Raw genomic sequence first — 57,671 nt, forward strand, 5'->3', positions numbered from 1 at the left:
TATAACGGACAAGCGTCGAAATATTTTCAGCTAAACTTTCCTTTGTTTCTGCTGCAAAGATGATGGAAATGCCAAGATCTGTCCGGCTGCCTTCTAAGTATTCTAAAATCACATGCTCGGCAATGAGCTCATGATTTGTCACGATGAACACAAAATGAGGCGTAAAGATTTTCTTCTCTTTTTCTTCTTCTAAATCACGCTCACGTAAAATTTCATAGATTGAGGACAACAGCTGATCGCGTGTTTGTTCGTTGTAAATAAACCCTTTGCCATATGTATGAGGCAGCTGGAAGTGCGGAAGCCATTTCATCCATTCCCAGTTCTCATACTCCTGCTCATGAAAGATAAAGACAAATCTCAAATCGTGATAGCTGTGCGAGAAAGCAAGCTGCCCGACAAGCTGATGAAGCTCATTTTTCACAATCGCAGGCTTCCCAATTAATCCTGTTGGACCATCCGCAAGACCGAATGTAATCGGGACATTCTTCACTTCACGATATACTTTTTGCATGTGCTGCGTTTGTTCCATTAAGTCATCAACATCCCGGTTGGCCATATCGCCGCCGCTCATCGATAATTCATAGCTTGATGGAACTGCGCCCGTTCCAAGACGCAGATGCAAGAAGTCGTCACTCACAAGCGTCTTTTCCCAAATGCGGCCGCTGATTTCTGATGTTAAATACTTCATTTGTTCAAATGACGGATAATGATACGTCAAAATATATTGCTGGCGGTCATACAGCTCCTGCAGCTCTTTCCGCTTATTTTCTAAATAAAGAGAATAGACTCGCTGCCGCTTCTCTTCTCGTCTTTTGCGCTGTGATTTTTCTTTAAAGTATTGAACGGACGATGTAATTAACGTCATGATAAACATCGCCATCGACACGACAATAAAGATTCCGCGCGGCTGGATAAGGGCGACAATCCCCATCACAAGGAGCATGACAAGCGGCGGAAGGACAACAAGCCAAAGCCCTCTGCTGTTATTTTCACTCTCCTGCGAAGGAAAGCTAAAGGATACCCGGTCATCTGGTAAATCATAAATCAAACGCGGTGTACGTCTGTATGAAGGGTATTTTTGTTTTGTTTCGGTGCTTGGCGGTCTTGTTTTTTCCAAGCGTGTTTGAAAAGGTTCGTAAGCTTTCACCTGTAATAAATCATCATCTATAAATGTCACCGTCAGAAAGTTCCAGAACAGCTCATCTCCGGCATAAACCTTCTCTGGACCGTTGATTTTCTTTCCGTTCACGTAAATCGTCTCGTCCTGAGGCATGACATACCATGTTCCTTCGATTTTCTCTAAAGTGAACTGGCTGGCATCTTGAAACATGGAATGAGCTTGTTCTTTCCACACATCGACCTCATCTTTCTCATCACGTGAGAAAGATAGCTCAACTCTATTTCCTAGGTAATAAATATGCTGATCATGATGTGCATCCATTAAAATAAATGTGAGTGAACCAAGCTGATATGGTTCATGTGGAAGTAATTTGCCTTTCTTCTCATTCCCCTGATAAATAGTAAAACCATCATTCGATTCATCAGGAGATAAACGAATTGTCCCTTCATCAAATGAAAGTGAAGGGATTGTCACCGTATGCTCTATTTCAGGTCCAATCAGAGCTTCTCGATTGAACTGCTCATCTAAACGGACGGTTTGATAATCCTCCTCATAAAAAACCCAAAGAAGACTCAAACGCTCCACCTCCTCATCGGACAGCACCAACTGTCAGTTGTATCGAAAGAATTATTTTTTCTCATCTTTTTTTGTCTGAGAGGTTTTCTTTTTCGCTTCAGATTCTTTCTCTTTTTTCTCTTGATCGGCTTTTGATTGCTCTTTTTGTTCAGCTGTTTCATCTGTTTGGCTTGCGCCCGAGGAGTCACTTGTGCTTGTCTCGGTTGTTTCTTTTTCTTCATATTTCGCCATTTCTTTAATGATTGGATCTAGCTGTTTTTGTTTTTCTTCAGCAGAAAGGTTGTCATCGTTTTGAATTTCATTGCGGTAGGCGACGAGTGCCGTGAATATGTACCTGTCGTCTCCAAGCACCCGTGCAATATCAAGTGCTTCCTTGCTATTGCCTTGTCCAATATGAATCCAGAATAGGAAGTATTGCGGATCTGTCTGTAATGTGTACGTTTCTGTGATTTCTTTTTTATGCTGATCAAGTAAGAGGCTGCCTTGATTCGTTTGTACATACGAAATGGCCAGTTCATATTGAAGAGAGACTGGCATTTTATTGGCTGGATACTTCTCTAACGTATCCACCACTTGACTGTACTGCTTGTTGAGATAATATTTGTTTGCCTCGACGTATGCTTCTTGTTTTGGCATGGCAAAAAAGAAGGTGTAAATGGTGTACACCAATGCAGGGATTAGCAGAACAAGCAGACCTAGTCCGATGTATCGCTCAATCTTCCATTTCTTTTTAGGGATGGTTAAGAGCGTTTTTTCTTTCGTATCGATTGCTTTGATCTTTTGCTCAATCAAAGCTGACAATTCTTCCAGCGACTTCGTTTCACTAATTTCTTTTGCCAGCTCAGATAATTTCAACGTTTCATTGTAAGCCACATATTCTTGAAATTGATATTCATGGTCAACCACTCGAAGAACGACGGCCTTGACCTCTTTTAACAGGCGATGCTGATCAGTTTCATATGGCGGGATGCTTTCTTTGACTCCATAATGCAAAAATGCAGGAGCTAAGCCTTGATGAAAAACAATGTTTTCAGGAGAAACAATAGGATGCAGCCGCTTCACGTCGTGTTTAAGAACTGCATCGACAAGCTGGTATGAAAAAATCCATTTGCTTTTTTCATCCTTTGCATGGATGAAACGAAATTCCTGATAGGCAGGAGGCGGTTGAATAGAAATGATGACCTCATCTTCAGTTAATTGAATCTCTTTCTGAAATGAAGGATTGATGTCTTTGATCGGTGCCGCTTCTAAACCGTCTAAGAGTTTAATTGTCTCTTTTTGAAAAATAAAGGTATAGGTGCCTCCCTCTTTTTTCATGACTGCTTCTAATTGTTCTTCTAAATAGGAACTCTTTTTATCTGCCATTTACAAAAGTCCTTTCATAGTATTTCCAGCCTGTCTCCTGTGGTAATCCCGCAGTCTGACAGCTTATATTCGCCTGAAAACACAGCTTTCTTATTGACTACTCGCACCCATCCGCCTTCCCGCTTTGGAAGAGAGATTTGTTTTGCCTGCCAGGCGATATGGATGACTTGTTTAATATGTAAATAATTTGATAGTCTCAAATCAAACACACTGCCATCATAATTTTTTAAGTCGATGGTAATATCGATATACACAAATTTCCACCTCACAAAATAGAAAGAGCGCCGGCATCCATTGACAGACTCGGCGCTGTTTCTGCTTTTCACACTTAGAAAGGAAATCCCCTTGATTAGCCGCGGATTTGGCTTGCGATGTCTTGGTCAGTGCTTTCAAGTGTATTTGCCGTTTGATCAAGCTGATTGCTGACATCTGTTAATAGATCAGACATTTTGATAAATGAAGGCTTAAGCTGTTCGTATTGATCAGCAAATGCTTCACTAGAAGCACCTTCCCACATTCCTTTTAAATCAGAGATCATTCTATTTAGACGATCAACTTGGTTTAACACTTCTTGACTTTCAACACCATATTGCTTAGCGGTCGCTCTTAGTTCTTCTGGGGTTACGCGAATAATTCCTGACATATTCCTCATTACCTCCCGTGCATAGCCGCCATATAATGGGCTAATCCACTTATTTTTTGACGTTATTATTATAAAAACAGAAATGATACACAGTCAAACAAATCTGTTTTTATTTTACAAAATGAGTCTATAGAATTACTGGTTTTTCGCTTTTTATCTAGTATTTAACATTTTTTTGGTCATATATTCTTAATAAGTATCCACCGACTTCGGTGGACCTTTCCGCCTATTGATTTTTTACTACGTTATTATTGTACTATTTCTTTTTCATCGTGCTTCAACATCCACTTGCTTGCTTCTCACAACTTTTTGTTTTTTTAAGTTTATGGCAGTTTTTTGTTGATTTACGTACCTCATTCTCTTCATAATGTAAGTACGTGAAATATTCGAAAAAGCAGGGGTTTTTTATGACAAAAAAGACAGATCCGTTTAAGTATAGTCTTGATCGTTTAGAGGATGTGGCAGACCAAATAAGTGATGTGCTCAATTGCCCTATTACTATAGAAGATACTCATCATCGATTATTGGCATATAGTACACACAATGATTTTACTGATCCCGCCAGAACTTCAACCATTATCTCCCGCCGGGTACCGGAAAAAGTCATCAATCGGCTTTGGAAGGACGGCATCATTCCTACACTCCTTAAAACAGACGAACCGCTTCGTGTCCCTCAAATTGCAGAGGTGGGTTTATCTAGCAGGGTCGCCATATCCATCTGGAAGGATAAAGAAGTGCTCGGATTTATTTGGGCGATTGAATCTACGCAGCCATTTTCAGAAGAAGAAATGGACCTTCTCAAAATGGCAGCACATGCCGTGAAAAACAAATTACTCAATTTACAAATTCGAAAAACGAAAACAGAGGAACGCAATCAGGAGCTTTTCTGGAAAATGCTCACGGGTCATATTCATGAAAAGGATGAGATGCTTGACCTTTTTTTAAGACTTGGCATCAGATGTCCAGACACATATGCCATCATCATCTTCCGTCTTCGTGACGAACTCACAGAGGAGACAGAAAAAAAGCTGTCCTATCTGCTTGAAACAACACAGCAAGTACAGGTATTGTTAACGACTGTTGATTTTCACGAATTCATTATTCTTGTCTCACCAAAAACAGAACATCCACTTCAAGATATTAAACAATTCACAAGCGGCATGCTGCAGCAGCTTGCGGACCGGTATCATATTCAGCATGTTCAGGCAGCAATTGGAGGAATTTACGATAACATCTCTCAAATTCAGCCTTCCTATAAAGAAGCACTGGCTGTATTAAAAACGAAAGAACGCTTTCCAGTTGAAACAGAACGTTTAAACAGCTTTTCTGAACTAGGCATTTATCAATACCTTGATGTGCTTGCTGAGAAGCGAAAGGGCTCTTCTTACTCCAGTTACTCTTTATCGAAGCTGGAGGATTACGACCTGAGGCATCATTCCAACCTCGTCGAAACACTTGAACGGTTTATTGACTGTGACAGCAATGCCAATATTGCCGCAAAGCAATTAAATATCCACATCAATACCTTAAATTATCGATTAAAACGGATTACAGACATCGCAGAAATTGATTTAAAAAACATGAATGAGAAAATGACCATATACCTTGATATGAAGCTAAAAAACGTCCATTTGTGAAATTTCACAAAGAGGCGTTTTTTTATTTTTTATTTCAACCGAAGAATTTTCTAAACTTTCAGGATACACTAGACATACAATATCAATAGATAAGCATAGGAGGAATAAACATGATCATCGGCATTCCGAAAGAAATTAAGAACAATGAAAACCGAGTGGCATTAACACCAGGAGCAGCTTCTCAATTGCTTTCAGCTGGACATCAGATTTTAATTGAAACAAACGCTGGTTTTGGAAGCGGATTCACTGATGACGATTATGTATCTGTTGGTGCAGAGATTCTTGATCAGGCGAAAGATGTATGGGCATCTTCTGATATGATCATGAAAGTAAAAGAACCATTACCTGAGGAATATCCTTATTTCAGAGAAGGACTCATCTTATTTACGTACCTGCATCTAGCCGCAGAGCCCTCCTTGGCTGAAGCATTAAAACAAAAAGGCGTTACAGCCATTGCTTATGAAACCGTAACGGACGGAAAATCACTCCCTCTTCTCACACCTATGTCTGAAGTAGCAGGCAGAATGGCCGCTCAAATTGGTGCACAATTTTTAGAAAAGCCAAAAGGCGGAAAGGGTATTTTACTTGCAGGTGTACCAGGGGTATCAAGAGGAAAGGTCACCATTATTGGCGGCGGAGTTGTTGGAACAAACGCAGCGAAAATGGCAATCGGACTTGGCGCAGATGTCACCCTGATTGATGTAAATGCAGAACGCCTGCGTCAGCTGGACGACCAATTTGGCCATCAAATGAAAACGTTAATGTCCAACCCTGTCAACATTGCAGATTCAGTCAGTGAAGCAGATCTTCTCATTTGTGCTGTGCTGATTCCTGGTGCCAAAGCACCGACACTTGTGACAGAAGAAATGGTGAAACAAATGAAACCTGGTTCTGTCATTGTAGATGTAGCGATTGATCAAGGCGGCATTGTCGAAACCATTGATCATATCACAACCCATGACCAACCTACTTATGAAAAACACGGCATATTGCATTATGCTGTCGCCAACATGCCAGGTGCGGTTCCGCGGACATCAACTGTTGCGTTAACGAATGTCACTGTTCCATATGCACTGCAAATTGCGAATAAAGGCGCTGCTAAAGCCATTAGAGAAAACAACGCCATCGCAGAAGGCGTCAATGTCATGAACGGACATATCACGTACGAAGCGGTTGCTCGTGATCTCGGCTATGATTACGTACCTGTCAGCAAAGCCATCGATGCCACTTTTATGACCGAAGCTTAATCTACTCCCCGCCCTCTTGATGGGCGGGTTTTATTGTTAACCTTAAATAAAAACAAGTTGACAAAATTTCTTCTTCCCCTTAATCTATTTGTACAGATAAGACAGGGGGAAACATCATGCAAAAGAAGACACGAACTGCTGACTTTGTGCTAGTCGGAATGTTTGCTGCACTCATGGCTATCGGGGCCAATATTACATCCATTGTGCCGTTTTTACAGGTCGGCGGAATTCCACTTACGATGCAGCCGTTTTTTTGTGTGCTTGCCGGTCTCTTACTCGGCAGACGGCTCGGGGCATTAGCTATGATTGTCTATGCCTTGGTTGGAATTGCTGGTGCACCAGTATTTGCTCAGTTCTCTGCGGGCTTTGGGGTCATTTTAGGCAAAAGCGGCGGCTTTGTATTATCATACATCCCTGCTGCCTGGCTTGCCGGATTCATTCTGGAAAAAAGAAAAAGCCCTGGCTTTGGCCGATTTTTGCTTGCAGCCATTGCTGGTACGACCGTGATGTATGTGATTGGAACGACCTATACATACCTCGCATTAAATGTATGGCTCAATGCACCGATTTCCTATCAAACCACATGGTTCTTTATGATCTGGTTTATGGTAAAAGACTATGCATTGACTATATTACTTGCGATGCTGGCACCTAAAATTTATCGCTCTGTATCCAAAGCCACATCCTTTCGAAAACAAGAAGCTGTATCATAGAAAAAAGAGCCTGTCATCATTCAGGCTCTTTTTTCATCATTACTCAGCGTATTGATCTATGATTTGTTCTAGCATTCCTTCAAGCACTTCTACATTTTCAAGATCTGATGGACTGAAGCGGTAGCGCGCAAGCTGTTCTCCTTCATTATACATCTCTTCGAGCCATCCTCTCAGGCCTCTTGCTCTGCGGTCGACTTCAAAAACAATGTCTAAGCCGCCTTCATCTATTAGAAAAATCAGCTCTAGCTCATCAAGCATATAGCGATAGTAGTCTGATGTCGGAATGAACTCGAATTCTTGGACGAATGGCAGGCGCCGCTGAAAGTAAGGTGCTTGCTCACAGTCTGCTTCATTTAGGTGGAAGCCAAGATTTCTAGTGGCCTCCAGTACATTTCTCACCCAAGGGTGTGCTTCAACGAAAATGCGGTCATAGTCAGATTTATCGATTCCGCCTTGGATATCAAGGTCTGTCATTACTGCAATTTCTACTTTTCCGATCGTCATCGGGGTATCGATAGGAAGAATAAATGAAAACGGAAATTCATGCTTTTCTCCAGGCTGGATGGTAAAAGAATCCGTCACCCGTAAAGTAAAGATATTCGCATATTTTCTTTGCTCTTCATCATCTTTCACAATCACATACTGTGTTTGAATCTTGACATTGATATAGCGGATGTCCTGAGCAATTTTCCCGCCCTTTACATGGACAGTTCCCTTTACTTCTTGTCCTGGATAATAAGCGTTTTTCTCCAAAATGGTATCTACTTTTGCTGCACCAATCCCAGCACTTGCCGCTAGCTTTTTAAAAAATGACATATCCCATCTTCCCCTTTTCATTTTTATCAGCATATATACGTAAGATAGAGGAAGAAAGATTCATTTAATTCATACTTTTGTCCTAATTATTTTTTCATCTGCGAACAACAAAAAAGCTTATAGAAAAAACATCATCGTTTTCTCTACAAGCTTTTCATTTTACAGAATAATCGCCGCCAGCCAGCCGAACAGAACAAGCGGAATATTATAATAGATAAAAGTCGGGACACAAGTTCCCCAAATGTGGTGATGCTGTCCATCCATATTCAATCCTGATGTTGGTCCAAGCGTACTGTCACTTGCAGGTGAACCTGCATCTCCAACAGCCGCAGCAGAGCCAATAATGGCAATGGTGGCCATTGGACTAAATCCTAAGTGTAAGCAAAGTGGAACAAAGATGGTTGTAATAATCGGAATCGTTGCAAATGATGATCCGATCCCCATTGTCACAAGCAGGCCGACAAGCAGCATTAAAATCGCTGCAAGGCTCTGGCTGTTGCCGATAAATTGGGAAGATGCCTTGACAAGAGATTCAATGTCTCCTGTTTTTGTTAAAACGTTGGCAAACCCAGCGGCAACAAGCATAACAAAACCGATAAATGCCATCATATTCATTCCAGATGTAATGAGTTCATCTGCTTCATCGCGTTTCATCATTCCAGTCACAAACAAGACAAGCAGTCCTGCGAGTGCACCGAAGATCATTCCTTCCACACCAAGGCTTTGCGATAGATAAAGCTGGACAATCAACGAAACGAGAATAGCAAGACCGGCAAAGAATAAGCTTTTTTTCGTATAAGCCGATTTCTCTACATCTGTAATTTCACGATTCTCATATACCTTCGGCTTTCGATATACAAAAATGGAAACAATCAAGCCAAGAACCATTCCTGCTACAGGAATCAGCATCGCATACGGAATATCTGCAAGGTTTACGGTCAGACCCGCTTCCTTCATATTGTCACGAAGCATTCCGTGGAAAATCTGTCCAAAACCGACTGGAAGTAATATATATGGTGCAGTGAGTCCGAAGGTAATGACACACGCTAGCAGTCTGCGGTCAATCTGAAGCTCGTTAAACACCTTTAATAACGGCGGAATTAAGACTGGGATAAAGGCAATGTGAACAGGAACGACGTTCTGTGAAAAACAGGACACGATCAAAATGACAAGAACGATGAGCACTTTTGATAGTGTTTTCCGTCTTGAATCGCCTTCTTTTCCTAGAAGCTTCACTGCTCCTTCAACCATGGCATCTGGAAGACCTGTTTTCGTCAGCGCCGCAGCAAATGCCCCTAATAACGCATAACTAATCGCCACGGTTGCATTTCCTCCGAGTCCGTCCGTAAAGGCGTCCACTGTTCCTCCCAAGCCTAATCCACCTGCAAGTCCGCCAGCTAAAGCGCCTATTGCTAGCGCAATCACGACATTGACCCGCAGCAAGCTTAATATCAACATTAAAACAACCGCTAAAACAACTGCATTCATGGTGAAACCCCCGAAATCCTTTAGTTTACTAATGTAGTAGATAATTAAAGTACCAACGTATGTTACCATAGAAAAAAAACTTCGTCAAATGGCGTATGTCCTACATAAAAAAGCTCTGCCATCCGGCAGAGCCTTATCCTTTATTTTGTTCCTTCAAATCGTTCCACAAATGTAGCAAGTGATCTTACCATCACACCTGTTGCCCCTGTTGGCCCAAAGCATGAAGGTTTTTCTGTTGTTGCGGTTCCTGCAATATCTAAGTGAACCCAAGGCGTATCCTCTGCGAATTCACCAATGAAAGCACCTGCCATGATCGCATGACCATCACGGCCTGGTGAGTTATTGAGATCAGCCATTTTGCTGTTTCGTACTCGTTTCTTATCTTTTTCCGTGATTGGCAGCTGCCAGATCATTTCACCGCATTCTTCTGATGCTTCTTTAAACTGAGCGTACAGCTCATCGTTATTGGTCATTACGCCTGTTGTCTCATTTCCAAGCGCCACAATGACACCGCCTGTTAATGTGGCCACATCTACAAGGACAGAGGCACCGTGCTGCTTCGCATATGTCACCCCATCTGCTAAAACAAGACGGCCTTCTGCATCTGTATTGAGCACTTCGATTGTTTTCCCGCTTAGTGACACAATGACGTCGTCTGGCTTCATAGCGTCTGCGGAAATCATATTATCCGTTGAGGCGATGACCGCAATGACATTTTGCTCTGGGCGAAGTTCCCCGATGATTTCCATTGCGCCTAAAACAGAGGCTGAGCCGCCCATATCTGTTTTCATACCAACCATACTCGCTCTTGGCTTTAAAGAGTAGCCGCCGGTATCATACGTGATGCCTTTACCGACAAGACCGATGACGTCTGTCCATTCTTCCTTGCCTTGGTATTTCAGCACGATGAGTTTTGGCGGTTCTGTTGAGCCTCTATTGACGGCTAAAATACCGCCCATTCCGAGCTCTTCCATTTGTTCTTTATCTAAAATTTCAATTTCAAATTCATATTTATATGCAAGCTCTGCCGCATACGAAGCCAGATCAGAGGATGTGAGCATGTTCGGAGGCATATTCACAAGGGTACGGGCCGAATTGACTGACTGTCCGTACACTTCGCCGACTTTCAGACTCGCCTGAATTTCAGCTTGATCATGCTCCGTCGTTGCATAAACAAACTCGATGAAACGATCCGGTTCATTTGTTTTATGTTTAAAATCCTGCAATTCATATGTAGCTAAAAGGCAGCTTTCAGACAGGGCATGGGCTGCATCTTGGGCAGGCAGATCCTTTCCAATAAACGTATCCAGCAAGACAGAAACCGCTTGCTTTTTATCTTGATGAAGCTTTTTAAATAAATGGGCAAACACTTCTTTTGCCTCTTCAAACGTGTAATCTGATTCCTTCCCAAGCCCGACAAAATAAATGCGTTTGATGCCTGTTTCAGGGGATGGGAAAAACTTCGAAAGCTGATTTCGTTTGGATGAAATGTCGCCTTCTTTTAATAATTCAGTGATTCTTCCTTCAAGTAATTCATCCATTTCTTTTGCTTTTCCTGATAATTGGCTCTTTTGAAAAAGTCCGATCGCCAGTGTATCTTTATGCTGCAATTCATTTGTCGAGAAAAACATATTTATCACACGCTCCTTAATGAACTCCATTTTTCACATTGGAACTTCTATTATATCAAAATTTGCGTGCCTATACGATCATTGCCAGTCTGTCTTTACTTGATGAACATTTATATTTTCACACGTGGAAGGGCATCATGAAAAAGCAGCAAAAACCTAAGCAGCCTGTCCGTGTTCTCCTCGTTCCACATCTAGTTTCTTTAATGTTATAATGAACATGGACTTGGCAGCATTTTTTACTGCTATCATTTTTTCATCATACTAGGATTTTTAGTTCATCATTTCGCACGATATTTTTTCTTAAAGAGAGGATGTTTCTTGTTCATGAGCGTACTGACGAATTTTCCGCTGCTTGCCAGCCTAGCAGCCATCTTTTTTGCACAATTTGTAAAAGTACCGATTCAATTTATTATTTCTAGACGACTAGATTGGTCGCTCATTACAAGCACAGGCGGAATGCCAAGTTCACACTCCGCAGCAGTAACAGCACTCTCCACAGCAGTGGCTTTAGAGCACGGGCTAGATACATCTATCTTTGCCATTTCCGCCATCTTTGCCATTATTACTATGTTTGATGCGACAGGCGTTCGCAGACAGGCAGGAGAACAGGCGACTGTTCTCAACAAGCTCGTAACAGATTTTAACCGATTTGTTTCCGAAGCAAAGAATTTCCCAAATGCGGAAGAAAAAGAAAAGCAAAAGAAATTAAAAGAGCTTCTTGGTCATAAGCCGATTGAAGTCTTCTTCGGCGGTTTAACAGGGATCTTGCTGACACTCATCTTAGATTATTACTTCATGTAGAAGCGAAAAAGCTTTGGACCTTAAATGGCCCAAAGCTTTTTTATTCTTTATTGGCTTGAAACTGCTGACGGAATACTTGCATCGATTCTGCTTCATTGAGCTGATTTAAGTCTTTTTCCGTTAACGTTCCTTCGCCCTTTTTGATGATATACACATCGAGCACTTTTTTACCCCATTCTCTATACACATCATCAACGGTTTCATAGTATAAATCAAGCTTATGACCTTTAATCGCTTTCCCGGTATCTGCAACGACACCGTAGCCATAGTTTGGGATAAACAGCACCGTTCCAATCGGAAAAACGGATGGGTCGGCTGCCACTGTTGAATATAAATCACGTTTCACTTTGACGCCTGAATATGTAATGCCATATGCATGATGTTCCTTCGTTTTGCCTGTTGATTCCACACCTGCTGTATAGCCGGTTGCCACAACCTTCTGCTTCGGGTAATCGTTCCAATTAAACGCCTCTTCGAGAGAAACAGATCGCATGTCTTCACTTTTGAGTGCCATCGTTTCCCTTTTTGGCTGCTGAAAAAAAGAAGATACTTGCTTGCCCGCATCGGTCTCTTTCACCCACGCAGCTAAATCACTTGGTTCGACTCCAGATATGCCCGTAAAGCTTGTCAAAAGTGCAATCATGAATAGCGCTGTCATGAACAATCGTTTCATCCATGTTTTCATCTCTATTTGTCACTCCTCTACCCATCTATTTGTTTCCAAACAAAATGGAAACTATGCAAAGGAGAAACAAAAAAACCCACTTGTGTGTCCACAAGTGAGTTAAAACATTTGATACCCTCTTTTTCGAAGTGCATTAATGACAAAACCTGATGCGATCGCACCAATCAGGCCGCTTAATAAGATGATGATATCTGCCGCAGCGAGTGAGACGATCCGGTCTCCTATTCCTGAAAAAGCAGTGCCAGGCTCTCTTACATAAGCGATCATCTTTTGATTGTTAATAATGAAAAGGCATACAATTGGATATAAAATAGCCATAATCCATGACATTCTCAGCAGCATATTGAGCAAAAAACCAATGCCAAAGAATAACACGAAAAATAAAATAACTGAAATGATAACGACTGGTAAACTGATCACTTCATCTCCACCCCCAAATATCCCATCATTAGTTTAACTTGGAAATAGAGATGAAGTCAATCAATGGAAAAAGCAGAACGATTAACGCTTCTTTCCTGTCCCTTTACATTCCTCACACGTTTCAGATCCGCCGAGCAATAGCTGAAAATACCCTTTTCCTGAACAATATTGACAGGCTGATGTTTTTTCCTTTGTTTGTGCATTCATATTGCTCACTCCTTAATCTAAATTTTCTGATAATTCATCATAACATATTTTTCTGTCCAGTACCAAGTGAGAAAATATTCCGTCAAACATGAAAAAACGTGTACCACAGGGATACACGTTTTTGTCTATATCGGTTTAGAAGAACTTGAATTTTCCTTTTTTCAGAACAAGTCCTGGTCCGCCAACCATGAATAATGAACGGTTGTCGATGATTTTTTTCATTGCAGAAGCTTTTGTTCCTTGAAGTTTTTTACCAAACGCAACACCTACAGCGTCGTGTTCACCAAGAGAAGCAACTGTTCCTTTGATGTCTGGCTTAAAGCTTTCAAGAGAACCGCCTTTTACTAGTGCTGCAAGGTTTTTCGCTACTGTTTCACCTTGCTGCATAGCGATTTGTGCAGTTGGTGGGTATGGACGGTTGATTTCTTCATTGATAATCAATGAACAGTCACCAATGATGAAGACATCATCATTTTCTGGTACACGAAGATCTGGAGAAACTTTTACGCGGCCGCGCATGTTTTCAAAACCAGCTTCTTCAACGATTGGGTTACCGCGTACACCTGCAGCCCAAACAACAGTTGCAGCTTTGATTTCTTCTGTATCATCGTCTTTTCCAACAATGATACCTTCAGGCGTACATTCTTTGATCGCTGTACCGATTTTGAACTCAACACCTTTACCTTGAAGGTAGTTCATCGCATAGTCGATCAATTCTGGATCGAATCCAGGAAGAGCTGTTGGCGCAGCTTCTACACAAATGATACGCACGTCTTTTTGATCAATGTCATACTCTTTGCAAAGCTCAGGCACACGGTTTCCAAGCTCACCAAGGAACTCAATACCTGTGAATCCAGCGCCTCCGACAACGATCGTCAAACGCTCTGGACGTTTTTCAGCATCCGTATTATACGTAGCAAATTGAAGCTCGATGTGCTCACGAAGCTGACGAGCAGAGTTGATGTTAGAGATTGAGAATGCGTATTCTTTCAGTCCTGCAATACCAAATGTTTCAGGAACAGCACCAAGTGCAACAACAAGGTAATCATAAGAAAGTTCGCCATCTGATGTCACAACTTTCTTCGCTTCCTTATCAATGCTTTCAACTGTTGCTTGTACAAAGTTGACACGGGAACTGTTAATCACATCTTTGATTTGATAACGACAGCGGTCATGATGAAGTGTACCTGCACTTGCTTCATGTAACCATGTTGTTTCGTAATGATAATTATGCTTGTTCACAAGAGTAATATCCGCATCATTTGTGCCAAGCTGTTTTGTTAATCTTGTTACAGTCATTAATCCGCCATAACCTGCACCTAATACAACGATTTTCGGTTTATTCACTGGAATCACATCCACCTTTTTTAAATTTGCTGTAAAACGGATAAAGAATTACATATCGTTATTCTCAACCGCTTTGCGGCATTTTATGAAATTTAAACAAAAAAATAAGTATGTGAAAATCTGAACTTTCACCTACATAAAACGAAAGCATTTGACCGTATCCGACAAAAATTCATAAAAAATTAATATTTAGTTCCCTTAACAATAATAGCGAGTTCTGCTCCAATTTTCAAGGCTTTAAACTGAAAATCCTTATGATAAACGGTCTTTCTCACTTTTTCCTCCTTTTCAAAGCTTCAGCATCAAAAAACGACAAGTTTTTCAAAACAAGTCAAACGACGATATGTGGTATGATATGATATAGTGATAACAATTTTCATTTGGGAGGATTAAAGGAATGCAAGAAGATTCTAAGGTATATGACATTACCGTTATCGGGGGCGGCCCAGTTGGATTGTTTACTGCGTTTTACGGAGGCATGAGACAGGCAAGTGTGAAAATCATTGAAAGCCTTCCTCAGCTCGGCGGTCAACTATCCGCTCTTTACCCTGAAAAATATATTTATGATGTGGCTGGTTTCCCAAAAATCCGCGCACAAGAATTAGTTGATAACTTAAAGGAACAAATGGATAAATTTGATCAAACCATTTGCTTAGAGCAGGCAGTTGAAACAGTTGAAAAGCAAGCAGATGGGATCTTTAAACTTGTCACAAATCAAGAGGTTCATTACTCTAAAACGATCATCATCACAGCTGGTAACGGTGCATTTCAACCGAGAAAGCTTGAATTGGATACAGCAGAATCATTTGAAGGAAGCAATCTGCACTACTTCATTAATGACCTGAACCAATTTGCCGGCAGACGCGTGGCCGTTCTTGGCGGCGGAGACTCTGCGGTGGATTGGGCACTTATGCTTGAACCAATCGCAAAAGAAGTATCCATCATTCACCGCCGCGATAAATTCCGCGCACATGAGCACAGTGTAGAAAACCTGCACAACTCGAAAGTCAATGTGCTGACTCCATTTGTGCCAACTGAGCTCATTGGTGAAGACCGCATTGAACAGATCGTGCTAGAAGAAGTCAAAGGCGACAAAAAACAAGTGCTTGATGTGGACGATGTGATCGTCAACTTCGGTTTCGTTTCCTCCCTTGGACCAATCAAACAATGGGGCCTTGAAATCGAAAAGAACTCCATCGTAGTGAAATCTACAATGGAAACAAACATCGAAGGCTTCTATGCGGCAGGAGATATCTGCACGTATGAAGGAAAAGTCAAATTGATTGCAAGCGGATTTGGTGAAGCACCAACTGCTGTCAACAATGCGAAAGCTTACATGGACCCGAAAGCCCGTGTACAGCCTCTCCATTCCACAAGCTTATTTGAAAACAAATAAGAACGGATCAAAAAAGGAGTTCCCACTCGCGGAACTCCTTTTTCGTTTATTTAAAAACCCCAATATAGGCATTTGCCATTCCAAGTACCATTGCAGCAAGCAGCACCACAACAATCCCTGCCACAACCAAAATCACCCGATCCTTCACACGTTCCTTTTTCGGAAGCGGCTTCTCAATCCCGCAAGCTGGACACGTTTTGGAACGATACGGAATCAGTTCATGACAGTTCCTGCAATTGATTTGTTCACTCAAACCTCAGCAACCTCTTTTCTCACTACAGTTTATGTTTGGTTTTCATGATACTCTTTTCGAGTGGAAATAGCCAGTTGTTCGGGCCAGCTGTAACAAAATTGAGCGATTTTCGAAAAAAACACAATCAAGATCAACAATGATATAAATTTTTAAAAAGATGATTGACCCTAACGCAACGTCATATTTTATAGTGGATATCAAGAGAGGTGAATTGAAATGAAAGTGAAAGAAGTAGCTGAATTATTTGGTATTAGCATTCGTACACTTCATCATTACGACAAGATTGGTTTATTGACTCCAAGTGAAGTCACAGATAATCGTTATCGGCTCTATTCAGAAGAAAACCTTGAAACATTACAGCAAATACTATTTTTCAGGGAACTTGGATTTCCATTGAAGGAAATCCAAAAGATGATGCACAATTCTTCATTTAATAAGAAAGAAGCATTTATGCTACAAAGAAAAATGTTAATAGAGAAACGAGATAATCTCAATAAAATGATCGGAAATATTGATAAGACGCTACAACATTTAACGGGAGAAACTCAATACACATATAAAGAGAGGTTTGAGAATATGAATATGAAATTTAGTCAATATGAAGAAGAAGCTCGTCACCGTTGGGGAAATCAAGCTGTTGATGAAGTCAGCTCAAAACTAAATCATTTGTCTAAAGATGAACAAATTGAATTATCTGATAGCTGGGATAGCATATTGAATAAACTAGCCTCTCTTCGCAGCCATTCCCCTAAATCCAAAGAGGTGCAAATCGTCATCAAACAATGGTACGACTTTTTAAACGAAAACTTTCGTTATTACTCTCTTGATGCTTTTTACGGTTTAGGCCAACTCTATATTCAAGATGAACGTTTCACAAAGAATATAGATCGTTATGGTGAGGGCTTGGCATCATTTATGAGCGAAGCGATGAAAGTCTTTACTACTCTTCATAAAAGAGGGAACAGCTTTGAAAATGATGATGATTGAGAATACAACCGATTAATACGAAACGTTATTCTCAACGAAACACAACAAAGAACATTTTTTCCGACACACCATGATGAAACCTTTTGAAAAGATGTGGAAGATGAACAGAGGAAATACTAAGAAACTGCGAGCTTTTTTCTAATTAAATATCTTTATAAAGAGGACGTGCTGAGTGATTGAAGTCATGTCCTTTTTTTGCATCTTTAAAAACAACACAAAAAACCTCCTCAAGAAAATGATTAATATGAGGAGGTCTTCATTATACAAATGGTTTTACAGAATGAATCGCTTTAACTCTTAACACTCTTCAGGCGTACCGGTATTCGTTGCTGTTCTGAAAGAAGAACCGCACCCGCATGATGCGATGGCGTTTGGATTGTCAATCGTGAAACCGCCGCCCATTAGTGATTGTTTGAAATCAATGATGGTTCCGTTCATGATATCAAGGCTTTCGGAGTCGACAAGGACATTGATGCCGTGCTGCTCGAACTGCGTGTCTTTCTCTGAGACTTCATGGTCAAAGCCCATGCCGTATGAAAGACCGCTGCAGCCGCCGCCTTTTACGCCCACTCGCAGGAACGCATTTTCTTCTTCATGTTCTTTCATCATATCTTTAATCTGCAGTGCAGCAGCTTCTGTAATGGTTACTGGTGTACTCATGATCATCCCTCCTTTTGACTGGATGTTTCTTTTTCAATTATAAACGTGATGATGCCTTTTCTCAAATAAATGGTTTAGAGATAAAATGTCCCGTCACAAATGGTCTCCGCAGGTCCTGTCATAAGCACGTGGTCATTGTCTTTCCAGCGAATGATGAGGTCTCCGCCTGCTAAATGAACTGTCATGTCTGTTTCTTTTTTTGCCTGCCCATTCACAATTGTGGATACAGCCGCAGCACAAGCCCCTGTTCCGCAGGCCTGTGTAATGCCTGAGCCTCTTTCCCACACACGAAAATGCAGTTCGGTTTCACTGACAACTTCAACAAATTCTACATTGACGCCTTCTGGAAACATATCGTGTTTTTCAATGATCGGTCCAAGTGTATGAAGAGGCGCTTTTTCAATGTCCTCTAAATAAAAAACGATGTGCGGGTTTCCCATTGAAACGGCCGTTCCATTTAATTTCGCAGTGCCAAAATCAAGCGGCTCATTAACTGTTGTGCTGGCCGGTTCACCAAGCATCGGCATCGCTTCTTTTTCAAATCGTGGTTTTCCCATATCTACTGTGACTAGCTGAACATGACCATCTTTAGCGTGAACGGTAGCTTCAACAAGTCCTGACAATGTCTCAATCTGGAACGTTGTGTCCGTCACAATTTGATGCTCATACACATACTTTGCAACGCAGCGCAGCCCGTTACCGCAGTTTTTGCCCTCTGAACCATCATTGTTGAAAATGCGCATCTTCACAGGTGCAACATCTGATGGGCAAATCAGGATCATCCCGTCAGAACCGATTCCTGTATAAACAGAAGAAACGCGGATCGCTATCTCTGATAGCTGCTCTTCTGGAAGCTGTTCCTTCATCTGATTAACGTAAATATAATTATTTCCTAATCCGTGCATTTTCGTGAATTGAAATGATGTCATGAGCTTCCTCCAAAAATGTTGTTTCTTTATAGTATAAAAGGAGTCGATTCAGGAGACAATCTTATCATCCCCCGTTTTTCATACATAGAAGCTCTTTGCTACAATGGCAAAGGGCTTTTATTATGCATATGCCTCTTTTTCTCTCGTGTGATGCTTCATATTGATGATATTTTATTAGCATAACATATTGGATGCGCTTTCTATTCATTCTCCTTAAAAATGGAAGATGAAAATGTGAAAAAAATGCACCTCATGACCTATGTGGTGCATTTAAAACATGTCGTTTTCCTCTATAAAAGCATAAATACGCTCGACTAGCTGCTCTGCATTTTCTCCTGAAACAAATTCTCCATTCACAAGTGCAAATGGGGAGTCCATACATTTGCCGCAATAGCTTAAACAGCCGTATTCCATTACGTCTAGGTTTGGGTCTTTTTCAAGCTTCTCTTTTGCTTCTTGAGACCCTTGTGCAAGATTACTTACACAAAATTCGATCAGTGGAAACACTGTGCTTCACCTCACATTGCCTTACCATCCTACCGAAATTCCTTGTATTAGTCAAAATATGAGCTTCATCTGTATCGTTACGCCTATTCCTCGTAAAATGTTTTACTATTTAGGACTAACTGATGAATATGTAGGTTATTTTGAAACAATTATTGTGGTTTCACAGTAAATTCGATATAATTTTATTTGGTATTTTAACTTAAAGTTTTTTAGTATAAGTGTTTTTCAATGTCTACGGGGAAAAGGAGAATCGTCATGAAAAATTTAGTCTTGATCGGCGGAGGTTACGGGAATATGCGGGTTCTCCACCGCTTATTGCCAAATCAATTACCTGATGATGTCACTATCACATTAATTGATCGAAATCCTTACCACTGTTTAAAAACAGAATATTATGCACTTGCTGCTGGAACGATCTCTGATCATCACATTCGAGTATCTTTTCCAGAGCATCCGAAGCTGGATATTCAATACGGGGAAGTAGAAAAAATTGATATTGAAAACAAACAGATCTTATTCAGCGACCGTGAACCGATTCCGTATGATGATACGGTGATTGGACTCGGCTGTGAGGACAAGTATCATAATGTCCCTGGTGCAAAAGAACATACATACAGCATTCAAACCATTGATCAGTCAAGACATGCGTATAACAAATTAAACAATTTGAGCGCAGGTGCAACGGTTGGCATCGTCGGTGCTGGACTTAGCGGGGTAGAGCTGGCCAGTGAACTAAGAGAAAGCCGTGCTGATTTAAACATTATTCTTTTTGACCGCGGAGAGTTGATACTATCAAGCTTCCCAAAAAGATTAAGTTTGTATGTGCAAAAGTGGTTTGAAGAAAATGACGTAAAGATCATTAACTGTGCCAATATTACAAAGGTTGAAGAAGGTGTCGTTTACAACCATGATGACGCAATTGAAGCAGATGTCATCGTGTGGACAGCAGGAATACAGCCAAGCAAAGTGGTACGAGAGATGGATGTTGAAAAAGACGCACAAGGCCGCGTCGTATTAACTCCTCATCATAATCTTCCAGGGGATGAGCATGTATATGTCGTAGGTGACTGCGCAAGTCTGCCTCATGCCCCAAGTGCACAGCTTGCTGAGGCGCAGGCAGAACAAATTGTCCAATCTCTGCAAAAACGCTGGAAAAATGAGCCGCTTCCTGAGGCTTATCCACAGTTTAAGCTAAAAGGTGTTTTAGGTTCTTTAGGGAAAAAAGCCGGCTTTGGCTTAGTGGCTGATCGTCCACTTGTTGGCCGGGTGCCAAGACTCCTGAAATCTGGACTCCTTTGGATGTACAAGCATCACAACGGCTAAAATCATGTGAATTTTTTCTCAAAGCTCCTTCGTGACGAGGGAGCTTTTTTCTATGAAACGGCATGTGCCGATGAGTTGGTCCATTTGATCGGAGCAAGGGCAAGAATGCAGTCTTTACGAAAAGTTCTCATCGTCTTCTTCGATAAACAATACGCTTGGATAAGCTGATCCGTTTGACGGTGTACAATGATTTTTCTCTTTGTGCACTCTCCGTTTTTCTTCATATAAATCATCTCAATCGGTACTTGCTGATGAAGAGATTGTTTCAGTAAATAATTCATGATGCTCACGCTCCTTTCATTTCATTATAAACGAACAAATGTTCTTTTTCAATACAAAAAAGGAACGTTTGTTCGTTTTATTCTTCAAAAAAAGAACAGCTTATTCACTGCTCTCCTTGTACCCGTATTTCTCCATTTCTTGATAAATGTCTTTTAATTTCGGATTGCCCTCTCCAACGATTTGATCCTCTACTAAGACAAGTGGATAAAAGAATTCATCATCAAGAATTCGTTCAGACAATTCCTTTTGTTGTTCGTTTTCTGGCGGGTGCTCAATATCAATATATGTGATGCGAAATGGCTGATTCGGATATTTTCGTTTTAATGCTGCATCTAACCATTCAAATGTATCTTTTGAAGAAGGCAGATTCACGCAGCTAGCGCACAGTACATCTCTTCCATATACATAAAGATCGACAGTTTTGTTCATTTGACAAGCCCCCTATTCTTTCTTCATTTTAGCTGAATTTTCTGGATGAAAAAAGTCAAAATCACTTTTTGTTTCAAGATGAGATTGTGCTATAATGAGAAGGAAACTTTGAAACCAATCAATAGATTTTTATCGTCCAGATGAATATAATGGTGATATGTTGTGAAAGGAGCGATTATATCTAATGACTGAAGTCGAAATGAAAGACCAAGTACAGGAAGTACTGGACAAACTTCGTCCATTTCTATTACGTGATGGTGGAGACTGTGAGCTTGTAGACATTGAAGATGGCATTGTGAAATTACGTCTTCTTGGTGCATGCGGCAGCTGCCCAAGTTCAACCATTACATTGAAAGCCGGTATTGAGCGCGCATTATTAGAAGAAGTGCCTGGCGTTGTAGAAGTTGAACAGGTTTTCTAATTCATATATGACATGAAAACGACCCAATTAGGGTCGTTTTTTTCATGATTGACAAAGGCTTTAGCCCTTTGTCTTCTTTTTAGCGTAGATGAAAACCCTTGAAGTCTAGAAAGGACGAGTACTGGCGCGGAGCGAATTTTCTATTCGTGAGCACCAGCACGCAGGACTGACACCGAATGCGAGGGTTTGTCAGCACGCTGAAGGGTCGTTTTTGATTACGCTAGCTTTTCTCTAAACCATTCCTTTATAAAGGTCAATCTTTGAATGCGCTGCCCCGGGTGTCCGCTTCTGGATAAATCATGAGATGCCTTCGGGAATTTGACCAATCTTGTGTCTTTCCCAAGCTCCTTCAATGCCACAAAAAGCTGTTCTGCTTGATCAACTGGGCAGCGATAATCTTCATCGCTGTGCAGGATGAGAAGCGGCGTGTTCATCTGCTTCACATATTTTAGCGGCGAACGATCCCATAGCTTATCGACAGAATCATAAATATCCCCATCAATCTGCCACCTTGTAAAGAAATAACCGATATCACTAATGCCATAAAAGCTAATCCAGTTTGAAATGGAGCGCTGTGTGACAGCTGCGCGGAAGCGGTCGGTCTGACCGACAATCCAGTTGGTCATAAAACCGCCATAGCTCCCGCCAGTCACGCCGAGTCTTGTTTCATCAAGGAAATCATAGGCTTTGAGCACATGATCAACAGCCTGCATAACATCGTCATAATCAACGTCACCATAACTTCCTCTCACACGGTCGGTAAACATCTGTCCGTATCCATGACTTCCGTGCGGATTGATATACACGATGGCATAGCCCTCAGAAGAAAGCATTTGAAATTCATGAAAATACGTATAACCATACATCGCATGCGGTCCGCCATGAACCTCTAGAATAAGCGGATATTTCTCCCCCTCTTCTATCTTGGAAGGCTTCATAAACCAGCCATGCACCTCGTCGCCATCTTTTGACTGAAAAGAAAATGGTTCAGGTTCGGATACGACATACTCCTTTAGAAAATCATGATGCTCAAACGTGATTTGCTTTAGTTCTGTCTCCCCTAATGTCAGCTCATATAGCTCGCTTGGTGAAACAGGTGAAAGCCGGCTGAGCAGCAGTTTGGATTCATCTGGATGAAGGCTGAAATTGGTGATATGTTCCGCCTCTAGTCGAACTGGATAGGCTAAACCTTCAATAGAGAAATAATAAATCCCTGTACTGCCTTGATCAGAAACAAACGTATAAAATCCTTGGCTGTCTTTTGTCCACTGTGGAACTTGATAGGCCTCTCCCATCACGCTATCTCCTGCCATACAGTTTCCAACATACATATCGAGCATTTCTGATAGCTGAACCGCCTTGTCTTCTTTCAGATCATACAGCCATAATGATGGGAAGGTGGCATTTTGGAATTCACGCTCATGTCCAATATACAAAAGACTCTCTCCATTTGGAGAAAAAGATACGGTGGAATAAGCGCCGTTTGCTTGTGTGATCTTTTTTGTCTGACCATCTTCTAATGACAGAAGACACACGTCACTTATGTAAGGTATCTGTGGATTTAATTGAATAAAGGAAAGCCATTTTCCACACGGGGAAACGGTATGATTCATATGATGAACCTGCTCGCTCGTGATAGGCTCTACCTCTCCTGAACGGATATCCACTTTCACGATCTGTGTGACACGCCCATCTAAAAAGCCTCTTCCATCTGCTTTATAGGTCAAATCATCATATACCGCTGGAGCAAATTCATCTTGCTCTTCCTTTTTTTCATCATGAACAGATTCTGATTGTTTCAATGACACAGCCGCATAAATGAATGCTCCGTCGGGAGAGAAGACAGGGTGAGATACTCCGTATGGAATCTTCGTTAAAGTACGCACGCCGCCTCCTTCGCTCTTTATGAGTGCGAGCTGAGGGACTTCCTTTGGCTTTTGCAAAATAAAAGCAAGCTGCCTGCCGTCCTTTGACCAAACTGGTTGATGATGCTTTCCATCCTCAAATGTCCATTGTGCCAGCTCCTCTGTCTCTTCATCTCGAACCCATAAATGGATATTGTAATCGTCCTTTTTCTCATTCACAGTGACTTTTGTAAAGACTGCCTTTTTTCCATCTGGTGAATAAACCGGATGAGAAACAGAAACAATCTTCGTTAAATCTTCTGCCGTCATCAATTTCTTCATGAATGAATCTCCCCCTTATATGCATAAAAAATAGTTCGATCCTCTAAATAATAATCCCTGCTTCTTCCCATAAAAACAAGCATAAAAAAGAACGTGCAGATTCACAGCACGTTCTCAGATTGCTGAAAAAGGGCTAAAATGATCTTTATTTTAGCTCTTTTTCTTCTTTTCAGCGTGATTGAAAACCCTTGAAGTCTAGGAAGAACGAGCACTGGCGCGGAGCGAATTGAACATTCGTGAGCACCAGCGCGCAGGACTGACAAAGAATGCGAGGGTTTGTCTACACGCTGGGAACGTGCAGATTCACAGCACGTTCTTTACTTGATTAACAGGATGATGCTGCACGACAACACCTTCTACAGGTACCGTCAGCAAATCGACTTCGCAATGCGGGAAATTTTGGGCAAGCTGTTCTTTCAGCGCTTCTCCCTTTCCTTTTTCCACTAAGGTGAGGATCGTCGGCCCAGCACCGCTCAAAGCTGTTCCATACGCTCCTTTGAGCGAAGCGACATGCTCTACCTTCGACAGCTCTGGAACGAGCATTGTTCGGTACGGCTGATGAAATAAATCCTTATTCATCATTTCTCCAACAAGCGGCCAGTTTTGTGTCATTAAGGCGGCAACAAGTACGTTGCTTACAGCACTCGCACTAACAGCATGCTTATAGGAAAAATCCTCTGGGAGGACATCACGGGCATCCTTTGTGAGCACTTCATAAAAAGGAATCACCACGACGACATCTACATCCACATGCTGCACTTTAACGGCATGGGTTTTGTCTTCTTCATGAAGACCAATCAGTAAACCACCGAATAAAGAGGCACCCGCATTATCTGGATGACCTTCTACCTCACTTGCATAAAAGAGCTTCTGATCATCTGTCATGTTTAATTCAAGAAGCTGATTGGCGAGTTCAATGGCGGCCACGATGGCAGCAGCACTGCTGCCAAGCCCCCGTGCCAATGGAATATCACTCCACACTTTGACATGAACAGGCGGGAGTGTTTTTCCAAAGTCATCTGCGACCTTTTTGGCTGTTTGATAAATCAGGTTGTCGGTGCCTGATGGAATCCCAGACACGACATCTGTTTCTGCTTCAAACAGCCAGCTATCATGGTCATAGACCGATAGCTTTAAATAGCGGCTGAGTGCCATTCCAACTGAATCAAAGCCTGGTCCTAAATTGGCAGTGCTTCCCGGTACTGTGATTGAAAAAAGCATGGAGGCTTCACTCATACGCGTGCGGCCTTTTCTAAGTGTTCAAGAATTTGATCTTCATCTGCATCGAGTGTGACCGGCTTGATTTGTGAAATATCGATAGCTGTATTTGGATCTTTCAGTCCGTTGCCTGTTAGTACCGCAACAACTTTACTGCCTGGCTTGATTTCACCAGATTTCACCTGCTTTAACACGCCGGCAATCGACGCACATGAGCCCGGTTCTGCAAACACACCTTCTTCACGTGCAATCAATTGATACGCATGAAGAATTTCCTCATCAGTCACTTCATCAATCTTTCCGTTTGATTCATCTGCGGCTGCCACAGCTTGTTTCCAGCTTGCTGGATTTCCGATACGGATAGCTGTTGCCACTGTTTCTGGCTGCTCAATCACTTCATTTCGAACGATTGCCGCTGCACCTTCTGCTTCAAAACCACGCATGACAGGCAGTCCAGTTCCTTTTTTCTCGTGATATTCCTTGAAGCCTTTCCAGTAGGCTGTGATGTTCCCGGCATTTCCAACAGGAATCGCCAGTACGTCCGGAGCAGAGCCTAGCTGCTCACAGATTTCAAATGCTGCTGTCTTTTGTCCTTCAATTCGATAAGGATTGACGGAGTTCACAAGGGCGATCGGCGCTTTTTCACAGATACTGCGGACGATTTTCAGTGCATCATCAAAGTTGCCGTCAATGGCAATGATCTCTGCTCCGTACATGACAGCCTGTGCAAGCTTACCGAAGGCAATTTTCCCGTCTGGAATGATGACAATACATTTCATATCAGCACGGGCTGCATATGCCGCTGCTGCTGCAGAAGTATTCCCTGTTGAAGCGCACATGATTGTATCATTGCCTTCTTCTTTTGCCTTAGCAACGGCCATGACCATTCCTCGATCCTTGAAAGAACCTGTTGGATTCACGCCTTCTGTTTTCACATGAAGCTCGATTTCCAGCTTTTCTGAAAGCTTGGCGAGATGGATCAGCGGTGTATTCCCTTCATTTAATGTTAGTTTAGGTGTAGATTCGTTTACTGGTAAGAATTCTTGAAATTCTTCAATGAGTCCATTCCATTTCATTAGCTTAAACCGTTCCCTTCTACTCGGTACGTGCTCTTCACTTGAACCACCACGTCGAGGTCGTTTAATTTTTGCAGGATATTTGAGAAATCTTCTTCTGAGGTCTGATGTGTAATAATTACAATTTCAGCCAGCTCATCGTGTCCTTTCACAGGAAGCTGAAGGATCTTTTCAAAGCTGATGCCTCTTTCAGAAAAAATAGATGTAATGCGGGAGAATGCCCCGACTTGATCTCTGACATGAATTCTTAAGAATTGCTGAGCAAATACTTCTGATGACGATTTGATCTTCTTCTCAAACTGCGGTGCGATAAATCCGCTTCCGTTCACGCCAAGGCGCATGTTTTTCATTACTGCGACTAAGTCTGATACAACAGCTGTTGCCGTTGGCAGACTTCCTGCTCCAGGTCCGTAAAACATCGTTTCTCCTACAGCACTTCCGTAGACATACACCGCATTAAATTCATTGTTAACGGATGATAATGGATGATGATCAGGAAGTAAGGTTGGCTGAACGCTGACCTCTACTTTCTCTCCGTCCCGCTGAGCAATTCCAATCAGCTTCATTGTATAGCCAAACCGCTTACTGAAATTAATATCCTCATCAGAGATATCAGAAATACCTTTCACCTTGACGTCCTCTAAATCTACATTCATGGAAAAGCCGAGTCTTGCAAGAATCGCCATTTTCCTGGCTGCATCCAGTCCTTCTACATCAGCTGTCGGATCCGCTTCTGCAAAGCCAAGATCCTGTGCTTCTTTTAAGACATCCTCATATGCGCTTTTATCGACATTCATTTTCGTTAAAATAAAATTCGTTGTACCGTTCACAATCCCCATCATCTTGGTGATTCGGTCAGAGGCGAGCCCTTCCTCCAGCGTGCGCAAAATCGGAATTCCTCCGGCAACACTTGCTTCATAATAAAGATCACAGCCATTTTCTTTCGCTACATGTAAAAGCTCCGTACCGTAAAGCGCCATTAAATCTTTATTGGCTGTAATGACATGCTTCTTCTCATTCAACGCATCTATTAAATATTGTTTTGTCTCTTCAATGCCGCCCATCACTTCAATGATGACGTCGACCTCTGGATCTCTAATCACATCGTATACTTCAGTTGTGAAGACCTCTCTTGCGACATCCACATCTCTTTTTTTATCGGGATTGCTCACAAGCACTTTTTGTATTAATACCGGACAGCCGATTTGGTGCATTAATTTATCCTGATGATCTTGGATAATTTTTACGACACCGCTCCCCACTGTTCCTAATCCTAATAGCCCAACTCGAATTGCCTTCACCTGAAATTCCACCTTTCTCCGTAAATGTCCTCTCTAAAAAGACATTTGTTAACCTTACACAGACATTCAATGTACACACATTATAAAGGGGTATCCTCATTTTGACAAGGTAATAAAATAAGAGATTGTCAGAATGAAACCGCTTAACAGCTATTTATATCAAGATTCTATATTTTCAAAATATTTTTGTCAGAAAAGCTCCCGAACACCGGGAAGCTTTATATTATGAACGAACCGGCGTTTTGGCTGGCTTGTCTTGTAGGACAAGTGCAATATTCTCAGCACATAAACGCATCATCGTTTTTCTCGTTTCGACACTAGCACTTCCAATATGAGGGAGGACCGTGACGTTAGGTAATGTCGTTAATGGATGAGATGGACTGACAGGCTCTTGTCTAAATACATCTAGACCTGCGCCGGCAATTTTTCCTGTCGTGACAGCCTCGTATAAAGCATCCTCATCCACCGTCTGTCCTCTTGATACGTTAATGAAATAAGCAGAGGTCTTCATCAGATCAAATGCTTGTTCATTAAACATGTCTTTCGTTTCCGGGGTTAACGGCGTCAGACAGACGATGAAATCAGACTGTTTGAGCAGTTCCTCAAAATCCGCATATGTCACACCAAGCTGCGCTTCTGCCTCGGGTTTTCTGGAACGATTATGATAAAGGATATTCATATTAAAGCCTTTGGCCCGCTTGGCTAGTGCTGTTCCAATGCTGCCCATTCCGACAATCCCGAGCGTTTTGTGATGAACATCAGCACCAGCAAGAAGAAGCGGCCCCCAGCCTGTCCAGTTTCCATCCTTAATCCAATCACTCGCCTCAACAATGCGTCTAGCTGACGCCATCAGAAGGGCAAAGGCTAAATCAGCCGTCGATTCTGTTAAGACGTCTGGTGTATGACATACAGTGATTCCGCGCTTTTTGGCTGCTTCAACATCAATATTGTCATAGCCAACAGCAAGGTTTGCGACCACCTTGATATTCGGAGCCTTTGATAAGAGGGGCTCATCTATTTGATCTGACAGCATGGTGAGAAGCGCATCCGCTTTAGCTGCTTGTGTTTCTAGCTCTTCTCTTGGACATGGCTCATCCTCGCTCGGCCACATCTCAACATGAGCGACTTCTTTTAATGGTGTAAGTGATGCTTCATCAAGCTTTCTTGTGATATAGACATAAGGTTTCGTCAAGAAGGACACTCCTTTAATCGATTTCTTTAAGCATAACGAAAAACGCCTCAAGAGAAAAGAGACGTTTCGTCTGTTCACTGAAACTTCAAATCAGCTGCAGGCTGGATCCAGCCAATAGCCGGAATGGGGCTCCCACCGCTTCGCATGGCGCTCATTTCTTGAAAAACCTTTAGAAAGTATTCATAGCGATTGGCATCATTTAAAACGTAATCTAACCGCTCTTCATAATATGCTTTTTCATTTTCTCCAGACATGTAGTAGCCCTCCACAATTTCAAAATAATGAAGCGGGAACAACAGGCGGCTGTATAATAAACGCTTTGAAAAAGATGAAAGAGGTGTCACCTGCTCATATTGCTGAAGAAAGGAAAAGCCCTCTTCAATTAAATCTTCCTTATGCTGCACAAAAGTCTCTCTTAAGTATTCGGCAATATCGCGGGTTGGATGATCAAAGACCCAATCCACAGGTATACGAAGCGGCTGCTCATGCGGCCATGTCATACGTGAAAAGCGCTGATGACAGACAGTGCCTGAGTCACCTTCTTTCGGTTCATCATCGAGCTCAGTATCGACTAAATATTGAATGGCATTCTCCGTTAATCCAAGATAATACGGAAACGATTCAATGAATTTTTGTTCAAACCGTTCCAGCGGTTTTTGATGCATTTGCTGCATCCAAAAGCCTTCGAGCTGATCTAATCGTTTTGCCCACAATTCCTTCCAGGCACCGACACGTTTTGTTTCGGATACTTCATATGGAAAGCCTCTTCCTCTAACATGAAAGGCCGCCAGCTCTGATGCTTGCTGAAACGAGCGGCTTGAGATCGGAGGCGCTGCTTTTAATAAAGCGTACTGCTCCTTCCCATGAGTAAAGGTGGGCTTTTCTTCATTTGTTAATTCAAACACAGCGACGTATGGGTCTCCAGCATTCAGTAAATACTGACTGATATGATACATCTCTGCGAGTTCTTCTTCTCGCAAATGAGACACAGGAACAATAAGAAAGAGAGCCTCCGCCGTTTGAAAGCTATGATAACTGCCGTATGGCATAAACTGACGAACATCAATACCAAATGTGTGATAAATGGTTTCTTTCATGTTTTCACCTGCGTTCCTATGATCAATCTCTTATCATATCGTAGTCGCAGGTTGAGGGATTTATGAATACTATTTACTATCCGAAGCTTTTTACACGTTGTGGACAAATTAAGAGGATTGGGTGAGGAATACATGCCGCATCATCATGAGATGAACGAAGTAGAAAAAACAGCAAGACGCCGTTTACAAGAACGAGGCGTAACCATTCAAGATATAGCAGACCTTGTCTACTTTTTACAGGAAAAATATCATCCTGGCTTAGACATGACAGAGTGCATCCACAATGTGGAGCGTGTCATCGCAAAACGTGAAGTCCAAAATGCGATTTTAACGGGCGTTGAACTAGACGTACTCGCCGAGCAAAAGAAGCTGACTGAGCCGCTTCAATCAATACTTGAAACGGACGAAAGCCTGTATGGCGTTGATGAAATTTTATCCTTTGCTATCGTCAATATATATGGTTCGATCGGCTTTACGAATTACGGATATATCGATAAAGAAAAACCGGGAATTCTCGGAAAACTCAACGATAAATCCACAGGCGAATGCCACACCTTTTTAGATGACATCGTCGGCGCTATTGCTGCTGCCGCATCAAGCAGGCTGGCACATAGTGCGAAAAATGCGGAATAAAGAAAAAGAGGACGCGCGCGTAACGCTTGTCCTCTTTTTTTATGATAATCGCTCAATCCACTCGGATAATGAATCAATGACATAGGTTGGCTGCTTTTCATACTGCTGAAGCAGCTCTTTTGTTGTCACACCTGTATGGACGAGTAATGTGTCCATGCCTGCATTCATTCCTGCCATAATATCCGTATCATAGTTATCACCCACCATGAGCGTCTCAGACACATCTGTTCCAAGCACACGCATCGCTTGTTCCATAATAATGGATTCTGGCTTTCCGATAAATGTCGGCTGAACTGTTGTCGTCACAGTCAGTACAGATGTTAACGAGCCATTCCCTGGCAAAAGCCCTCTTTCTGTTGGGATGGCAATATCTCCATTTGTTGAAACAAATTGTGCGCCTTGACGGATGGCAATCGCACCTACTGCTAATTTTTCATATGTAATGCCCCGATCAATTCCAACAACAACAAAATCTGCGTCTTCCTGACCAAACGTCAGCCCTTTTTCTTCAATCGCCTGCTTGATTCCTTCTTCACCGATTACGTAAACTGACGCATCTTTCTTTTGCTCAGCAATATAATTGGCCGTCGCCATACTTGTTGTAAAAACTTGATCTTCTGTGGCTGGAATATCGAAGGAAACTAGTTTTTCCGCTACCTGCTTTGGCGTGCGTGATGAGTTATTCGTGACAAACAAGTAAGGGATGTTCAACTCATTTAACTTCTGAACAAATTGACCTGCTTCTTCGATCTTTTCTGTTCCTTTATACATTGTCCCGTCTAAATCAATTAAATAGCCTTTGTATTTCATGATGCTCACAACTCCAATGGTTTATTTAAACGCTGATACTGGGCCAAGCTCCTGCTCCAAGTAGGTACGGATGCGGCTTGGAAAGACCTCTAGCGCCTGCTCTACTTCGCTGATCACCTGCAATAAGTCATGATGATCCACTTCCTGATATTGCTGCACAAGTGTTTTGCGGGATGAGACAAGCTTTTTCAACTGACTGCCTTCACCTTCTGGTACGACCTTTTCATCAACAAGGATATCCATGATGTCATCATAGCTTCCTGGATCACGCATAATAAAGCCATCAATCATGTCATTTCCAGTATCAAGAATACATTCGACGAGCAAATGAACAATTCGTTCCAGCGCTTTTTTTTCTAGAGGACTTGTCCATGTTTGATGACTCTGCATCAACTCATATTGCTCCTCGAAAAAACGTAATGTCTCTTCAATCTTTTTTCTGTCTACGAAATACATTATGACGCTCTCCTTTGCGTTATTTTCTGATTCGTTTTAAGACAAAATAGGCACAGCCAAAATTACAGTATTCATAAATGTATTCATCGAGTGTGCTGATTTTAGTATCAAATGTGGCCTTTTGGTTTTGGTCATCAAAGAACCCTTTCAGCCTGAGCTGATTATAGCCCCAGTCCCCCACAATATAATCATACTTATTTAAAATATCTGAGTACCTTGCTTTAAACGCTTCTTCATTAAAGCCGTCTTTGATATCTCTTACAAGATCAAAGGTAGCATTCTGAATGACGATCATCTTCTCACCTCTTTTTAAACGATCCATCTTTAATGATAATTCATTGGAAGAACTCCATCAATTGCTAAAGCATGTTTTTTCCGATTTAGCCGAAGCTAAAGGAAAAAGGAGGTCACATTTATGAAGAAACAACTGACAGCCGCGATTCTCCTCAGCATGCTTTTAGGCGGGTGCGGCTTTCAATCAGGTATGAACCGGCAAGTGGATGAAGATTCTTCAAGTAAAACCATCCGTCTGTCGGATCGTCATGAAGGAAATAATTCCAACATGCCAGAAGCAGACACAAACAAAGCAGGATATGTTCGTTATCAGCGCCAGCAAGTAACGGATCAGAAAGAAAGAACCCCTGCTTTAAATCGTGAGCATCTTGCCCACGTGATTACAAGTTTAACGGTGCAGCTGCCAAACATCAAAGATGCTGCGACACTTGTGACAGATGAGGATGCACTCATCGTGTATCGAACAGGAAACAAAAACCGTGATGAATCTGCCGATCAAGTAAAGAAAACGGCGGTTTCTGTTCTCCCTCGTTATTATCATGTATACGTCTCTGATAATCCAGAGCACTTTCAATCCATTGCCAATTTTTCACGTCTTCAAACCAATTCACGTGATTTTGACCAGATTTTAACTAAAACAATTCAGCAAATGAAGTACTCCCCTCAAGGTGGAGATATTTCAACGAAAGAAGATGCAAATGGGATGACGAATTCCGACCGTACGATGAGAAGAAACGCCCCTTATGGCCAAAATTAATATGAGAAAAAACGCCAGAGAGCTCTGGCGTTTTCTTTGTTATGCTTGCGCCTGACGCTTTTTAGACGCTTCGTTTACTTGTTCATCTGCATGGTAGGAAGAGCGCACAAGCGGCCCAGCTTCACAGTGGCTAAAGCCTTTTGACATCGCAATTTCCTTCAGCTCTGCAAACTCATCCGGATGATAGTATTTTTGAACTTTCAAATGCTTTTTCGAAGGCTGTAAGTACTGACCAATCGCCATAATATCCACGTTATTGGCAAGAAGATCATCCATGACTTCAATGATTTCTTCCTTCGTTTCACCGAGTCCAATCATAATGCTTGATTTTGTTGGAATGTCGGGCTGCATTTCTTTTGCACGACGCAAGAATTCTAATGAACGATCATATGTAGCACGCGCACGAACTCTTGGCGTTAATCTGCGAACTGTTTCAATGTTGTGATTTAAAATGTCAGGACGAGTGTCCATTAACGTCTTCAAGTTATCATAATTACCGCCCATGTCTGAAGGGAGAACTTCAATTGTCGTGAATGGGCTTTTTCTTCTAATCGCACGAACGGTTTCAGCGAACACACCTGCTCCGCCATCCTTTTGATCATCCCTTGCAACCGCTGTTATGACAGCATGCTTTAAGTTCATTAAGGCTACTGAATCTGCCACGCGTTCTGGCTCTTGCAGGTCAAGCTCAGTTGGAAGTCCAGTTTTCACCGCACAGAAACGGCATGCGCGCGTACAAACAGATCCAAGGATCATAAATGTAGCGGTTCTTCTCACTGCCCAGCATTCATGAATATTCGGACATTTTGCTTCCTCACAAACGGTATGCAGGTTGTTTTCCCGCATCATTTTCTTCAAACCGGTATAGTTTTCATTCGTATTCAGCTTAATTTTAAGCCAGTCCGGTTTTCTTACGTGCTCTTCCTTCTTTGCCAATTCCATCATCTCCATATGAATTCGTTAAAGGTGCATCTACAAAAATCTTCCTGCTATATACGATGGATGCAGCCAAGAAGCTGCAAAAAATTGAATCTTCGGCCTAAAGCCTTTTCTTTAGACACTTTAACATAGTACAGATTGAACAACAAGGGAATGAGCTGCAAAAATACCCAAAAGCCTCCTAAAAAAACAGAAGAAAATTACTAACATTTTCTTCTTATGAAATAGAGTGATCTAACCACACTAAACGGTAGAAGACGATGCTCGATGAAAGGAGATGGACGTTTGTGAAAGTGGTTTTAGCCATTATGATTGCTCTTTCAATGCTCCCTTTACCTGTTCATGCAGAAAGGACCGGCAAACAGTCAAATGAATTGAAGCAAAGAATGGCCCTATATGAAAAAGTCTCCATCACAACACAGGTTCCATGGTATGTACTTGCTGCAGTTGATCAGTATGAACACAATATTCGAAAAAGCAGAAGAGATTTACCGAAACAAAAAGGCGTCATTGGCATCTACATTCCCCGGGAAATGTGGATTGGACCAGAAAACCCGAATAAACAGGATACCTCTCCTTTAAGCATTAAAGTGTTTGACGGAATTGGGCTTGATGGGAATGGGGATGGCAAAGCGGACAGCGATGACGATGAGGATGTATTATTCACGTTTGCTCAATACTTGCTTCACTACGGCAGCAGCATTGATCAATTAAAAATTGGCTTATGGGACTATTATGGACGTGATCAAACCGTTGGAATCATTTCATCTTTTATGAAGCTATATAAGCACTACGGCCATCTTGATCTTGGAAAGCATGCTTTTCCTCTACCAGTTGGAGCTGACTACAGCTACCGAAGTACATGGGGAGATGCGAGAGGATTTGGAGGAAGAAGAATTCATGAGGGAACCGATTTATTTGCCCATTATGGACTTCCCGTTCGTGCGACATCGTATGGCGTGATTGAAATGAAAGGATGGAACCGCTTTGGCGGCTGGCGGATAGGCATTCGAGATATTCATAATCATTATCATTACTTCGCTCACTTAAATGGCTTTGCGAAAGGACTTAAGACAGGTCAAATAGTTGAACCAGGTCAGGTGATTGGATCTGTCGGAAGCTCCGGTTACGGCCCTCCAGGCACCGCAGGAAAATTTCCGCCGCATCTTCACTATGGCATGTACAAAGACAACGGTAGAACGGAATGGTCATTTGACCCATACCCTCATTTGAGGGCGTGGGAAAGAGCTGAACGGAAACGAAAATCGTAAAAAAACAGCCCAATCATTGTTGGGCTGTTATTCCTTTTTCTCCTTTTTCTCTGGGAGAACAATTGGTGGAGCACCTGAATTTGTTCCGCTGCCATTATAATAATCTGGTACGTCTCCTTGAACGGCTTGTATGGAGACAGGAACAGAGTTTTTAACTACGATTGTTTCAGAAGCAAATGGGATAATGACTCTTACCTTAACCTCGATCAGAACACTAATATCAATCAAGGCATTGTTGATGCCATAAGGCTTAATGTTTTTCTCAACGTCCGTATGCGGATCACCAATCACACTAAAGCGTACAGGTACTTTGGGGCCGAGGTTGGCGATGAGTGCATTTCCGGATGCTTGCCCAAGCGGAATGTTATATATAATGCCGTCATGTCCATCTGTTTGATCCTTTAACGCTTCTTTAGCCTCTTTTTGAAAGTTCCCCTTTTCAATGTCCTCTAAATTTTTCTGAAGATGACGTGATAGGTCAGCCATGGCTTTCGATGTTGCTTGCGCATTAAAATCGATGGTCGTCACTTTTCCGTTCTCACTTGTATTCATGACCACCATATCCTTCATATTCTCCTGATCGTCTGCAAAGTCTTGCACTGAATATTGTATGAGGTGATTGGCGATGCGCTCTGTTTCTAGTTCAGCAATGTGAATAAGGGTTGGTTTAATGGATCGGTTGATAAAAAACAAACTAATCACGGTTGAGAGCACAAAGAATAAGATCGCAAGCAGCATGACGTAACGAAATGGCAAAGGGCCCTTCTTGTAGGGGCGATAACGGCGGTTCATTCTCAATAAAAAATCCCCCCTTCTCCATTACATGTGTATGCAGACAGGCGGGGGGATAGGAATCATCTCTCTATTTTATTTCACCATTTTTAATAATGCATCTCTTCCAATTGTTCCAGCAGAGATACCCAGTGCTTCTGCGGCGTATGTCACAGATTCTAAAGGAGCATCGAGCAATTGCTCAATGGTTCTTACCCCAACTGCTCTTCCTGCAATAATTCCTCTATCTGCAAGCTTTTCATTCAAGAGCCCGACATCAAGTGCACCGCACATGATATACCCGTGTTCATTTGTTACTGCCATGAAATTTGTCTTCGGCAGTTTGACGGTGACCGCTGTAAAGGAATGGCCATCAATTGTAATAGGTGTTAAATTCACCAAATCCCTTCACTCCTCTCATCACAATCTATGTGAAAAGAGGGCGCGTGTTGTTAGGCTGAAGCGGATTTCATGTTGCTTCCTTCAAGCGCCATGTCAGAACATCACGTAAAAATTCAGGCATAAAATATTCAATGTGTTCGTGATCACGGATATGAGGAAAAAGAGAGCCTAATGTATACATATCGACTGTGCCAACTGTATAGGAGGCGTCTTTTTTGATCAATTGACCATGTACAAAGACATCCTTCACCCGTTTGGCCTCGCCTTCTTCTAACGTATAGCTGAGTCCGCTATATAGCATTTTCCCCATCAGCTCACCTCTAAAGCCGAAGCCTTTAATGCGCAGCTGTTCCATTTTTTCTTCACAGCCCCGCCGAACCGTTTCGATGAGCTGTTGACCGGTAAGCGTCACCCGAATGGGATTAATAGGATGCGGACATATCCGGTGGATTTCTTCTCTTGTGACGATCCCTGCCTCTAATGAATCAAGCACCATACCTGCATTCATCATGCCAATATCTGCCTCGCACCAATCTTTAATGGCATCTGTTAAGAGCTGCGGAAGCGGAGATTCATCGAACCACTTCGTTTCTAGCTTCGATTCAATCGTTGTGACTTTTTCCTGCATGAGTGCTTTGGCTCTTCTTTCTGCCTGCTGTAAGGTGGTGATAGCTTCGTTTGATTCACTGATGAGCTGATCCACCGACTGCACTGTCGCTTTTTTCTCTATCAGCTCTTTGCGTGCTGTATCGATTGTCAGCTCGACGCAGCCAATATAATGCCCATACTTTTCAGCGCATGCAAGCAGCACCCCATTGTCCATTTCGCCCTGTTCTAACAGATGATGCGTGTGTGATCCTAGGATGACGTCGATTTCAGGGAAATCACGAGCGACCTCTCGATCATGGATAATACCGAGATGGGATAAGAGCACAATGACATCTGCCTGACGCTTCACTTCCTGCAACATGTCCCGTATGCTGTCAAATGGATCAGTAATGTTCCAGCCCAGCTTTTCATAAACAGGTGTATACGCAATGGTCACGCCTAAGAGACATATTCTCAGTCCGTTTTCCATTGTGATCATATGATAGGGCTTTGCCCATGATGGCCTTTTGCCTTTCTCAAATAGATTAGACAGGACCACAGGAAATTGTGCATTCTCATATAGGTGATCCAGCTGATCATGAGGCAGCGTAATGCCTTCATTATTCCCGATCGTAACTCCATCATAGCCAAGCTGATTGAGGAGCTTGACATTTACCTTTCCATAATCAGCTTCGGATACGAGGTTCACTCGATCCATATGGTCGCCAATATCAAACAAGAGCATCTGATCGTGAACTTGACGCTTTTCTTCAATATAAGCTGCAATTTTTGGCCAGTTCTCAAAATGGCTGTGCAAGTCGTTTGTATGATATAACCATAGCTTCTGCAGCATGTTGATCTCTCCCTCAAGTTGTCACTGACCGTCTCATTCAGGTTGAAAGCTTCAGTCAGCTCTCGGTTAACTAAATAAATCTAACTGCTTCGGAGAAAGGCTAGAATACGTGATATCCAGCAAATCAATCATCTGCTGGCCATTTGCCGCTGCATCTCCGCCGGAGTTATTATTAAACACGACATAGACATCTTTCGATTGCTGATGCAAGATGTCGAGATTCTTTTTCCACTCTTTTAATTCAGCTTCATTATATAAATATAAGTATCTCACTTCACGCCAATTCTCATGGTCTGCCGGGTGAAGCCAGCCCTGTTTATTCCTTCCGTGAAATCGGACCAATGTTTTATCACGGTGTGTAGCTTGTATGACTGGCGGAATGGAGCCTTCTCCGACTTGCGGTTCATCACAGACGGAATGAATCCATCCTTCCTTTTCCATAAAGGACAAAGTCTGCTCATAAAATTCCTCTGAAAACCATGTACGGTTTCGGAATTCGAGAGCACAAGGAATATCACCCATCTTCTCCTTACACCATCTTAAATAGTGGACGTGCTCTTTTTTGCAATCAAACCAAGGTGGAAATTGAAAGAGCACCATGGCGAGTTTCCCTTCACGAATGAGCGGAGTCAGCGAAAGAATAAATGCATCAAACATGTCCTCCTTCGAAGCAAACGGAATCTCCCCCCTTTGATGTCCAGTCATCCCTTGGTATGCTTTCACAACAAACTGAAAGTCATCCGGAGTATCCTTTATCCATTTTTCATGATTACGCTCAGGCTGAACCGCATAAAAGCTGGCATCTAGTTCCACAATGGGAAACGTTGATGCGTAGTGAAACAGCTTTTGCGCGCTGCCAATTTTCGGCGGATAAAGACTGTCATGATCTCCCCAGCCAGTTAATCCGATATAAATCATGTTTCTCACCTCTTGCCACTCTCATGTATAGACGGCTTCCTCACATCAAAGCCTTTGTTCCTTGTGATACCCATATTTCTGAAAGAAATTCTTCTGTCTACAACATATCATATTTGCTCGTAATTCTGAATGAAGATGACTGGCGGCACGTGATTTTATCCTGACGCTCTGTTTGTTTGTCATATTAATTAACAACTTTCTATCTAAAATGATTTTAGCTGATAACATAAAATGCATATCAGAGATGTTGACAGTGATTGTCCATTTTTTTATTCATCTTCACCAATAAAGGAGATTGAGTGGATATGAACATAGACGATAACCAGTTTGACATATTACAAAAAATAGCCAGAAATATTCACGAGCCTGTCTATTTGTTTAACCAGTATGGACGTATACTGTATACCTCGAACTCCATGATGACGAGCCCAGAATGGATGCACATTCTCCCCTTTTTTCGAAGCAGGACAACTCATTCTTTTTCGATGATACATGCTAAACAAACCTTTTCCATCTTCCCGATTGATTTAAACGAACAAACATGTGATTACCTCGTCATCCTTTCTTTCATTCACCCGCAGAATAAAGCATTGCATGGGATGCTTGCAAAAGCAGTGAACGAAATGTCGATTGCTCGTATGAGACAATATGCCGCCCTGCAAACGGCCAAGCGTGCTAGAAATGAAGGTTTTCGCAGATGGATAGAGAGGGCATCGTTTTCCCAGCAAGATCATTTACATTTCGCTCAATCGTTTGGATTAAGCGCCGAATGCCGCTATCTATGTATGATCTGTCAGCTTGACCAGCGTAGTGATACCACATGTTTTATGGAGCAGCAAATGGTTTTAGATCATGTGATTGATCTGCTCGAAAGTGCACTTCTAACCTGCCCATTTCCTGCCTTTCTGTTTGTCAAAGGTGATATGGGTGTTGTATTGATGGAGGAGACTGGCAGTTGGCCGGAGGTTAGCGGCAGTCTCATCTCTTTTTTAAAACAATTGCAGCTGCTTGTTAAACTGCAATTGAATCACACCATTTCTTTTGGGGTGAGTTTGACCGCCTGCCTAATCCACCATCTGTCTGAGGGCTACAATGAAGCATTAGAGGCTCTTCAAACCGGACATCTCTCATCGCGAACTGATTATATTCAATTTTATCAGGCGAAGGATGTACCAGATTTACTAAGGCTTATTCCAAGAAAGGATATGATCACGTTTCACCAGCTGCACCTACACCCGTTATCTGAACCATCACAAGTCGATCAAAGTCTTCTTCACACCTTGTCTGTCTATTTAGAAACCCATTGCCACATTTCAGAAACAGCCAAACGATTGTCTATTCATCGCAACACGGTCATTTATCGCCTTGAGAAGTGTGAAGAATTGCTTCGAATCAGCTTAAAAGATCCTGACGCAACATTGCGGCTGCGCTTAGCCTTCCGTATTCAAAGGTTTCTCACATCCCATCCTGATTGAATTTTTTCTTCCGAAGCTTCATATAGTTTGGAAGAGAAAAATGAGTCTCGAGGAGGGATGACAAATGGATGATGAGCTCCGTCACATCCCGCAGCCCATTCGAAAGGATGGCGCGGGTGCCACCGACTTAGGCCCGCGTGATGTCCTTCGAGATATAGAGAACCCAGATATGCTCGTTCCCCCTAAAACCGATGCCGGAACCATTCCTAATTTGAAATTTTCATTTTCTGATACACACATGCATTTGAATCACGGCGGCTGGTCGAGGGAAATTACGAAGCGGGAGCTGCCTGTTTCAACAACGATTGCAGGTGTCAACATGCGGCTCACACGCGGAGGTGTTCGTGAGCTTCATTGGCATAAACAGGCGGAATGGGCGTATATGATTTTAGGCAAAGCCCGCATCACATCTGTAGATGAAGAAGGGCGAAATATGATCGCTGATATAGAAGAAGGTGATTTGTGGTATTTTCCACCTGGTATCCCGCACTCCATCCAAGGACTTGAGGATGGATGTGAGTTCCTTCTTGTATTTGATGATGGCGATTTTTCTGAATTTGATACATTCACGATCACAGACTGGTTTGCCCATACACCAAAAGAGATTCTATCCGCCAATTTTGGTGTTCCTAAGAAATTGTTTGACCGTATTCCGAATAAGCAGCGCTATATGTTTCAAGGCTCACCGCCGGCATCTTTAGAAAGCCAAATGGTATCTGATCCATACGGGAGCATTAAGCCGCCATTTACGCACCAGCTTCTTCGTCAAAAGCCGCTAACGACCTCAGGCGGAACCGTCCGAATTGTCGACTCACAGAATTTCCCGATTTCAAAAACGATTGCCGCTGCACTTGTCGAAGTAAAACCTGGCGGCATGAGAGAAATGCACTGGCACCCTAATAATGATGAGTGGCAATACTATTTAACCGGCACGGCCAAAATGACGGTCTTTGGAGCAGGAGGTACTGCCCGCACCTTTAATTACAGAGCAGGTGATGTTGGATATGTTCCTTTTGGTATGGGGCATTACATCCAAAATATCGGCCAAACGAGCCTTTGGTTTTTAGAAATTTTTAAAAGTGACCGGTTTGCAGATATTTCGTTGAATCAGTGGATGGCCCTAACCCCGCCTCAATTAGTGAAAGAGCATTTACACGTAGATGATGCAATGATTCGTGCGCTTCATAAAGAAAAATCACCTGTCGTGAAATATGAGAGATGATGCGATTTTATTGATACCAAGCTTTTGCTAAATTGTTTTTAAAGTTACTGTCCTTGAATGGTACGTTGGCACTACCAAAGTCTGTTGTATTCAATGCATGTCTTGCTGCCGGCGTTAGATCATCCCAGCCAATTAAAGGCTGCATCCCTTTACCGCTCACATTGCCGCTTACATCCAGCTCGTGGTTCAATGGCCAATTGCTATCATAACCAACCAAAGGATTTGTTCCTAAAATACTTGCGGCACTCGGTGCTGCTTTCTTATATTGCCCATGACCTGAGTAAGCAATCGATTGAACACGCGGGTTGGCTACAGCTGGGTTGTCAATCCAAACGACAATGGATTCCCAGTCATGACGATGACCAAAGCCCGGTGAAGGATTATCTTTTGGGAAATACCAAGCATACATAATTGCCCAGCTGCCATTGTACCAATCTGAACGTGAATATACTTGACCGATATTACTGCTGCATCCACCATTATGTGAACCGCTCGTTTTTAACCCTCTGCTTGTGTTTCCAGCAGCATCTACAGCTGGGAATGGTACACATCCATGCCATACTTTCAAATAAGGCTGAAATTTTTTCGCTGCTTTTTGTGTAACAGTTGTTGGATTGACTTCTCTAAAACCAACTACCTTGTCATGATCAATTTCTGCCGCATGAACTGCTGATGGCACTGCTGTACTAAACATGGTGACGATAAAAAATATAATGGCAAACATAAACTTCTTCATTTTCTATCCCCTTTTCTCTTGATTATCTCAGTTACCTCATGCTGTCGAGATTGATGTTACCATTGTGGAAAAAGCCAATCAATCACTTTTTACACAAAATGTATATTTTAGTATTTTATTAACAATTTTTTATTAATCTCAAAGACCTAAATTTATGGATTTCATCTCAGTAAAAGGTGTAAATATTGATAAACTATACTATTCATTTAGATAAAATATAAAACATTTACTATTTCTAATTGGAATTTTTCTAGATGTATTTCATTCAATAAAAAAAGATTGTAGATCAACTACAATCTTCCTTGCGCTGCATGAGCATGCTGCACTTTTTTCCCCCACACGATGGATGCAGCGAAACTGACGCAAAGCACCAGTGTTCCAAACATAAAAGGAAACTCAATATTCACATCAAATAATATACCAGCAAGACTCGGTCCGACGATATTGGCAAGGCTCATAAAGGATGTATTGAGACCTCCTGCTATCCCTTGCTGATTGCCTGCCATCTTGGACAGCAATGTATTGAGGGCTGGACGGACAAATGACGTAGCCGATAAAAATAAAATCGAACCCGTAAAAATGAACCAAAAGGACGGCGCAAATCGGCAGGCGATCAGCATGAAAGCCGCTCCTAACAGCGCATAACGGACGACTCTCATCTCCCCAAATCGTTTCACACAGGCATTCACTAACGCACCTTGGACAAGCACCCCAGCGAGACCCGCAACCGTAATCACAAACGCAATATCCTTCGGTGAAAATCCGTGTTTTTGGTCTACATATAAGCCGAAAATCGATTCAAAGTGAATGATCCCGAAATTGAGGACAAAGGCCAATATAAACAAAAAGCCGTACGATGTCTTTAGGGCCTCGATCATTTGTACAAAAGGATTGAAATGAATGTCCTTGTTGAGCCGCGCCTCTTCCTGCTTTTCCTTTGTTAATGTTTCAGGTAAGAAGAGGATGGATAACAAAGTAGAAAGGGCAGCAAAGGAACCGGCAATGAGAAATGGAAAAGCGATCCCGTACTCAACCAAATAGCCGCCTACGCCCGGCCCAATGACAAAACCTAGTGTCATCGCTGCACTGAATAGGCCCATTCCTTTCCCTCGGTCCTTTTCACTTGTGATATCAGCGATGTATGCAAACATGGCCGGCATGAGCAAAGCCCCGGCAGCACCGCCTAAAAAGCGAGACACAAACAGCATCCAAAGCTGATCAGCAAAAGCAAAAATAAACTGAGCAATCGTAAAGCCAGCAATCCCGGCAATGATCAATTTTCTTCGTCCAAATCGATCGGTCAGTGCGCCGGCGATCGGCGATAAAGCGAATTGTGTGAGGCCTGTTGCAGCGACAAGAAAACCGAGTGTTTTTCCTGTTGCGCCAAAGGCTTCGATGTAACTCGGCATAACAGGTACAATGAGGCCAAAGCCAAGCATGGCAATAAAAATATTGAGCATCAAAATGTATAATCTGCCCATCTTCTTCATACAAAAAACCTCTTTCTGCAAAATAAATGAAAATGATGACAAAAAGGATGAGAACTTCTCCAGTATAGCGATAACCTTATCTATAAGTCTAGTTTTTCAAAAATTAGCGTTCTTTTCCAAATAAAAAAATACCCGCCAGTGGCGAGTATGTTGGAGCTCGTTATTCAGCTTGTTCATAGATAGAAAGAGCCGCCTGAAGCCCTGCTCCGCAATGGATAGATGCACCGTGTTTGATGAGAATCGCTTCCAGCCCCGCTAACACAAACAGCACATTTTCCTTTCGGCAGCTGTAGCCCATTGTCCCAATTCTCCATATACGGCCGGCAAGCGGACCAAAGGAGCTTGCAATCTCAATTCCAAAATGATGAAGCAGGTCGAAACGGACCGCTTCTCCGTCAATACCCTTTGGAATGACAACACAGGTCACAACCGGCATTTTACAATCTGGATCACCAAACAATTCAAGCCCCATCGCTTCAAGACCTTTCATCAAGGCTTTTTCATGATACGCGTGTCTTTGAAAACGTTCAGATAGCCCTTCTTCCAGCACAAGACGAACCCCTTCTCGCAGTGCATAGAGCATCGTTGTCGCTTCTGTATGATGATTTAATCGTCTTGGGCTCCAATAATCCTGAAGCTGGCTTAAATCAAAATAATTGCTTTTGATTGGAGAAATATCGATCTGTTTTTGTAATTCATCCTGTGTCGCAATCCCTTTTTCTACTTTCTTTCTCGATTCAATGACAGCTGCGACTCGGTCATTATATGTAATAGGTGACATGCCTGATGGTACAGATAAACATTTCTGCGTGCCGCCAATCGCCGCATCTATTTTCCATTCGTCCACTTTTACCTCGACACCGCCAATGGTTGCCACAGCGTCTACAATGAACAGTGCATCAAGAACCCGGCATGCTTCACCAATTTGCTTGAGCGGCTGCAATCGTCCGGTGGATGTTTCACCATGAACCATGGCAACGATTTTAGGCTTGACCTGCTTTATTTCTTGGATGATGTCGGCAGGATCAAAAACCGTCCCCCATTCACATTCCATAGTATGTACTTCAGCACCGTAGCGCTGCCCTATTTCAATGAGCAAGTGACCGAAGCGTCCAAAGACAGGCACAAGCATCGAATCTCCCGGCTCAATCACACTGGCGAGCACAGCTTCAAGCCCTGAACGGGACGTACCGTCAATTGGATAAGCCCATTTGTTTTCTGTTTGAAAAAGTGACCGCAATAAGGTCATTGTTTCGTTCATTATGTGTGTAAATGCTGGATCAAATTGACCAAGAATAGGGGTGCTCATCACACGGAGCACTCTCGGGTCTACTTCTACGGGCCCCGGTGTCATTATCGTTCTCGAAGGTGTTTGCAGTTCTTTCACGTTATCCATCCTCTCCCTTGCTGTCCATCCTTATAAGCCCACTTATACAGGAATGCTCCTAAAATAGCAATCTCTTTTCCTACGAACTCATTACATAAAATTTACGAGAAATCCATTTATTTCTTCATCACAATATGATAGAAATAAAGAGAATACATTCCCTATCAAGGAGGAAATCGAATGAAAAGAACTTTATTTGGAACTGTGGCCGCCGGAATCATGATATTCGGCACATTCGCCGCCCCGCTGCCTCCAGCTGCAAACGCTCAAGGTTTCAATCTGAATGAACCTAGTCAAACGATCACCTTTTCCCCGTTACAGCTTCAAAACGAAACATCTGCACAACAAACGCAAACTGCCGCCACAAGTCAAATCGATTCCTATTACCAATCTGCTACTGGCAAATCAGGACCCACTCTTAAAAAAGCTTTACACGATATCATTGATGATCATACGCAGCTATCCTACAGCCAGGTTTGGGATGCATTAAAGAAAACAGATGAAGACCCCAATAACCCAAACAATGTGCTGCTGCTTTATAGTGGTGCCTCCCGCTCAAAGCAAGCGAATGGTGGAAATGTCGGCCAGTGGAACAGAGAGCATGTCTGGGCAAAGTCTCATGGCAATTTTGGGACAAGTCAGGGGCCTGGGACAGATCTCCACCACCTTCGTGCGACAGATGTGCAAACGAACAGCACACGTGGAAATTTAGATTTTGATACAGGCGGTAATGAATACAAAGGGGCGCCGGGCAATTTCTACGATAGCGACTCATTCGAACCTCACAGCCGGGTCAAAGGAGATGTTGCGAGAATGCTCTTTTATATGGCGGTTCGCTACGAGGGTGATGACCGCTTTCCAGATTTAGAATTAAACGACAAAGTGAATAATGGAAGCTCGCCTCTTCACGGCAAAATGTCTGTGCTTCTCAAATGGCACAAGCAGGACCCAGTCGATCAAATCGAACGGAACCGCAATGAGATCATATATCAAACGTATCAGCACAACCGCAATCCTTTTATTGATCATCCTGAATGGGTAAGTGAGATTTGGGAATAAAAAAAGGCACTGCTATAAACAAGCAGTGCCTTTCTTTTGTTCAAGAGGACAAACAAGACAATAATCAAGACTCTCTGATTTTTTCTCAAGCTTATAATACATACAGCAGGTTTTCCGGTTGGATGTTTCAAGTAAGCTGTCGTCTAGGTTTAAACTGTGCTGAAATGGATTTTGCTGAGCTCCAAATACATCACCAGCCGCCTGCTTCAGGTACAGATAATCCTCCCGCACGCGCTGCTTCACCGCAGTTTCTTCCGCTTCCCGCATCATGCTTCGATAAAGAGAGTTGATTCGAACGGCTACATTTTCCCATAAAATACGAGAAGAGAGTTTTGATGTGCGGTTCAGTACGTCTAAAAGAGGCGTGACACACTCCGTAAATAGCGCACGTACGACCTTCTCTCTCCACTCATGCCGATCTCCTTCTAGTGGAACAAACGAACACGCCGCCTCATCCACTTCAATTTTCCGATCCTCTCTAAATGCACATGCTGCTGGTGGAAACTGATAGATACCGTCATACAGCGTCATCAAATATAGAGAGGAGCTGACGGCTAAATAGGCATACCGCTTTGAAAACATAGAAGCTGCTACCGCAAGATTGGGTGCATGCATCGCTTCCTTTTCAGCTTCTAATAAACGTATGACGGCTGCTTCTGAAAAAAGCGCAGCAAGTGTGCGATCAGATGTCATTGGTCCATTTGTGATGTGTACCCCGAAATCAAGTAATTCTCTCTCAACCCACTCTGGCCTCATATCAAAACCCCCATCTTCTGTTTATCGATTGCGCTGTTGATATAACAAATAAATAAAGAACGGTGCACCAATAGCTGCCGTAAATACACCTGCTGGGACGTCTAACGGTAGAAATGCGGTTCTAGCCACAAGATCAGCCAGCATCACGAGAATACTTCCAACAAGCGCAGATGCTGGGACAAGCGCTATGAATGAACGTCCAATGATCATCCGTGCAACGTGCGGCGCCATGAGTCCAACAAATTCAATGCCGCCTGCAAATGCGACTGCAACACCAGCCAATGTCACACTCATCAGGAGAAAGAATAATCGTTTCGCCTGCACTTTTACCCCGAGACCTGTTGCAAGATCATCGCCAAGTTCTTTTACATTCATCGTTCTTGCTAACACCATGACAATCGGTAAAATAACCATCACCCAAGGAAGCATCGCAGTAACGTCTTTCATCGTAGAACCATACAAGCTCCCCGTCAGCCAGATGTAAGACTTTGTCGTTGTCATCGTATCACTAAGAACAAGCGTAAACGTCACACATGCCTTCATAATGGCAGAAATCCCTATTCCCATTAGGACAAGTGTGATCGGTTTGACCCCTTTTTTCCAAGACAGCAAATAGATCAGGCACGATACCGCAAAAGCACCTGCAATCGCCCATAAGGATTGATAAGCAATAGGCACAGTACCCATCCAAAAGACGATGAACATAATCGCACCAAACGAAGCACCACTCGTAATCCCAATAATGTCAGGTGAGGCCAGCGGGTTGCGAATCAATCCTTGCAAAATAAGCCCTGATACCGCAAGCGAGGCTCCGACTAAGACAGCCAGCAGCGTTCGTGGAATCCTCAGCGTATTTAACACAAAGGAATTTCCCTCTCCCTGACCGATTAAATGAAGCAGAACATCCACCGGCTGAATGAACCGGCTTCCCATACTGAGACTGAGAATAAATAAACCAAAGGAAATGGCCGTCAATAAAAGTAAAATCAAAAACGTCCGCTTTGAAAATTGAAATGAAATGCGCCCGCCTTTAGAACGCACTGTATATGTTTTAGCCACCTGTCTTCAACCCCTTGCGCACGAGATAAACAAATAGAGGCGCTCCTGCTACCGCCGTCATGACACCAATCGGCACTTCCTGCGGCATGATCAGAAAACGAGCCGCCAGATCCGCGGCAAGTAAAAGCGACGCTCCCACAACGGCACAATACGGCAGTACCCAGCGGTGGTCAGGTCCGACAAGCTTTTTCACAATATGCGGCACAAGAAAACCAACAAAACCAATTGAACCGGCAACAGCGACCGAACCACCTGCTAAAAAGACGACGAGTACACCCATCGTGATTTTCAGCAGCAGTGTACGCTGGCCAAGTCCTTTGGCAATATCATCTCCTGACAAAAGAACATTAATAGAACGTCCTAGAAGCAGCGCCACAATCGTCGCACCGAGAATATAAGGTAACACAGGGATTAACATATCAATGCTTCTTCCAGACACTGAACCAGCCATCCAGAACAAAATACTTTGAATCGACTGTTCATTCACGATTAAAAGACCTTGTGTAAAAGACGCAAACAGTGCAGATATCGCCGCTCCTGCAAGGACAATTTTGACTGGCGTTAATCCATCTCTACCAATGGAACCCAATAGAAAAACGAGCATCCCTGCAATCGCTGCGCCTAGAAAGGCTGTCCACATATAGCCTGTTAACGACTCTGTTGAAAAGAAAACAATCGAAATCACGATAAAAAAGAGTCCACCTGCATTAATTCCTAATAAATCAGGCGCCGCAAGCGGATTTCTCGTCAATGCCTGCATGAGTGCACCTGAAATCGCCAGGCTAGATCCAACGACCGTTGCGATTAAAGCTCTTGATAATCTGGATGTCATGACAATGACACTGTTTGGATCCGATTCATCAAATTGAAGAAAAGCATGGATGGTGGCTTTGAGGGAAATTGAGGTTTGCCCAAGGGAAATACTGAGCAAAAAAAAGACCAACATCAACACAATGAATCCAGCAAAAAGCAGTGCCTTGCTTGAATCCTTTTTTAATAAACTTCTCATCTGATTCCCGCTTTCAATCTGTTATGGAAAAAAGGAGAAAATGGTATGTTCACATTTTCTCCTCTGTTATGACTTATTTATCAATTCCTAGACGATCGTAAATATCATCAAGCATCATGTTTGCAGCGATAATACCGCCGCCCATGTTCCAAGTGATTTCATCTACTTTATGCACTTGTTTCGCTTTCACTGCGTCAAGCTGCTTCCATAAAGGATGACTCGTCCACTCTTTATATGCTTTCTCAACCGCCTTATCTTGATCATCCATGAAGTAATAGATCACATCTGCATCCATTTGCGGAATGCTCTCTTTGTCTGTCAGTGTAATAATGTCTTTCTTTTTATCTTTGACATTCTTAGGTCCTTTAAAGCCTAACTCTGTTAAAATCGACCCTGCGAAACCAGTTTGATAGATTCTAGCATGGTCTGCACGGAAGTTCACCACAGACACACTCATTGGCCAGTTTTTGATGTCTTTTTTCGCTTTTTCTTTGAAGTCAGCGACGCGGTCATCCCACTTCGTCAGCAATTCTTTTGATTTGTCTTCCTGATTTAACGCTTCACCCATCAACTTCACTGTATCTTTAAAGGTGAACACTGTTTCTGTTGCAACAGTTGGAGCGATCTCTTGCAGCTGATCAAAAATTTGCTCATGGCGGATTTTCGATGCAATGATCAAATCAGGATTGAGCTTTTCAATTTCCTCTAAATTTGGCTGTGTTTCCTGCCCAACAATTTTAACATCCTTTAAGTCATCTCTTAAATATTTATACGTAGGTGCTTCAAGCCAAGATTCTACAACACCCACTGGTTTAATGCCCATAGCGACTGCTGCATCGGTTGCTCCTTGGTACAGTGTCACAATACGCTTTGGTTTATCCTTAATATTGTCAGTTGAACCGATAGCGCTTTCAACGGTCCTTGTTTTCTCTTTACTATCTGACTTGCCGTTACTGCTATTGCTGCCGCAAGCTGCAAGTAAAACGATGGAGAGCACAACTAATAGCGACCAAAAAGATTTCTTGAACATGTACCTCACCTATCCATTCTATATGTAGTCATATCGTTTGATAACGATTCTCATTATCACATTATGATTTTATCATAGAAAAGGATGGTGTCAATGTAAATTTTTAAGAAAATGGGAGAGTATTGACTAGTTGTTCTTATAAAATAGGATGATTCCACATTTGGATCGTCCTGCCAATCTGTTTTCCCGCTTCTAATAAAATCGACAAATGGGTATGTCCTTCCAGCACTTGATAGACTGATTGTTTTTTGAGTGGTTCTTTCGGCAGTTCATGATAGGGAAGAAATGTCTCGACGTCATACAGCTCATCCTTGCTGCCTACAAACATGCCATACGGCCGATCCATCTTCGCAAATTGTTTTTTAGGTGCAGATGGGGTTAAGGCAAGAGATAGATTGACAGTGATGGTCGTCAATAGAAGTGGATCCTGCTCGACCACCCATGCAGGATAGTGAAAACGTACGGCTTCAGAATGACTCATCAGACTCCCTTTTGTCATCGCAGACAGAATGAATTTCCATACTTGAACGGTGGCAAAAGGAATTTGATCAGCCCTTGCAGTACCTGACTTATAGCCAAATTCAGGTGCGATGAAAAAGTAACCGTCCACTTCTCTTTTTTTGGGCCAAGACAAGTAGTTAAGCAGCAGGCCTGCTCCCGAAGAATGGCCACAAAGGTAGATGGCACCTTTATGATCCTGTTTAATGGCATCCACAACCTGCGACATATCTTGCCATACATCCGTGACACTAGGTGTATCCCCTTTTTTTCCTTGTGAATGGCCATGGCCTCTTAGATCAAGTAAAAATACATTTACGTGAAAATCATGTTGCAGTGTGTAAGCGATATGCTCATAACCAGCCAAACTATGAGCACCACCGCCATGAATCAAGATCACATTGGCCTGCGTGTTCTTTTCTGATAAAAATGGATAATACGCAAGGCTTGTACCATCATGTGATGAAATGAATTGTCTTTCTGGAATATGTACAGGGGCTGCCTGCTGCATACTTGTAAACGAGAATGCTTCTGTCTTGGTGTGTGTCAATTGATTTCGCTCCTTTAGCCAGAAATGAGAATGACTAAACCGAATTAGTCATCCTCCTCTGCATCCTATTCATTCATATCTTGCAGAGGGAAGGCCTTACTTTTTCTAAAGCATACCATAAGAACATGTCAATGAAGTCGGTGCTTTGTCAAACGCCTTTCATCATACTGTACATCTCTTTATGAATGAACAAAAGACGAACGTCCATCGTTCGTCTTCTTTCCTTACTTCACTTCCTCATGCTCTTGAGCAGCATCTCTTTTGCTCGCGATAAAGAGTGCACAGGTCATAGCAAGAATGGCCAGCGCCCACCAGAAGGTCGATACCGCCTCTTCATGATCAATGATAATTAAACGGATGACTGCTGTGATCCCTATATAAATAAAATAGCGAAGCGGAAAATGAAAGTTAGATTTAAAGTATTTAATAATTAAGGCAATAAACTCAAAGTACATAAAGAAGATCAGCAGTTCCCCAAGCATTCCATAATAGCTTTCTCCTTTATTGAACAGTGTCTTATAAACAAATTGGACAATGTACCATGTTTCACTGATTAAGAGAACACTTAAAGCGATGGCCAAAAAGAACAGACAGATATTGAGAAGGCCTTGTAAGAGATCAGGTATCTTTTGGAAGTTGTTGAATCGTTTCATTGAGTTGTCTCTCCATTCCAGTATATTCATTTGTTTTCTACATTTTGATGTTCCAAAATCGCAGCACGATGTAGTAAACATCGTTCCTTTCTATACTTTCAAACTGCCCGTGCATGCGGGACATCATTCGTTTGATGCTTCGTTCACCAAGTCCAGTACTTTCCTGCGTGTCATTTGTCTCGTTTATCGCATTGCTGATATGGATCTCAAAGATTTCTTGATCGGATAAAAACGTGAGGTTGATATCCTTTTTAGGATCTGCGTATTTCCTTAAATTGGACATCACATTATCAAATACTCGGCCAAGCAGCTCGACATTCACATTGATATAGCTGTCAGGCAGCTCTCCTAAAAGATGAACCTTAAAGTTCTCTTGATGCAGAATGGCCACTTGATCTGACAGGAGATCGTAAATCACCTCTTTGACTGCAACGGTCTCAAGCTCAGATTCATGTTCTTTATCCAGCAGAAAATAGGCAAACAGATTGTCAGACAGATTTTTTAATTGCAGTGCTTTCCCGTAGGCACTCGCTATATATTGATCTTTTTGGGTATCCGCTCCAGTCTCTTCTTTTTTCGCAAACTCCAGATTCATCATCAACGACGTCAGCGGTGTCCTCATATCATGGGACATTTCGGTGACCAAGCTGCGGCTCTCTTCTTGCAGGTCATCAATGGCTTGAAGCTTGTCCAAAAAGGCTTTTCGCAGATCCTCAATACTTTTGGCAATCATCGCTAATTCATCATGCCCTTTTACCGTCATCTCATAGTCCAGCTCTCCGCCTTCAAGAATGTGAATCTCTTGATGAATCGTTTGCAGGTAGCGCAGACTTTTGCGAATGCCAAGAAGAACTATGAGGAGAAATATAAGCGTCGCCCCGAGCAGCTCGAGTGTAAAGGCAAGATCGTGGTAACGAGATGAATAGAAACCATCCACCATGACGCGGCCTTTACCGTCGCTAAACTGAACCGGATACGAATGATGCTTAGCGTACTGGGTCATCCTTTCTTTTCCGTACGCCGATTCATCGGCAGCGGAATAAATAGAGTCATATTGCAGCACTTGATCATTGAAGATGGTCAAATTAATGTAATTCTCTTTTTTCACCCACTCGCCAAACGCTTTTCGATCCGTTGAAGACAGCTCATTCTCAGACACGTAGCGGCTGAATTTTTGAATATACTTGGCTGACTCCTGCTCGTAATACTCGTCTGAACTCAAATATCCATCGATCAAATCATTGGTGATCTTTTGCAGCGTCAAAAAGACAATACCACTTACGATTGCAGCCGCCAAAATCAACAGTGCCAGCTTTTTGGCCAGTGTATATTTACGATGTGGATGTGCCAAATCGATATCCTCTTCCCCATTCAGTTTTGATATATACAGGACGCGCAGGATCATCTTCAATTTTGGCACGAAGCTTTCGAATATGCACCATCACCGTATTGTTGGAACAATAGAAATAGGGCTGTCCCCACACGCTTTCATAAATATTTTGAGCAGAAAATATTTTGTTTCGCCTGCTCATGAGCAGCTTTAACATCCGATATTCTAGATCAGACAGCTTAATTTGCTGGTTTTCTTTCCATACTTCATTAAATTCTTCACTTACCTTCAGCTTACCCCCAACAAGAAAAGTCTCTTCCTTCTCCTTCTTTTCCTGATAGACGGTATACCTGCGTAATTGTGCAATGACTCTAGCATGAAGCTCCTCTTCTGAGAAGGGCTTTGTCATATAATCATCCCCACCGGCAAGTAATCCTTCAGTTTTATCGAATGTGCTCGACTTGGCTGTCAGAAATAGAATCGGAACGTTAGATGAGGCTCTTATGTGCTGGCATGTTTCGATGCCTGAGAGCCCAGGCATCATCACATCTAAAATCACCAAATCGAGCGAGTCATCCACAAGCTTCAATGCTTGCTCGCCATTCATCGCTCTTAGCACCTCATATCCTGCACGTGAAAGGGATTCCTGAAGAAGGTCACCAATATCCTGATCATCTTCTACGACTAATATTCGATGGGTCATGTCTCTCACCTCATGTAATGTGTTGCTCTTTCTTTTATGTCTTTACTATATATCATCTAGCTATGTGAAAAGATACAGCATAAACCTTAACAGTTTATGAATTTAAGAATCTGCCATCAAATGGACACATCCATTTCCAAAAATTCACTTCTTCATAATTTGTTAAGAATTGATCTATATATTGATTCATTGTAAGGATCAATGGTTCGATCCAAATCACATTTATCATAACAGGAAAAGGGGCACGGATATGAATGCAAACAAAGTAGCACACGGACAACCGATGAGTCTGCGAGAAAGGGTTCATTTCTTGGACATCGTACGAGGATTCGCCTTAATGGGGATTATTCTAGTCAATTACTTTTTGATCGTGGATTCGGCCAAGGGATTTGACATGGAGTCAAATGATGTCTTTCACAATGTGGTGAATTGGTTTGCCTCGGGGAAATTCATTACACTGTTTTCCTTTCTATTCGGGGTTGGTTTTATGATTTTTATGGACCGAGCTGCTCAGAAGGTGGACAGCCCAACCAAACTGTTTGCACGCAGGTTAACCATTCTCTTAGGATTTGGCCTTCTGCATTTGACCTTTGTTTGGATTGGTGACATTTTGGCCTATTATGCAGTCGCTGGCTTTTTATTGCTTTTCTTTTACAAACGAACAGCCAAAACCATCCTATACTGGCTGATCACACTCTTTGTGATTCAATTGCTCACACCTATTTTCACGATGCTGTTCAATACCATGAACACAGCATCAGGCAAGCCGGATTTTGCTGATTTCGAGCTGACCAGCCACAACAGTCTGACTTATTTAGCATCTATTGGTGATCGGTGGACAGATATGGTCACAATGGCTTCCAGTTCTTTTTCTACCATCTATTCTATGTTCTTCATGTTTTTACTTGGTGTTTATTTTGTGAAAATGGAGTTTTTCAAAAACATGGAGGCGAAAAAAGCGATTTGGAATCGCATTTGGATCATTTTCACAATCGCATTTCTGATTACACAAAGCAGTACGATCATTACAGCTGTCAATCCTTTTGAAAATACACTCTGGATGAACATAGCCTCTGCCCTTGAACAAAACGGCGGATTAACAGGCAGTATGTTCTATATGAGTACACTTGCGATGCTGTTTCTTCACGTCCCTCAGCTGCGAGGTGCTTTGATGGTCTTTACCAAAGTCGGACGCATGTCACTGACCTGTTATTTGTTTCACTCCATCATTGGCACAATGCTATTTCTGAAATATGGAGCCGGACTTGCCAATCATCTTCAGCCAGCTGGCACGTTCATGATTGGGCTGGGGGTTTATGTCTTCCTAGTGCTCTTCAGTACACTATGGTTAAAGCGGTTTAAATATGGTCCGATGGAGTTTATTTGGCGTCAGCTGACGTATGGGAAGGTCGATGATAAATCGAAAACAAGCACAATGCATGTGGCGAAGTAACTGACATCATAGTAGTTAAAAAGAGTGAGAAAAGGCGAACTTTAATGGTTCGCCTTTTCTGTAGTATATTAGTTTTTTGTGATTCAATACTGGTCAATCACTTCTCGCAATTGATTCAAATAACTTTCTTTCAATTCATCTGGGTATTCAATTTTCACATGTTTCCCGAATGACATCAAATAGTGTGTCATATACGATAATTCTTCTTGATTGTACCCACCCACAATATAAGGAATATGATCAACGATCTCCAATTTCATATTCGGGTAATGATTCTTCAAAAACTTTTCTTTTCCTTGTTCCGTTAATCGACATTTAAATGAGATATCATGATAAGTTTTTTCGTACGCGAGTTGCAGTTCTTTTAATTCTTCCTTCGTAAATGTATCTCTGATTTCTTCTTCAATCATCATGTCCTTCATAAAGTCACATCTATAGATGCCCCACTTTTTATTTTGAACATCATATGCTTGAGTAAACCAAATGCCATTTCGATAAAACAACTCAAGAAATTGCAGCCTCATCCATTTATTTTCATATTGAGTGTAAGTCATCTTCACTATTTGATCTTCCATTATCGCCTGTAAAATCAATTCCAAATGATTTTGTTCACTAACTGGTGCGACATTATAGTAATGAATCACATCCAAAGTCTCCGTAATCATTTGCTTTCTCTCATCAGACATTGTGGCAAACAACTTTTGCCGAATTTGTGAGTAGGATTTTTTAAATGGTGTTGCTGACACCAGGTCTAGCGCTTTAAGAGCGAAAAAAATAGCTTGGACTTCTTCTATATTGAAATAAATAGGAACCAATGGAGATTGATTAACCAATCGATATCCTCCGTGTCTGCCATTTTCAACGTAAAAAGCTAAGCCCATTGACTCTAGCTCTTCTATATCCCTTAAAGCCGTCCTTTTAGAAATGCCAAATTCGGATTGTAACTCCTTTAACTGAAAAGAGTGTTTATCACTTAAAAAAATAAGTTCTTGGTTTAATCGTTCTGATTTTTTCATTTGTTTCCCTCTTAAAAAGGTGACTTCTTTTGTCACCTTTATCATTTATACTCAGCTTATCAAAAGAAAAGGAGCATGTACATGCAAACATTAATCATTAACGCGCACCCAGATTTCACTCATCGAGAAAGTTATTCAAACAAACTGCAAACACTATTTTTAACACAATTTAAAGAAAGGTTTCCTCATGAAGAACCAACCATTTTACATTTATATGGAACTGAAATCCCTCGTATCGAAAAAGAACAGCTGCTAGGAATTTGGGATAAGCAAGCATCCAAACAAGCATTAACGGCTGCCGAGGAAAAAATCGCCGCTGCTTCATCTGCTTTATTGGCTCAATTCAAAGCACATCATCGAATTGTGATCGTGTCACCTGTTCATAATTTCAATGTGACTTCACGAATGAAAGATTATATAGATAATATCTTTATTGCGAGAGAAACGTTCAAATATACAGAAAGTGGTTCTGTTGGTCTGATGACTGACGATTATCGTGTACTTTTACTTCAAGCAAGCGGCTCAATTTTCACAAATAACGATCGATATACACCTCTGGAATTTTCACATCATTACCTAAAAGAAATATTCCAAAACTTGATGGGCTTTCAACAATTTCATATTGTCCGAGCACAAGGAACAGCGATTTTAGAGCAAGATGCCATCTTACAATCCGCATCTGATGATATGACGAAAACCTTAGAGGAGTTTTATGCACCTAGTTAACTTCTATTTAATCAAAAAGACCCAAAACGAAAAATCGTGCATTTTTTGATAAAAATCACCTTTTTCGTTTTAGGGTGCTATAAAATCTTTCAGTTGATGTACATCGGCGAGACCCCAAGCACTGCGACTTCATTTCAATTACGACATACTTTATTTATGCCACATTCTCAACTGCTAGTAAGACTATTATTTATAACCAATACTGCCGTTTCACGCGGATGGCTAAGAGGAAAATGATGGCCATACGGAACTAAATCAACCTTACCAAGATGCGATGGAGCAGAATAGCCTTTGTCATACTCCCCCCAAATCATGTGAAGATTATGCTTTGTTGCTTCATTGAAATCACCGTGATCGTTTTTCAATAGTAAATGGCTAAGCTGAACCGTCGTATTTAAAATTCTAGGAGAAGTAAAGCTGTTTCTGATTTTTTCAATATAATGTTCAGGGATGCTCTCCGTCCTTTCAAACAAACCATTACTTAATAAATAACGCTCTATCATTTTAGAAGTTGCTAATTTTAATGTCCATTTGTTCATCCATTGTGGAACATTTAGCGATTTAGCATTTTCTTTAGCAACAGGCGGCTGAAGTAAAGTGATTGAATACTTCTTATCTATGTACCCTTGTCCCAATGCTTCAAGTAAGATAAATGCACCGAATGAATGACCAATGAGATGTGCACCATTTGTCGCTTTCTCAAATAACTTTTTCACTACATTCAAGTAGATATCTAGAAGGTTTTTCTCTCGTTTAAAAGGAGATCGTCCCAAGCCAGGAAGATCCAAGATCCATACAGGTTGACCCGTTTTTTCATGAAGCTCTTGCGCTAAAGGAAATAAATCCTCTCCATCACTCAATAAACCATGTAATA

The 57,671-nt window shown here is 42.1% G+C and carries 58 protein-coding genes and 2 pseudogenes (2 of these 60 only partly in view); 16 read left to right on the forward strand and 44 right to left on the reverse strand.

What is annotated here, in order from left to right:
* The 4 genes from essC to ACN6NB_RS14760 all read right to left on the reverse strand — a co-directional run.
* Window positions 1-1,696, reverse strand: the start of a protein-coding gene (essC, locus tag ACN6NB_RS14745) for a type VII secretion protein EssC (protein ID WP_144491484.1). The gene continues 2,780 nt to the left of window position 1, outside the view; 1,696 of the gene's 4,476 nt are visible here — the first part of the coding sequence; its start codon is at window positions 1,694-1,696; the stop codon falls past the left edge of the window.
* A gap of 51 nt (window positions 1,697-1,747) precedes the next feature.
* The gene (gene essB, locus ACN6NB_RS14750; RefSeq protein ID WP_064498095.1) at window positions 1,748-3,061 is read right to left on the reverse strand and encodes a type VII secretion protein EssB; all 1,314 of its coding nucleotides are present in this window, start codon (window positions 3,059-3,061) and stop codon (window positions 1,748-1,750) included.
* A 14-nt stretch (window positions 3,062-3,075) separates the two neighbouring features.
* Window positions 3,076-3,315 carry an ESX secretion system protein YukD gene (gene yukD / locus ACN6NB_RS14755; protein WP_003213579.1) on the reverse strand — a complete coding sequence of 80 codons (240 nt, stop codon included), beginning with the start codon at window positions 3,313-3,315 and terminating at the stop codon, window positions 3,076-3,078.
* Between the two features lie 95 nt (window positions 3,316-3,410).
* Window positions 3,411-3,704, reverse strand: a complete 294-nt coding sequence (locus ACN6NB_RS14760) for a WXG100 family type VII secretion target (protein ID WP_003213769.1) — start codon at window positions 3,702-3,704, stop codon at window positions 3,411-3,413.
* 407 nt (window positions 3,705-4,111) lie between these two features.
* Between ACN6NB_RS14760 and ACN6NB_RS14765 the strand changes: the two genes are divergently transcribed.
* From ACN6NB_RS14765 to ACN6NB_RS14775, 3 genes are all read left to right on the forward strand, one after another.
* Window positions 4,112-5,341, forward strand: a complete 1,230-nt coding sequence (locus ACN6NB_RS14765) for a PucR family transcriptional regulator (protein WP_039181162.1) — start codon at window positions 4,112-4,114, stop codon at window positions 5,339-5,341.
* A gap of 110 nt (window positions 5,342-5,451) precedes the next feature.
* A complete protein-coding gene (ald, locus tag ACN6NB_RS14770) occupies window positions 5,452-6,588 on the forward strand; it encodes an alanine dehydrogenase (RefSeq protein WP_034282594.1) in 1,137 nt (378 codons plus the stop codon).
* A 116-nt stretch (window positions 6,589-6,704) separates the two neighbouring features.
* The gene (locus ACN6NB_RS14775; RefSeq protein ID WP_058838089.1) at window positions 6,705-7,301 is read left to right on the forward strand and encodes a biotin transporter BioY; all 597 of its coding nucleotides are present in this window, start codon (window positions 6,705-6,707) and stop codon (window positions 7,299-7,301) included.
* 39 nt (window positions 7,302-7,340) lie between these two features.
* On the opposite strand, the gene ACN6NB_RS14780 is transcribed toward ACN6NB_RS14775, so the two are convergent.
* The 3 genes from ACN6NB_RS14780 to ACN6NB_RS14790 form a co-directional block, all read right to left on the reverse strand.
* Window positions 7,341-8,117 carry a sporulation protein gene (locus tag ACN6NB_RS14780; protein ID WP_129192967.1) on the reverse strand — a complete coding sequence of 259 codons (777 nt, stop codon included), beginning with the start codon at window positions 8,115-8,117 and terminating at the stop codon, window positions 7,341-7,343.
* A gap of 159 nt (window positions 8,118-8,276) precedes the next feature.
* On the reverse strand, window positions 8,277-9,605 hold the full coding sequence (locus tag ACN6NB_RS14785; RefSeq protein WP_024425962.1) for a Na+/H+ antiporter family protein: 1,329 nt from the start codon (window positions 9,603-9,605) through the stop codon (window positions 8,277-8,279).
* Window positions 9,606-9,745: 140 nt separating this feature from the next.
* Window positions 9,746-11,236, reverse strand: a complete 1,491-nt coding sequence (locus tag ACN6NB_RS14790; protein ID WP_047203324.1) for a leucyl aminopeptidase — start codon at window positions 11,234-11,236, stop codon at window positions 9,746-9,748.
* 324 nt (window positions 11,237-11,560) lie between these two features.
* On the opposite strand from ACN6NB_RS14790, the gene ACN6NB_RS14795 reads away from it, so the two are divergent.
* On the forward strand, window positions 11,561-12,037 hold the full coding sequence (locus ACN6NB_RS14795) for a divergent PAP2 family protein (protein ID WP_024423347.1): 477 nt from the start codon (window positions 11,561-11,563) through the stop codon (window positions 12,035-12,037).
* A gap of 40 nt (window positions 12,038-12,077) precedes the next feature.
* Here ACN6NB_RS14795 and ACN6NB_RS14800 read toward each other — a convergent pair whose 3' ends face one another.
* The 4 genes from ACN6NB_RS14800 to ACN6NB_RS14815 form a co-directional block, all read right to left on the reverse strand.
* Entirely contained in the window at window positions 12,078-12,722 is a 645-nt protein-coding gene (locus ACN6NB_RS14800) for a 3D domain-containing protein (RefSeq protein WP_039181168.1), read from the reverse strand.
* A 99-nt stretch (window positions 12,723-12,821) separates the two neighbouring features.
* The gene (locus ACN6NB_RS14805; protein WP_039181171.1) at window positions 12,822-13,142 is read right to left on the reverse strand and encodes a YuiB family protein; all 321 of its coding nucleotides are present in this window, start codon (window positions 13,140-13,142) and stop codon (window positions 12,822-12,824) included.
* Window positions 13,143-13,223: 81 nt separating this feature from the next.
* Window positions 13,224-13,349 carry a YuiA family protein gene (locus ACN6NB_RS14810; protein ID WP_158333015.1) on the reverse strand — a complete coding sequence of 42 codons (126 nt, stop codon included), beginning with the start codon at window positions 13,347-13,349 and terminating at the stop codon, window positions 13,224-13,226.
* A gap of 135 nt (window positions 13,350-13,484) precedes the next feature.
* Window positions 13,485-14,702 (reverse strand): NAD(P)/FAD-dependent oxidoreductase, encoded by a 1,218-nt coding sequence (locus ACN6NB_RS14815; RefSeq protein WP_024423350.1) that lies wholly within the window; start codon window positions 14,700-14,702, stop codon window positions 13,485-13,487.
* Between the two features lie 391 nt (window positions 14,703-15,093).
* Between ACN6NB_RS14815 and yumC the strand changes: the two genes are divergently transcribed.
* Window positions 15,094-16,092 (forward strand): ferredoxin--NADP reductase 2, encoded by a 999-nt coding sequence (yumC, locus tag ACN6NB_RS14820; protein WP_039181175.1) that lies wholly within the window; start codon window positions 15,094-15,096, stop codon window positions 16,090-16,092.
* Between the two features lie 46 nt (window positions 16,093-16,138).
* On the opposite strand, the gene ACN6NB_RS14825 is transcribed toward yumC, so the two are convergent.
* Window positions 16,139-16,345, reverse strand: a complete 207-nt coding sequence (locus ACN6NB_RS14825; protein WP_012011136.1) for a hypothetical protein — start codon at window positions 16,343-16,345, stop codon at window positions 16,139-16,141.
* A 216-nt stretch (window positions 16,346-16,561) separates the two neighbouring features.
* Between ACN6NB_RS14825 and ACN6NB_RS14830 the strand changes: the two genes are divergently transcribed.
* A complete protein-coding gene (locus ACN6NB_RS14830) occupies window positions 16,562-17,332 on the forward strand; it encodes a MerR family transcriptional regulator (RefSeq protein ID WP_268502523.1) in 771 nt (256 codons plus the stop codon).
* 297 nt (window positions 17,333-17,629) lie between these two features.
* On the opposite strand, the gene ACN6NB_RS14835 is transcribed toward ACN6NB_RS14830, so the two are convergent.
* From ACN6NB_RS14835 to ACN6NB_RS14845, 3 genes are all read right to left on the reverse strand, one after another.
* Window positions 17,630-17,992, reverse strand: coding sequence for a HesB/IscA family protein (locus ACN6NB_RS14835; protein WP_024423354.1), 363 nt, complete (start codon window positions 17,990-17,992; stop codon window positions 17,630-17,632).
* Between the two features lie 74 nt (window positions 17,993-18,066).
* A complete protein-coding gene (gene dapF, locus ACN6NB_RS14840; RefSeq protein WP_064498089.1) occupies window positions 18,067-18,921 on the reverse strand; it encodes a diaminopimelate epimerase in 855 nt (284 codons plus the stop codon).
* Window positions 18,922-19,191: 270 nt separating this feature from the next.
* On the reverse strand, window positions 19,192-19,428 hold the full coding sequence (locus ACN6NB_RS14845) for a YuzB family protein (RefSeq protein ID WP_008346813.1): 237 nt from the start codon (window positions 19,426-19,428) through the stop codon (window positions 19,192-19,194).
* A gap of 255 nt (window positions 19,429-19,683) precedes the next feature.
* On the opposite strand from ACN6NB_RS14845, the gene ACN6NB_RS14850 reads away from it, so the two are divergent.
* Window positions 19,684-20,751 (forward strand): NAD(P)/FAD-dependent oxidoreductase, encoded by a 1,068-nt coding sequence (locus ACN6NB_RS14850; protein ID WP_034282611.1) that lies wholly within the window; start codon window positions 19,684-19,686, stop codon window positions 20,749-20,751.
* Window positions 20,752-20,801: 50 nt separating this feature from the next.
* On the opposite strand, the gene ACN6NB_RS14855 is transcribed toward ACN6NB_RS14850, so the two are convergent.
* Window positions 20,802-21,032, reverse strand: a complete 231-nt coding sequence (locus tag ACN6NB_RS14855) for a hypothetical protein (RefSeq protein ID WP_039181181.1) — start codon at window positions 21,030-21,032, stop codon at window positions 20,802-20,804.
* 100 nt (window positions 21,033-21,132) lie between these two features.
* Window positions 21,133-21,462, reverse strand: a complete 330-nt coding sequence (locus ACN6NB_RS14860) for a YuzD family protein (RefSeq protein ID WP_034282615.1) — start codon at window positions 21,460-21,462, stop codon at window positions 21,133-21,135.
* 121 nt (window positions 21,463-21,583) lie between these two features.
* Between ACN6NB_RS14860 and ACN6NB_RS14865 the strand changes: the two are divergent.
* Window positions 21,584-21,883: pseudogene (locus ACN6NB_RS14865) on the forward strand (NifU family protein).
* Window positions 21,884-22,098: 215 nt separating this feature from the next.
* Here ACN6NB_RS14865 and ACN6NB_RS14870 read toward each other — a convergent pair.
* The 6 genes from ACN6NB_RS14870 to yutH form a co-directional block, all read right to left on the reverse strand.
* Window positions 22,099-24,069, reverse strand: a complete 1,971-nt coding sequence (locus tag ACN6NB_RS14870; protein WP_126682280.1) for a S9 family peptidase — start codon at window positions 24,067-24,069, stop codon at window positions 22,099-22,101.
* Window positions 24,070-24,372: 303 nt separating this feature from the next.
* Window positions 24,373-25,305 carry a homoserine kinase gene (thrB, locus tag ACN6NB_RS14875; RefSeq protein ID WP_024423360.1) on the reverse strand — a complete coding sequence of 311 codons (933 nt, stop codon included), beginning with the start codon at window positions 25,303-25,305 and terminating at the stop codon, window positions 24,373-24,375.
* Window positions 25,302-26,363: a threonine synthase gene (gene thrC / locus ACN6NB_RS14880; RefSeq protein ID WP_268502526.1), complete on the reverse strand. Its 1,062-nt coding sequence runs from the start codon at window positions 26,361-26,363 to the stop codon at window positions 25,302-25,304. Before thrC ends, thrB begins: the two co-directional genes overlap by 4 nt.
* Window positions 26,363-27,664, reverse strand: coding sequence for a homoserine dehydrogenase (locus ACN6NB_RS14885; protein ID WP_047202460.1), 1,302 nt, complete (start codon window positions 27,662-27,664; stop codon window positions 26,363-26,365). Before ACN6NB_RS14885 ends, thrC begins: the two co-directional genes overlap by 1 nt.
* Window positions 27,665-27,887: 223 nt before the next feature.
* Window positions 27,888-28,856, reverse strand: a complete 969-nt coding sequence (locus ACN6NB_RS14890) for a 2-hydroxyacid dehydrogenase (protein WP_330545504.1) — start codon at window positions 28,854-28,856, stop codon at window positions 27,888-27,890.
* A 74-nt stretch (window positions 28,857-28,930) separates the two neighbouring features.
* The gene (gene yutH / locus ACN6NB_RS14895) at window positions 28,931-29,953 is read right to left on the reverse strand and encodes a spore coat putative kinase YutH (RefSeq protein WP_474253405.1); all 1,023 of its coding nucleotides are present in this window, start codon (window positions 29,951-29,953) and stop codon (window positions 28,931-28,933) included.
* A 132-nt stretch (window positions 29,954-30,085) separates the two neighbouring features.
* On the opposite strand from yutH, the gene ACN6NB_RS14900 reads away from it, so the two are divergent.
* The gene (locus tag ACN6NB_RS14900; protein ID WP_047202457.1) at window positions 30,086-30,586 is read left to right on the forward strand and encodes a phosphatidylglycerophosphatase A family protein; all 501 of its coding nucleotides are present in this window, start codon (window positions 30,086-30,088) and stop codon (window positions 30,584-30,586) included.
* Between the two features lie 39 nt (window positions 30,587-30,625).
* Here ACN6NB_RS14900 and ACN6NB_RS14905 read toward each other — a convergent pair whose 3' ends face one another.
* The 3 genes from ACN6NB_RS14905 to ACN6NB_RS14915 are packed head-to-tail and all read right to left on the reverse strand — an operon-like array spanning window position 30,626 to window position 32,147.
* On the reverse strand, window positions 30,626-31,399 hold the full coding sequence (locus ACN6NB_RS14905) for a TIGR01457 family HAD-type hydrolase (RefSeq protein WP_228280214.1): 774 nt from the start codon (window positions 31,397-31,399) through the stop codon (window positions 30,626-30,628).
* Between the two features lie 18 nt (window positions 31,400-31,417).
* Window positions 31,418-31,852: a DUF86 domain-containing protein gene (locus ACN6NB_RS14910; protein ID WP_039181197.1), complete on the reverse strand. Its 435-nt coding sequence runs from the start codon at window positions 31,850-31,852 to the stop codon at window positions 31,418-31,420.
* 19 nt (window positions 31,853-31,871) lie between these two features.
* Entirely contained in the window at window positions 31,872-32,147 is a 276-nt protein-coding gene (locus ACN6NB_RS14915) for a YutD family protein (protein ID WP_039181199.1), read from the reverse strand.
* Between the two features lie 120 nt (window positions 32,148-32,267).
* Between ACN6NB_RS14915 and ACN6NB_RS14920 the strand changes: the two genes are divergently transcribed.
* The gene (locus ACN6NB_RS14920; protein WP_058838103.1) at window positions 32,268-32,903 is read left to right on the forward strand and encodes a YhcN/YlaJ family sporulation lipoprotein; all 636 of its coding nucleotides are present in this window, start codon (window positions 32,268-32,270) and stop codon (window positions 32,901-32,903) included.
* 39 nt (window positions 32,904-32,942) lie between these two features.
* Here ACN6NB_RS14920 and lipA read toward each other — a convergent pair whose 3' ends face one another.
* On the reverse strand, window positions 32,943-33,839 hold the full coding sequence (lipA, locus tag ACN6NB_RS14925; protein WP_008360456.1) for a lipoyl synthase: 897 nt from the start codon (window positions 33,837-33,839) through the stop codon (window positions 32,943-32,945).
* Window positions 33,840-34,165: 326 nt separating this feature from the next.
* On the opposite strand from lipA, the gene ACN6NB_RS14930 reads away from it, so the two are divergent.
* Complete coding sequence (locus ACN6NB_RS14930; RefSeq protein ID WP_411210445.1) at window positions 34,166-35,113, forward strand: M23 family metallopeptidase; 948 nt, start codon at window positions 34,166-34,168, stop codon at window positions 35,111-35,113.
* A gap of 27 nt (window positions 35,114-35,140) precedes the next feature.
* Here ACN6NB_RS14930 and yunB read toward each other — a convergent pair whose 3' ends face one another.
* The 4 genes from yunB to ACN6NB_RS14950 form a co-directional block, all read right to left on the reverse strand.
* Entirely contained in the window at window positions 35,141-35,911 is a 771-nt protein-coding gene (gene yunB / locus ACN6NB_RS14935) for a sporulation protein YunB (RefSeq protein ID WP_217016280.1), read from the reverse strand.
* A gap of 69 nt (window positions 35,912-35,980) precedes the next feature.
* Complete coding sequence (locus ACN6NB_RS14940; RefSeq protein ID WP_024425980.1) at window positions 35,981-36,286, reverse strand: YunC family protein; 306 nt, start codon at window positions 36,284-36,286, stop codon at window positions 35,981-35,983.
* Between the two features lie 67 nt (window positions 36,287-36,353).
* Window positions 36,354-37,727, reverse strand: a complete 1,374-nt coding sequence (locus ACN6NB_RS14945; protein WP_474253406.1) for a bifunctional metallophosphatase/5'-nucleotidase — start codon at window positions 37,725-37,727, stop codon at window positions 36,354-36,356.
* A 66-nt stretch (window positions 37,728-37,793) separates the two neighbouring features.
* Entirely contained in the window at window positions 37,794-38,645 is an 852-nt protein-coding gene (locus ACN6NB_RS14950) for a DUF72 domain-containing protein (protein ID WP_064498081.1), read from the reverse strand.
* A 305-nt stretch (window positions 38,646-38,950) separates the two neighbouring features.
* On the opposite strand from ACN6NB_RS14950, the gene ACN6NB_RS14955 reads away from it, so the two are divergent.
* Window positions 38,951-40,120, forward strand: a complete 1,170-nt coding sequence (locus ACN6NB_RS14955) for a PucR family transcriptional regulator (protein WP_144490152.1) — start codon at window positions 38,951-38,953, stop codon at window positions 40,118-40,120.
* Window positions 40,121-40,184: 64 nt separating this feature from the next.
* Window positions 40,185-41,342, forward strand: a complete 1,158-nt coding sequence (locus ACN6NB_RS14960; protein ID WP_064498079.1) for an oxalate decarboxylase family bicupin — start codon at window positions 40,185-40,187, stop codon at window positions 41,340-41,342.
* Window positions 41,343-41,349: 7 nt separating this feature from the next.
* Here ACN6NB_RS14960 and ACN6NB_RS14965 read toward each other — a convergent pair whose 3' ends face one another.
* From ACN6NB_RS14965 to ACN6NB_RS14975, 3 genes are all read right to left on the reverse strand, one after another.
* Window positions 41,350-42,078, reverse strand: a complete 729-nt coding sequence (locus ACN6NB_RS14965; RefSeq protein ID WP_474253407.1) for an NPP1 family protein — start codon at window positions 42,076-42,078, stop codon at window positions 41,350-41,352.
* Window positions 42,079-42,368: 290 nt separating this feature from the next.
* A complete protein-coding gene (locus ACN6NB_RS14970) occupies window positions 42,369-43,568 on the reverse strand; it encodes an MFS transporter (protein WP_144490150.1) in 1,200 nt (399 codons plus the stop codon).
* Window positions 43,569-43,728: 160 nt separating this feature from the next.
* On the reverse strand, window positions 43,729-44,964 hold the full coding sequence (locus ACN6NB_RS14975; protein WP_126682284.1) for a pyridoxal-phosphate-dependent aminotransferase family protein: 1,236 nt from the start codon (window positions 44,962-44,964) through the stop codon (window positions 43,729-43,731).
* 171 nt (window positions 44,965-45,135) lie between these two features.
* Between ACN6NB_RS14975 and ACN6NB_RS14980 the strand changes: the two genes are divergently transcribed.
* The gene (locus ACN6NB_RS14980) at window positions 45,136-46,014 is read left to right on the forward strand and encodes an endonuclease I family protein (protein WP_474253408.1); all 879 of its coding nucleotides are present in this window, start codon (window positions 45,136-45,138) and stop codon (window positions 46,012-46,014) included.
* Window positions 46,015-46,026: 12 nt separating this feature from the next.
* On the opposite strand, the gene ACN6NB_RS14985 is transcribed toward ACN6NB_RS14980, so the two are convergent.
* The 8 genes from ACN6NB_RS14985 to ACN6NB_RS15020 all read right to left on the reverse strand — a co-directional run bounded on the left by ACN6NB_RS14985 (window position 46,027) and on the right by ACN6NB_RS15020 (window position 53,602).
* On the reverse strand, window positions 46,027-46,770 hold the full coding sequence (locus tag ACN6NB_RS14985) for an IucA/IucC family C-terminal-domain containing protein (RefSeq protein WP_474253409.1): 744 nt from the start codon (window positions 46,768-46,770) through the stop codon (window positions 46,027-46,029).
* 21 nt (window positions 46,771-46,791) lie between these two features.
* Complete coding sequence (locus ACN6NB_RS14990) at window positions 46,792-47,829, reverse strand: FecCD family ABC transporter permease (protein WP_474253410.1); 1,038 nt, start codon at window positions 47,827-47,829, stop codon at window positions 46,792-46,794.
* Window positions 47,822-48,838, reverse strand: a complete 1,017-nt coding sequence (locus ACN6NB_RS14995) for a FecCD family ABC transporter permease (protein WP_047202444.1) — start codon at window positions 48,836-48,838, stop codon at window positions 47,822-47,824. The genes ACN6NB_RS14990 and ACN6NB_RS14995 overlap by 8 nt, the downstream gene beginning before the upstream one ends.
* Before the next feature lie 73 nt (window positions 48,839-48,911).
* Window positions 48,912-49,868 (reverse strand): ABC transporter substrate-binding protein, encoded by a 957-nt coding sequence (locus ACN6NB_RS15000; RefSeq protein ID WP_474253411.1) that lies wholly within the window; start codon window positions 49,866-49,868, stop codon window positions 48,912-48,914.
* Between the two features lie 136 nt (window positions 49,869-50,004).
* Complete coding sequence (locus ACN6NB_RS15005; RefSeq protein ID WP_474253412.1) at window positions 50,005-50,916, reverse strand: alpha/beta hydrolase; 912 nt, start codon at window positions 50,914-50,916, stop codon at window positions 50,005-50,007.
* 224 nt (window positions 50,917-51,140) lie between these two features.
* On the reverse strand, window positions 51,141-51,569 hold the full coding sequence (psiE, locus tag ACN6NB_RS15010; protein ID WP_039181241.1) for a phosphate-starvation-inducible protein PsiE: 429 nt from the start codon (window positions 51,567-51,569) through the stop codon (window positions 51,141-51,143).
* Between the two features lie 37 nt (window positions 51,570-51,606).
* The gene (locus tag ACN6NB_RS15015) at window positions 51,607-52,920 is read right to left on the reverse strand and encodes a HAMP domain-containing sensor histidine kinase (RefSeq protein ID WP_144490139.1); all 1,314 of its coding nucleotides are present in this window, start codon (window positions 52,918-52,920) and stop codon (window positions 51,607-51,609) included.
* Window positions 52,901-53,602, reverse strand: a complete 702-nt coding sequence (locus tag ACN6NB_RS15020; protein ID WP_144490137.1) for a response regulator transcription factor — start codon at window positions 53,600-53,602, stop codon at window positions 52,901-52,903. Before ACN6NB_RS15020 ends, ACN6NB_RS15015 begins: the two co-directional genes overlap by 20 nt.
* 250 nt (window positions 53,603-53,852) lie before the next feature.
* Between ACN6NB_RS15020 and ACN6NB_RS15025 the strand changes: the two genes are divergently transcribed.
* Window positions 53,853-55,055, forward strand: a complete 1,203-nt coding sequence (locus tag ACN6NB_RS15025) for a DUF418 domain-containing protein (protein WP_144490135.1) — start codon at window positions 53,853-53,855, stop codon at window positions 55,053-55,055.
* An 83-nt stretch (window positions 55,056-55,138) separates the two neighbouring features.
* Here ACN6NB_RS15025 and ACN6NB_RS15030 read toward each other — a convergent pair whose 3' ends face one another.
* Window positions 55,139-56,071, reverse strand: a complete 933-nt coding sequence (locus ACN6NB_RS15030; protein WP_144490133.1) for a helix-turn-helix transcriptional regulator — start codon at window positions 56,069-56,071, stop codon at window positions 55,139-55,141.
* 81 nt (window positions 56,072-56,152) lie between these two features.
* Between ACN6NB_RS15030 and ACN6NB_RS15035 the strand changes: the two genes are divergently transcribed.
* On the forward strand, window positions 56,153-56,797 hold the full coding sequence (locus ACN6NB_RS15035) for an FMN-dependent NADH-azoreductase (RefSeq protein WP_126682292.1): 645 nt from the start codon (window positions 56,153-56,155) through the stop codon (window positions 56,795-56,797).
* Window positions 56,798-56,964: 167 nt separating this feature from the next.
* Here ACN6NB_RS15035 and ACN6NB_RS15040 read toward each other — a convergent pair.
* Window positions 56,965-57,671: pseudogene (locus ACN6NB_RS15040) on the reverse strand (alpha/beta fold hydrolase) (it continues 1,133 nt past the right edge of the window).

This window comes from Bacillus sp. 11B20 (assembly GCF_056098985.1).

Excerpts from the sequence above, each read along its gene's own strand:
- essB (WP_064498095.1), bottom strand. The coding sequence starts at position 3,061 with ATGGCAGATAAAAAGAGTTCCTATTTAGAAGAACAATTAGAAGCAGTC.
- ACN6NB_RS14760 (WP_003213769.1), bottom strand. The coding sequence starts at position 3,704 with ATGTCAGGAATTATTCGCGTAACCCCAGAAGAACTAAGAGCGACCGCT.
- ACN6NB_RS14765 (WP_039181162.1), top strand. The coding sequence starts at position 4,112 with ATGACAAAAAAGACAGATCCGTTTAAGTATAGTCTTGATCGTTTAGAG.
- ald (WP_034282594.1), top strand. The coding sequence starts at position 5,452 with ATGATCATCGGCATTCCGAAAGAAATTAAGAACAATGAAAACCGAGTG.
- ACN6NB_RS14775 (WP_058838089.1), top strand. The coding sequence starts at position 6,705 with ATGCAAAAGAAGACACGAACTGCTGACTTTGTGCTAGTCGGAATGTTT.
- ACN6NB_RS14780 (WP_129192967.1), bottom strand. The coding sequence starts at position 8,117 with ATGTCATTTTTTAAAAAGCTAGCGGCAAGTGCTGGGATTGGTGCAGCA.
- ACN6NB_RS14785 (WP_024425962.1), bottom strand. The coding sequence starts at position 9,605 with ATGAATGCAGTTGTTTTAGCGGTTGTTTTAATGTTGATATTAAGCTTG.
- ACN6NB_RS14790 (WP_047203324.1), bottom strand. The coding sequence starts at position 11,236 with ATGTTTTTCTCGACAAATGAATTGCAGCATAAAGATACACTGGCGATC.
- ACN6NB_RS14795 (WP_024423347.1), top strand. The coding sequence starts at position 11,561 with ATGAGCGTACTGACGAATTTTCCGCTGCTTGCCAGCCTAGCAGCCATC.
- ACN6NB_RS14800 (WP_039181168.1), bottom strand. The coding sequence starts at position 12,722 with ATGAAAACATGGATGAAACGATTGTTCATGACAGCGCTATTCATGATT.
- ACN6NB_RS14810 (WP_158333015.1), bottom strand. The coding sequence starts at position 13,349 with ATGAATGCACAAACAAAGGAAAAAACATCAGCCTGTCAATATTGTTCA.
- yumC (WP_039181175.1), top strand. The coding sequence starts at position 15,094 with ATGCAAGAAGATTCTAAGGTATATGACATTACCGTTATCGGGGGCGGC.
- ACN6NB_RS14830 (WP_268502523.1), top strand. The coding sequence starts at position 16,562 with ATGAAAGTGAAAGAAGTAGCTGAATTATTTGGTATTAGCATTCGTACA.
- ACN6NB_RS14835 (WP_024423354.1), bottom strand. The coding sequence starts at position 17,992 with ATGAGTACACCAGTAACCATTACAGAAGCTGCTGCACTGCAGATTAAA.
- dapF (WP_064498089.1), bottom strand. The coding sequence starts at position 18,921 with ATGACATCATTTCAATTCACGAAAATGCACGGATTAGGAAATAATTAT.
- ACN6NB_RS14850 (WP_034282611.1), top strand. The coding sequence starts at position 19,684 with ATGAAAAATTTAGTCTTGATCGGCGGAGGTTACGGGAATATGCGGGTT.
- ACN6NB_RS14855 (WP_039181181.1), bottom strand. The coding sequence starts at position 21,032 with ATGAATTATTTACTGAAACAATCTCTTCATCAGCAAGTACCGATTGAG.
- ACN6NB_RS14860 (WP_034282615.1), bottom strand. The coding sequence starts at position 21,462 with ATGAACAAAACTGTCGATCTTTATGTATATGGAAGAGATGTACTGTGC.
- ACN6NB_RS14870 (WP_126682280.1), bottom strand. The coding sequence starts at position 24,069 with ATGAAGAAATTGATGACGGCAGAAGATTTAACGAAGATTGTTTCTGTT.
- thrB (WP_024423360.1), bottom strand. The coding sequence starts at position 25,305 with ATGAGTGAAGCCTCCATGCTTTTTTCAATCACAGTACCGGGAAGCACT.
- thrC (WP_268502526.1), bottom strand. The coding sequence starts at position 26,363 with ATGAAATGGAATGGACTCATTGAAGAATTTCAAGAATTCTTACCAGTA.
- yutH (WP_474253405.1), bottom strand. The coding sequence starts at position 29,953 with ATGAAAGAAACCATTTATCACACATTTGGTATTGATGTTCGTCAGTTT.
- ACN6NB_RS14900 (WP_047202457.1), top strand. The coding sequence starts at position 30,086 with ATGCCGCATCATCATGAGATGAACGAAGTAGAAAAAACAGCAAGACGC.
- ACN6NB_RS14910 (WP_039181197.1), bottom strand. The coding sequence starts at position 31,852 with ATGTATTTCGTAGACAGAAAAAAGATTGAAGAGACATTACGTTTTTTC.
- ACN6NB_RS14915 (WP_039181199.1), bottom strand. The coding sequence starts at position 32,147 with ATGATCGTCATTCAGAATGCTACCTTTGATCTTGTAAGAGATATCAAA.
- ACN6NB_RS14920 (WP_058838103.1), top strand. The coding sequence starts at position 32,268 with ATGAAGAAACAACTGACAGCCGCGATTCTCCTCAGCATGCTTTTAGGC.
- ACN6NB_RS14930 (WP_411210445.1), top strand. The coding sequence starts at position 34,166 with ATGCTCCCTTTACCTGTTCATGCAGAAAGGACCGGCAAACAGTCAAAT.
- ACN6NB_RS14945 (WP_474253406.1), bottom strand. The coding sequence starts at position 37,727 with ATGCTGCAGAAGCTATGGTTATATCATACAAACGACTTGCACAGCCAT.
- ACN6NB_RS14950 (WP_064498081.1), bottom strand. The coding sequence starts at position 38,645 with ATGATTTATATCGGATTAACTGGCTGGGGAGATCATGACAGTCTTTAT.
- ACN6NB_RS14955 (WP_144490152.1), top strand. The coding sequence starts at position 38,951 with ATGAACATAGACGATAACCAGTTTGACATATTACAAAAAATAGCCAGA.
- ACN6NB_RS14960 (WP_064498079.1), top strand. The coding sequence starts at position 40,185 with ATGGATGATGAGCTCCGTCACATCCCGCAGCCCATTCGAAAGGATGGC.
- ACN6NB_RS14965 (WP_474253407.1), bottom strand. The coding sequence starts at position 42,078 with ATGAAGAAGTTTATGTTTGCCATTATATTTTTTATCGTCACCATGTTT.
- ACN6NB_RS14970 (WP_144490150.1), bottom strand. The coding sequence starts at position 43,568 with ATGAAGAAGATGGGCAGATTATACATTTTGATGCTCAATATTTTTATT.
- ACN6NB_RS14975 (WP_126682284.1), bottom strand. The coding sequence starts at position 44,964 with ATGGATAACGTGAAAGAACTGCAAACACCTTCGAGAACGATAATGACA.
- ACN6NB_RS14980 (WP_474253408.1), top strand. The coding sequence starts at position 45,136 with ATGAAAAGAACTTTATTTGGAACTGTGGCCGCCGGAATCATGATATTC.
- ACN6NB_RS14985 (WP_474253409.1), bottom strand. The coding sequence starts at position 46,770 with ATGAGGCCAGAGTGGGTTGAGAGAGAATTACTTGATTTCGGGGTACAC.
- ACN6NB_RS14995 (WP_047202444.1), bottom strand. The coding sequence starts at position 48,838 with ATGAGAAGTTTATTAAAAAAGGATTCAAGCAAGGCACTGCTTTTTGCT.
- ACN6NB_RS15000 (WP_474253411.1), bottom strand. The coding sequence starts at position 49,868 with ATGTTCAAGAAATCTTTTTGGTCGCTATTAGTTGTGCTCTCCATCGTT.
- psiE (WP_039181241.1), bottom strand. The coding sequence starts at position 51,569 with ATGAAACGATTCAACAACTTCCAAAAGATACCTGATCTCTTACAAGGC.
- ACN6NB_RS15020 (WP_144490137.1), bottom strand. The coding sequence starts at position 53,602 with ATGACCCATCGAATATTAGTCGTAGAAGATGATCAGGATATTGGTGAC.
- ACN6NB_RS15025 (WP_144490135.1), top strand. The coding sequence starts at position 53,853 with ATGAATGCAAACAAAGTAGCACACGGACAACCGATGAGTCTGCGAGAA.
- ACN6NB_RS15030 (WP_144490133.1), bottom strand. The coding sequence starts at position 56,071 with ATGAAAAAATCAGAACGATTAAACCAAGAACTTATTTTTTTAAGTGAT.
- ACN6NB_RS15035 (WP_126682292.1), top strand. The coding sequence starts at position 56,153 with ATGCAAACATTAATCATTAACGCGCACCCAGATTTCACTCATCGAGAA.